The organism is Candidatus Hydrogenedentota bacterium, from assembly GCA_016791475.1.
GTDB lineage: Bacteria > Hydrogenedentota > Hydrogenedentia > Hydrogenedentales > JAEUWI01 > JAEUWI01.
This window is the reverse complement of sequence record JAEUWI010000005.1, coordinates 115,343-173,013: the sequence shown is the minus strand read 5'-3', so window position 1 is coordinate 173,013 and position 57,671 is coordinate 115,343. Positions and strand designations below refer to the sequence as shown.

The window sequence follows — 57,671 nt, the reverse complement described above, 5'->3', positions numbered from 1 at the left end:
TCGCGTCTTTCGCGGCCTTGGCGATGCGGAACTTGAGCACCTTCTTGGCAGCGATCTTGATGGTCTCGCCGGTCTTCGGGTTGCGGCCCTTGCGCGCCTTGCGCTGCTGGACGACCAGCTTGCCGAGGCCGGGGATGGTGAAGCCGACGGCGGCCTGGGCGTAGGACAGTTCGGTCAGCGCGTTGAGCACGTTGCCGATGTCCTTCTTGGAAAGCTGGGTTTCTTCGGCCAGGGCTTCGATGACTTTGGACTTCGTGAGGGCCTTGTCGGTCGGCTTGGCTTTTTTAATGGTCATGGTTGTTTCTCCTTTGAAATCAATGGGTCTTGAATGCTGTCGGCGCCGGCCCAAGATACGCGACAGACGTATACTCTCTCCGGTGCTGCGCGCAACTACCGGAAGCGCCTTCAGCGATGGTGTATTGATTAACTTCTAAATAATGATTTGTCAAGCCCTATTTTCAATGCTAAAAATTTTTTGGGTGCCAAATCGCCCTTATTTTACAGGCCGATTGGCGGTCGCTAAAGTCAAAAAAACGATTTAAGTTTTGCAACGTCTTTAATTTCAGCGGTTTACAATTTCGTTGAAGGCCGCAGTTGAAGCGCGTATAGTTCGCAACGCCGCGCAACGCGGCCAGAAATTTTTTTTCCTGGAAGGAACAAATTCATGATCTTCGCCGCAATCGGCAGCATAAACGGCAATAAAAATGCGCTCCATTGCGCGCTCAATGCGATCGCCGACATGGGAATTCAGACGATTCTGCACACGGGCGACGCGGTGATGGGCGGCAATGGCGGGAACGAAGTCATTGCGCTGCTGGAAGAATTCGGCGTGATCTGCGTGCAGGGCAACCGGGATCGCATGGTTGTTCGATACTCGCGCAAGCAGGAAACACTGGATCGCAAAGTCGATGAAGCGAGTCTGACGGCGCTGCGCGAGGCCCATGAGTACCTGAGCAGTCAGAATCTGGAACGGCTCCGGGACTGGCGAAAGACCCGCGAATTCATTGTCGAAGGGCTCGCTGGTATCGTGTGCCATGGTTCGCCCGGCAATCCGCGTGAAGTGATCACGGTGGATACGCCCGTGGCAAAGTTGAAGCGCCAGCGCGAAATTACGCGCGCGGATATAATTGTCAGCGGCGGCACCGATGACTTCTTCACGCGCCACGTGGACGGCGCGCTATTCGTCGCGCCGGGATCGCTCACGGCGGAAGAGGGCGTCGCGCGTTATGCGTTGATCAGCACGGAAGAAACACCCTGGAGCGCAACGCTGGAGCGGGTGAAACTGGGGTAAGAGCGACCGAGCCCGCGTTTTTCAAATCCCCGGTAGCGCGTCGAGGAATTCACCCCAGTGGCGAAAGACGTATTCCGCGGTCGTATTTTCCGCGAAGCGATCATTCGCGCCGGCGAAGAGGGCGCCCACACCGCCGACCGCATGCACACCCACGATATCCGTGGGTTCCAGATCGCCTATGTGCAGGAGTTCGTGTGGGGCCACGCCGAGTGCGTCGGCGGTTCGATTAAACATGGCCGCCTGGGGTTTGGCCACACCGAGCTCGTCGGAGAAGGTCATGTGGGTGAAATAGGGTGTAAATCCATGCAAATCCAGCAACTTCTTCAGTGAAGATCCGGGGCTCATGCCGCTGTCGGAGATGATGCCGATGGGGCCCCGTGCGGCGGCCGCTTTGACGGCGTCAAGGGCGCCTTCGATCAGGCCGGGGGGATAGACCAAAATCGACGTGCCGAAGGCGTGGGCCAGTTCGTCGGCGAGCGAATCTGAAATGCTCAGATCCAGATCGCGACATACCATGCGCACCGCATCGATGGGTTCCAGCGTGCGCTGTTCGGCAACGTGAACCTGAAAGAAGTAGTCGTGGGCGGCCTTGAGCGCGCGGCTTACGTCCGCCTGGGGTGCGCCCGTGGCCCGGCAGAAGGCTTCCGCGCGGTGCTCATGGCGCACGTCGCGGTCCTGCTCGCGAAAAAGGGTCATCCAGTAGTCAAAAGTGATGGCGCGGACGGGCATGGGCAACCTTCTAACGAACCAGTTTCTTCAGTTTCCGAAGGATCTTCTTCGCAATTTTCTGGGCGAGGGAAGGGCTCTCGTAGCGATTTCCCTGGATGCCCTGCTCGGCAACCAGATCGCGCAACGACTGGAGTTGTGTCTCGGTCACGCCTTCGGTGCGGTGGCCGAGCTTGCGCGCCGGCGTGCCCGCCCAAATCTCCAGCGGTCCAATATCGCGCGTCACCACGCTGAAGGGGCCCACCACGGCGCCGTCGCCAATCGTGACGCCGGGTCCGATGATGCAGCCGCTGCCAACGAATACGTCGTTGCCGATGTGGATCGGCTTTGAAACGTACGCCACCTCGCGGCAACCCTTCGTGGAGCCCTTGAGCACGGGCATGGTGTCGCAGATCCAGGAGTACTCCGCGATGGCCGTGTAGTTGCCAATCTGGATAAGCTGGTGGGCCTCCGCGGTGCAGCCCCAGCTCAAACCGGAACGGTTCCCGAAGACTATTTTGCCCTCGCCCCGGGTGCGCAGTGTCACGTTGTTGCGGAAGCGGCACAGATCCCCCAACTCCACGTGGCCGTCCACATGAAGACTGGGAATGGGAAACTGGCAGCGCTTGCCCTTGCGGGCAAACTTCCACGTATGTTTCAGCGTGAGCCAGGTGCGTTCAATGGTGTTCATGGGGGCCTTTCGAGACTTCGAGGGGGTATTGTAAAGGAGCACGGCGGGGCGGGGCAACGCGGGGCGGGAGGAGTTGCTCACCTCGTGCAACTGAAACTGTGCGTGGGCCGAGAAAAAGAGGTCACGCAAAGGCGCCAAGGCACAAAGGGCAAAGTGGATCAAGAGCGGCGCTACCAGCGATGGCATCTCGGTCGCATCGCCGTTTATCGTTCCTCGGCGTGTGGAGTACTATGATGGCCTTGTTTCGTCGAGTGAACAGAAAGGGAAAATGGTCATGAAGCCTTCAATCCACCGCCGGCATTTTTGCATCACCGCGATTGCGATCTCGTTGCTCTCCGCGCTTCCGCTGAGGGCCGCCGAGGAGGACAACGTCCTTCTCTTTTCCTTCTTCCGCAACAACGGCGAGGCGGGGCTGTATCTCGCCACGAGCGAGGATGGCCTCCGCTGGGAGGAGGTGCGCAAGGACCACGTGTGGCTCGCACCGAAGGTGGGCGAATCGGTGCTCATGCGGGATCCCTGCATCATCACCGGCGCGGATGGTCTGTTTCACATGGTGTGGACGCCGGGCTGGCAGGAGCGGGGCATTGGCCATGCGAGTTCGAAGGACCTGATTTCGTGGTCGGAGCAGCAGTATGTTCCGGTAATGATGCACGAGCCCACCGCCCGGAATGCCTGGGCGCAGGAGGCCTTCTACGATGACGCCACCGGCCAGTACCTCATTTTCTGGGCCACTACGATTCCGGGGCGCTTTCCCGAGACCGAGGGGAAGGGGGACGGCGAAAACAATCACAGGATCTATTACACGGCCACGAAAGACTTCAAGACCTTCAGCGACACGAAACTCTTCTACGATCCCGGCTTCAATGTAATCGATTCCACGGTGGTGAAGGCGGGGAACGAATACGTCATGTTCCTTAAGAACGAGACCCTCAAGCCCGAGGAGAAGAACATCCGCGTGGCCACGGCGGAGAAAGCGGAAGGCCCCTGGAGTGCGGCCTCGCCGAAGATTACGGGCGACTACTGGGCCGAAGGCCCCTCCGCGGTGCACTGGAAGGGCCAGTGGCTGGTTTACTTCGACAAGTATATGGATCATCGCTATGGCGCGGTGCGCTCCGTTGATCGGAAGACCTGGGAAGATGTTTCGGAGCAGATTGTGATGCCCGATGGCATCCGCCACGGCACGGTCTTCGTCGCGCCCCGCGCGGTACTCGAGGGCCTTCGGAAGGCCGCAGTGAAGTGAGGCCGATGTGGATTTAACCCCCGCTGCGAATACATTTATAATCATCGGCGGGGTACATGGTTCCCGTGCCCGATAGATTCCGTGAGTTTTCCGCATGAACCAGGAAGGAATTTCCCTGTGCGCAAGTTATCTGCCTATACCGTTGTTGGTCTGTTAACCCTGCTTCTTGCGGGTTGCGGCGGCTCTCCGAAAGAAGATGCACAGGGCGGGGAGTCCGGCTCGGCGGCGGATTCGGGGAAGGTACTCCGAATTAACATCAACGCCGAGGTGAAGGATCTCGACCCCCATCTGGTGACGGGCGTGCCGGAACATCGTGTGCTGGCTTCGTTGTTTGATGGGCTCACCGGCGTCGACCCGGCAACCTTCGAGCCCCTGCCCGCTGCGGCAGAGTCGTGGACCATTTCGGAAGACAAGCTGGTCTACACCTTCAAATTGCGGGCCGATGGCAAGTGGTCCAATGGCGATCCGGTGACGGCGAAGGATTTTATCTACAGTTACAAGCGCATGCTGAGCCCGGCGCTCGCGGCGGACTACGCCTACCTGCTTTTTTGCCTGAAAAATGCGAAAGCCTTTAATCAGGGCACGATTGCGAGTTTTGACGAAGTGGGCGCCAAGGCGATCGACGATCATACGCTGGAGCTGACGCTGGAGTTTCCCACACCGTATCTGCTGGCGATGCAGATTCACCAGGCCTGGTTTCCGGTGCATCAAGCCACGATCGAGGCGCACGGCGCGATGGACCAGCGCGGCACACCCTGGACACGGGGCGGGAATCACGTGGGCAATGGCCCCTTCCGCCTTACGGAATGGAGCCCGAATGAAATCATCCGGGTGGCGCGCAATGAGCACTACTGGGAGCGCGACAAGGTTCGGCTTGACGGTATCGAGTTTTATCCCATCGACGATATCAGCACGGAGGAGCGCAGTTTTCGCTCCGGCAAGATTCAGTTGACCGGCGACGTGCCGGAGCACAAGATTGCGGAGTATCAGGAAAAGGACCCGGGACTTATTCATATCGACCCGTATCTCGGTGTTTATTTCTATCGCCTCAACACCACACGCCCCCCCTTCAACGACAAGCGTGTTCGCCAGGCGCTGTCGCTGGCGACGGATCGAGAGGAACTGGCCCGCAACGTGACCAAGGGCGGTCAGACGGCCGCAACGAGCTATGTGCCCCCGGGCATTCCCGGCTATGAGGGAACGCCCCGCCTGGAGTTCAATCCGGAAAAAGCGAAGGCGCTGCTGGCCGAGGCCGGTTATCCCGACGGCAAGGGGCTTCCGCCTGTGGAGATTCTGTACAACACCTCCGAGCAACACAAGAAAATTGCCGAAGTCATGCAGCAGATGTGGCGGAAACACCTCGGCCTGGAAGTGCGACTCTTGAATCAGGACTGGAAGGTCTACCTCGACAGCACCAACAGCCTGGACTACGATCTTGCCCGCGCCGCCTGGATCGGCGACGTCATGGACCCCATGAACTTCCTGGAAATGTGGCTTACCGACGGCGGCAACAACCGCACGGGCTACGCCAACCCGGCTTACGACGCGCTCATCCAGCAGGCCTACGCGGAGCCGGACACCGCCAAACGCTTCGCCATGTTAAAGCAGGCGGAAGACATCATTCTGGACGATCTGCCCATCGTCCCGATTTACTTCTACACCCGGAAGTATCTCCAGGCGCCGGAAGTAAAAGGTTATGTGCCCAATCTGCTGGGCTACCATCGCTTTCAGGACTTTTATATCGAGAAGTGACCGCGCCGATTTGAATGTGGCATAACCCCGATCCCCGGATCGGGGTTTTTCTTTGCCTGCCACCTGCCCGATGCCGCATGCGCCTGTTAAGCATACCGGTTGCAAAAAATCCGGAAGAGGAGTAACATTTATTGCAAATATATCTTTAACAGCCCCTCGGGCGTCAAGAAAAGGACCGGATTTATGGCCACCATGCATTGCGACCAATGTGAACAAACCTTTCGCGGGACAGGCTGCGTCGATCGCGGTATCTGCGGAAAGGACGCGGACGTCGAGTCCGTACAGAAGATTTTGCTCTATGGACTGAAAGGCATGGCGGCATACAAGCACCACGCGCGGCGCCTGGGCAAGACCGACCCCGAAGTGGAGGCTTTCATCGAAGAGGCGCTTTTTGCCACGATGACCAACGTGAACTTCGACCTGATGACGCTGGTGGAGATGGCGCTGGAATGCGGGCGGATGAATCTGAAGACCATGCAGCTTCTGAACGATGGTCACGTGGAGAATTTCGGCATTCCAGAACCCACCGAAGTGACCGAAGGTATCCAGGAAGGCCCCGGCATTCTGATCACCGGTCACGACCTGATGGACCTGAAAGATCTGCTGGAGCAGGCCAACAACGCGGGCGTGAATGTGTACACCCACGGCGAAATGCTTCCCGGCCACAGCTACCCGGGCCTGAAGAAATATCCCCACCTCAAGGGCCACTTCGGCTCGGCGTGGCAAAAGCAGCGCGTGGAATTTGAGCGCTTCGGCGGACCCATCCTGGGCACCACCAACTGCGTGCTGATTCCCTGGGACTCCAATACCTACCTCGACCGCTTCTACACCACCCGCACCACGGCCGTTCCCGGCGCCATGCGCATCACCGACAACGACTACACGCCCATCATCAAGCGCGCGCTGGAAATCGGTCCGCTGAAGCCCACCGAACTGAAGAAGACCACGATCGGCTTCCACTACACCCAGATTCTCAACCACGCCGACACGCTGGTGCAGGCCTTCAAGGGCGGCGACATCCGCCACGTCTTCCTCATCGGCGGCTGCGACGGCGCCGAGCCGGGGCGCAACTACTACGCCGATTTCGCACACGCCACGCCCATGGACTCTCTGGTGCTTACCCTCGGCTGCGGCAAGTTCCGCATCCGCGACTATGACTACGGTACCGTGGCGGGCCTGCCGCGCTTCCTCGACATGGGCCAGTGCAACGACGCCTACGGCGCGATCCAGGTGGCGCTGGCGCTGGCGAAAGCCTTCGAATGCGGCGTGAACGACCTGCCCCTCACGCTGATGATTAGCTGGTTCGAACAGAAGGCCGTGGCCGTGCTGCTGACCCTGCTGTATCTGGATGTGCACAACATCCACCTCGGCCCGAACCTGCCCGCCTTCGTCACGCCCAACGTGCTGGCGCTGCTCCAGAAGAACTACAACCTCAAGCCCGTGGGCACGGATGCGAAAGCCGACGTGGAAGCACTGCTGGCTTCGCTGTAATAAAAACCAACTGCGCCTTGACCGGCGCGGTGGGTCGAAAAGGTCTCACGAGACCTTTGCGGTCCGCCGCGCCGGATTTTTCTTGAGTCGATCTGACAAGTGACAATTGTCTAAGGTAGACTAGGGTATGGTCGGTAGCTTCAAACACAAGGGGCTGAAGCGCCTCTAAGAACACGGTGATGTCAGTAAGGTCAACCCATACTTGCTGGCCAGGGTTGAATTGATTCTTGCCGACTTGGATGCCGCTGAGTCAATCGAGCACATGCGCCAACCGGGTTACAGGTTACACGAACTTCGCGGGAGTCTTCGGGAACACTACGCCGTTGCCGTCTCAGAAAACTGGCGCATCATATTTCGTTTCGAGGGCGGCCTTGCCTTGGAAATCGATCTGGTGGATTATCACTAAGGGAGTCGCAGAACATGCCAATGAAGAACCCACCCCATCCGGGACGGCACGTGCGAGTCAATTGTCTCGAACCCTTGGGGATTACCGTGTCCGATGGCGCCAAAGCCCTGGGGGTGGCACGACAAACATTGAACAACCTGCTCAACGAAAAGTCAGGGATATCACCCGAGATGTCCGTTCGCCTGGAAAAAATGGGCTGGGGTACCGCCGATGGATGGTTGCGCCTGCAGATGAACTACGACCTGAGCCTCGTGCGAAAGCGGGCAGATGCCATTGTAGTTCATCCCATTGCCGAGGCATCGGGACGTTCCTGAATGGGGATGGCGTCCCCCACTGAGCCTTGTACGAGGCCACCTTCCCGCATCCAGTGGAACTACGAAGGGACCTTTTGGTGCTGCATCGAATCGTCGCTCCACATCCGCTGGGACAGGCCCGCGCATCGAACAAATGCCGCTAAAGACAATCGGCCTTTGCTGTATTGCGTTCTTTGCGTTATCAGGCGACGCTTAAGCGCGGGTCCGTCCCTACATGCGTTCTGGCGCGGCGATGCCCAAAATGCCCAGGGCGTTCTTTAGGGTCTGGAGCGTTGCCTTGCAGATCTGGAGCCGCGCGGTGACGAGGGCCTCGTTTTCCGCCTTGAGCACGGGGCAGTCGTTGTAGAAGCTCGAAAACAAGCGCGCGAGCTCGAGGGTGTAGTTTGCGATGGGCGCGCAGGTGCGCTGGTTTAGTCCGCTGGCGACGACGCTGGAAAAGTCGGCGATCTTGGTGAGGAGCGCCCACTCGGCGTCGGCGGTGACGGGGAATACGTCGGCGGGGGTGCTGGACACTTCGGCATCGTGTTTGCGCATGATGGAGTTGATGCGCGCGCAGGAATACTGCACGTAGGGGCCCGTGTCGCCGACGAACTTCATGTTCTCTTCCATGTCGAAGATCACGTTCTTGTTCGGCGTAACCCGAAGCACGCTGAAGCGAATGGCGGCGACGGCGACCTGCTCGGCGATGGCACGCTGCTCTTCGGGGGAGAGATCCTTGCACTGCTCCACGACGCGCTCGTGGGCCAGGCCCGCCGCTTCGTCGAGGAAGTCGGACAGCAGCACGACCTTGCCCTGCCGGGTGGACATTTTGCCGCTCTTGAGCAGGATGTAGGAGTAGTAAATCGGCTCCGGCGCGGGGTGGCCCGCCGCTTCGAGGATGAGCGCAAGCTGCTGGGCGTAGAGTTTGTGATCTTCGCCGAGGACCATCATGTTGATGTCCGCGCCGAGGGCTTCCTTGTCCAGGGTATAGGCTAGATCGCGGAAGCCGTACATGGAGCTGCCGTTGCCCCGAAGGAGTACAAAATAGCGGCCCTCTTCCTGGGTATAGCCGAGCTTGGAGAGGTCCACCACGAGCCGCTGATCTTCGTCGATGAAGACCGCGTCCTTTTCCTTGAGCTTTTCCACGATTTCGTCGAGGCGGGAGTCTTTCACATACTTGGATTCGTGGTCAAAGACATCATAGGTGCCGCCAAGGCGGTGGAGTACTTCCAACTGGCCCTTCAGGCACAGGTCGGTTACCGCAGTGAATTTCTTTTGCGTTTCCGGGTCGCCCTGCTCCATTTTCGCAAGCAGTTCATAACCGGCCTGGGCAAATGCCTCGTCTTCCTTCGCCCGCTCGTTGGCGGCCACATAGGCGTCCAGGATCTGGTCGAAGGTCAGGTTCTTCAGTTCCTCCGCAATCAGCACAAGCAGGCCGATCTGGCGGCCCATGTCGTTCACGTAGTAGTGCACTTCCACATCGTGGCCCTCGAAGCGGAAAAGCCGCGCCAGGCTGTCGCCGATCATGGCGTTCCGTGCCCGGCCCACGTGGGGACTTGCGTTCGGGTTAATGCTGGTGTGCTCCAGCACCACTTTCTTGCCCTGGCCGATGCCATTGGCGCCGAAGGCGTCCCCCGCTTCGAGCACATCACCCACGATCTTCCGGGCGAAGGCCCCGCGATCGAGCTTGAGGTTCAGGTAGGGGCCCGCCGGCTTTGCTTCCAGCACTTCCGGCCCAAAAACAGCCTTTGCCACGATTTCCGCGGCCAATTTCGGCGGCGGAGTCTGCAGTTTCTTCGCCGGAATGAAGAGGGGAATGGCCACATCCCCGAGTTCGAGCTTCGGGGGCACGCCGAAAGAGAAATCATCGGCGGACAACTCGGGAAAGGCGGCCAGGATCGGCGGAATAAGACTGGAAAAGGGATTCACGGGAGGCACCTCGGGGAAAATAGGGGGACTAGCTTACAATAGCCCGTTAGTATAGCGAAAAGGGTATGCGCAGGGCGAGATTCAGACGAGCTTCGAAGCCTTTCCGTCTAGAAGTGGTAGGGAAGTCCCCATCAAACCTCATTTGAGATCATCAATCTCAAGAATTCGTTCCATTCGCGCGGAAGTGGAATCATAGCCATACATTATCCGCCTCATAAATTCGACCGCCGCGAGCCGTTCCTCTGGAGGTCGCCCCAACCAGTACGACAAGTCACTACCTTCGTCGCCGATATCGCAGACAGAAAAGGAAGCGCGATCTATTTCGTCCCATTCCATATTCCTTGCCTTTCACTCGACTCACGCTGCCAAGTATGTCGCCTGATTATATGGACATTCAAACAGGTGAAATTCCTCTTTAATTCGAAACTCCGGTCAGATTTCCATCGCTTCCAGCACCACACCCAGGTCGGTCCGGGCCACGCCCTGGGGCACGGCATGGGTCACGTCGACCTGGGCACACCAGTTGATGTCCGACTCCATACCGATTTTCCGCAGTTTAGCGGCGTGGGGCGATCCTGCGAAGATAGCCTCGATCCCGTCGCTGTCAATACGGTCGCGCCAGGCTTCGAAGGTCGCGCGGCCTTCGCCGATGTTTACACCGGCCTTCATGGCGATGGCGGTGGAGGCGCACCAGTCTTCCTGGGCGTCGAATTCGGGATCGCCGGCGAATCCGGCGGGGATGATGACCACGTCATGCTCCAGGCCGGCCGCCGCGCGGGCGACGGCGGAAGCGTTGATGGTCGTGCCCATGAGCACCGCGTGGGCGCCCCAGGCGGAGACGAGGCGCCCCGCGCCGGTGGTGGTGGTGAAGATGACGCTTCGGCCCCGGGCGTGGCTCGCATCCTGGGGGCTGTTCCCATAGTCGAAGCCCTGGGGGGGCAGGCCGCCGCGTTCGCCAAACAGCAGCGCGCCGGAATGAATGTCCTTTGCACGAAGGGCTTCCTCCACCTCGCGCACGGCCAGAATGGATTTGGCGCCGTGATGGCAGAGCATGGCGGCGGTGGCGCTGGCCCGGAGGGCGTCCACGATAATGGCGGTGCACTTGTGTGCGACCGCAAATTCACACCCCGCTTCCCCCTCGATGATATGCCAGCGCATGGGTCTACTCCCGGGTGCCTGCCGGAACCGCCATGGCGTTCCGGGCCTGTATCCTGCGAACGATGGCGGGGCCATGCTCGCGGCTGTTTTCCACAAATACGACATTCGATTCGCAGCCGGCGCACAAGGTACCGGCCACGAAGATACCCGGCACGGTCGTCTCGTGGGCCTCGTCCAGCACGGGCTTTCCGGTGGCCCGGTCCACGATGGCCCCGGTGCTCTCAAGCAGCGCCGTGTCGGGCTCATAGCCCGTCATGGCGAGCACGAAATCATTGGCAACGCGCACAATCTCGCCGGTATCCGTGCGGAGCGTGACGTCATCCATGCCAATCTCGAGGACTTCGCAATTGCGCCAGGCCTGAATGGAGCCTTCCTTGATGCGGTTCTCGATATCCGGCTCCACCCAATATTTCGTGTGGAAGCGGTCTCCCCGCATGGCCACGGTGACATCCGCGCCGTCGCGGTAGAGTTCGAGGGCGACTTCGGCGGCGGAGGAGCCGGCGCCGATGATCAAGACTCTGTGGTCGGCGTAGTAGTGGGATTCCTTATAGCGGTGGCTCACCTTCGGTAAATCGCCGCCGGGAATGCCCAAGGGACGGGGACTGTCGTAGAACCCCGTCGCGAGCACCACGTTGCGGGCGATCCAGTGCTGTTCCCGGCCAAAAAGGTCCCGGGCGGTGACGTGGAAGACGCCGTCCGATTCTTCGATCCGGGTCACTTCGTGATAAGTGACCACATCAAGTCCGAAATACCTTACAAAGGCGCGGCAATAGCGGAGGTACTCCCGGCGTGTCGGGTTTTTCTCGTCGATCAGCAGGGGAAAACCGCAGAGTTCCAGCTTGTCGAAGGTGGAGAACCAGCGCATGTAGGTCGGGTGTTTGAGCAGGGCGCCACAGACCGGGCCCTTGTCGATGGCGATTGCACGCAGGCCCGCGCGCTGGGCTTCACGCAGGGCCACCAGGGCGGCGGGCCCGGCGCCCACGGCGAGGAGATCAATCGCGTCTTCGCTTCCGGCATGTGTCACAGGGGTACCTCCAGCCGGTCCGCGGCGGGGGCGATGGCCGGGCCGGCGACGAAATCGGCAGAAGCCCGAGTGTAGCACATTGCGGGGGTGCTTGGCATCTAACCCGTGCATTTTACAGGGGTTATTTGCACCCATTGACCGGCATGTGCTAAATTCGTCAGGTTTACCAAGTTGTGAATCCAGCGGCCCAGGGCCGTTTCATGCCGGTCGGGTCCCATCGCGGCCTGTTTACTTACATTGGAGGTTTTTTTCGGTGCATATCTTTCGAGATCACAAGCGGGCCATGCTCATATTCATGTTTGTCGCTATCGGCCTGCCCATGTTGTTCTTCGGCGTACCCACGTCCAATCCGGGCATGGATCAGGGCATGGACGTGGAGCTGGCCAAGGTGGCCGGCATTCCAATCATGGCGTCCGAGTTCCGGCGCAATCTGGAGATGGCGGCCCGGCGCAACGCCAGGGGCGGCGAGCAGCCCACCTACCTCCAGCTTGAAGAGCAGGGTATCGCGGGCGAAGTGATGCAGGAAATGCTGGCCTCCGCGCTGATCAAGCGCGAGGAGCAGAAGCGCAAGTTCAAAGTGGACCAGCCCCTCCTCGAAGAGCGTCTGCGCGACGATCCCAGCTTCAAGGATGACGCGGGCACCTTTATCCCCGCACGCTACAATGCCTGGGTAACCAACAACGAGGGCATTAAGTGGGACGAAGTCTTCGCCGGTGTTCAGGAGCAGGTGTCCCGCCAGGTCTATATGGAGACCGTGCTTGCGGCGGCCAACCGCGTTCTCGACAAGGACATCGAGCAGGAACTGAAAGACAACGCCACCAAAATCCAGATGGAGTATGCGAAGATCGAAAAGCCCGTGGTGCCCACGGAAGAAGAGATCGCGGCGTACTACGAGGCGAATAAGGCGCGCTATCAGAAGCCCGCGACCCATACGGCTGAGTTTGTGGCCCTGTCCCTGCTGGCCGAGCCGAATGACAAGGTGAAGGAAGTACTGACGAAGGCCCAGGCCGGCGAGGATTTTGCGGCCCTGGCGGACCAGTATTCCGAATTGGAGACAAAAAACGGGGGCGAGCTGGGCTGGATCTCCGAGCGCCCGACCGAACTGGACTATCGCAAGCCGCTCTTCGCATTGGCCAAGGGCGGTGTGAGTGAGCCGGTGCGCGGCCCCGGTGGCTTCTATATTTACAAGGTGGAAGACGAGCGCATGACGGGTGGCGAAGCGGCCCCGGCGGAAACGCCTGCCCCCGCCGATCCCGCGGCCGCCCCAGCGGAAGCGGCCCCCGCCGCGACGCCTCAGGTGCGCGAAATTTTTGCCCGCCACATCTACATCAAAGTTGAACTTCCCGCGGACGCCAAGTCCGCGCTGGAGCTGAAGGCCCAGGAGCTCTCGGCGAAGGCGAAAGAGTTGGGCAACCTTTCCAAGGCCGCCGAGGCGCTGGGTTACAAGACCAGCCTCGCCGAAGGTTTCTCGGTGGAGTCCCCGGATATCAATGGTATTCCCCGGGTCGATGCGTTCCAGTTCCGCCGCGTGGTGGATGAAGAGGGCATGAAGAAGTTCAACAAGCAGCCCTTCGAATTCCCCGTTATCACCGCGAGCGAAAACCTTTATGTGGCCGAAGCCGTGCTGACCACCGAAGGCGCGATTCCGGCGCTGGAAGAAGTCCGCACCCAGGTGACGGACGACGTGATTGCCGAGCGCAAGCAGGGCGAGGCCTACAAGGCGGAGATTACGGCCCTGGCCAACGAGATCAAGGCCCAGGCGAAGACGCTGGACGAGGTCAAGGAGAAGTTCCCCGACCTGAACCTCGAAATCAAGGAGACCGCCCCCTTCTCCAAGAGCGAGTTCCTGTTCCAGCAGCAGATCTACCTCCAGACCCAGGACATCTACGCCGCGCTGGAAGGCAAGGCGGAGAACGAACTGGCCGGTCCCCTCACGGACTTCCTCGGTGCTTCCTACCTCATCGCCCTCACCAAGCGCGAAGAACCCACGGAAGAGGCGAAGGCCAAGTGGGACGAAGAAGGCAAGGCCTTGCGCGACCAGCGTCGCCAGATGGCCGGCATGCAGCTTCTGCAGGACTACCTGAAGGACCTGCGTGAACGCGAACTGGAGCGCGTGGACTGGAGCATCGATCAGAAGGTCTACGACGCGATCATCGGCCGCGACGACACCACGGCCACCGAGACGCCGGCGAACCCCGCTGCGGAATCCGGTGTGACCCCGGCCACGGGCGCGGAAGCACCCGCTGAGCCCGCTCCCGCCCCGGCGGCGGAGACGGCCCCGGCCAATCCGTAATACGCGATGTAAATTCTATGCCGGCCTTCTCCTTCGCGGGAAGGCCGGTTTTTGTTTGGTGGTGGCGGACGCCCGTCGCGAGTTTGCGGGGACAATCTCCTTTGACACTTCGCGTCTTCAGTAGACATTGAAGCTTGGTGGATTTTACCCCCCCTACCCCCCCGCAAGCGGGGGGGACCTTGATTGTCGAAGTGAACTTCCTGGTTCCCCCCCGCTTGCGGGGGGGCAGGGGGGTAAGTCCCCAAGTAAATGATGGCCGCCTTGCCATTCGAGATACCCCGCTCCGGCACTTTCAGAGAAACACAAACCCTGGCTCACCCCTGAGGATATTCCCCATCATGGCCGAACTGGAACCCCACTACGCCGATATCGACATTGCCAACCTCGCGCCCATACCGCGCAACCCGGTGCATGTGGTGCTGGACAACCTGCGGAGCGCCTTTAATGTAGGCTCCATCTTCCGCACCTGCGACGCGGGCGCCGTGGCGCATATTCACCTGTGCGGCATGTCGGCCCACCCGCCCCATAAGAAACTGGAAAAGACGGCCCTCGGCGCCTTTGCCTATGTGCCCTGGACCTACTACGAGCGCACCAAGGATTGCCTGGCGGCGTTGCGGGAACAGGGTATTCCCATTGTCGCCATCGAAGTGGCCGAAGGCGCGGAAGACATGCACGAGTTTCAGTGGCCCAGCCCCGTCGCCATCGTCTTCGGCAACGAGGTCAACGGCATCCACGAGCGCAACATCGCCCGCTGCGACCACGTGGTGAAAATCCCCATGCACGGCTACAAGAACAGCATCAACGTGGCCAATGCCTTCGGAATCGTGCTCTATGATATCTTGGGGAAGCGGAAAGTAGTTGATAGTTGATAGTTGACCGTGCGCGGCCGCGAAACTACGCGGGCCCTTGCGACTCATACGACACATACGACACATACGACACATACGACTCATACGACCCGTACGACCCGTACGACTCACACGACCCATACGACCCATAAGACCCATAAGACCCATAAGACCCATAAGACCCATAAGACCCATCCCGCGGCGGCATCGCCGCCAGAATTCCAGGGCACCTTGGATCACGCGCTCTTCAAAAAACCCGAGGATCTTGATGGTGAGCCTCCGATGGCCATCGGCGGGAAGGCCGCTGGTCTGCTGCGGCTCCACTCGGCTGGGGCCCCGGTGCCGCCGTGGGTGGTGCTGCCGGCGGACGCGGTGATCCAACTCCATTCAAATGCCACTGAAACCCGCCTGGCGCTCGACGCCCTCTTCGCGGAGTTAAGCCCCAATGGCGAAGGCCTGGCGGTGCGCTCCTCCGGGCTGGGGGAAGATCAGTCCGCCGCTTCCGCCGCCGGGATCTATGAAACCTTGTTCTGCGCATGCGCGGCGGAACTCCCCGAGGCGATCGATGCTGTGCTCAAGAGCGCACGCACTGCGCGGGCCTCGACCTACCGCAGCGACAAAAGCCCGAGCGCCATGGCGGTCATTCTCCAGCGCCGCATTACGCCCATCCTCTCGGGTGTCGCATTCTCCGCCCATCCCGGCCGCGCGCGTTATGATCGGGTGCTTATCGAGGCGGTCCACGGGGATTGCGGCGCGCTGGTGGATGGCACCGCGACACCCAGCCGCTTCGAAGTGGATATGGAGCGCGGTGCGATCGCGCAGGTCGAAACGGGTGCGCACGGACCGGATCAACTGGATGAAAAACTCGTCGCGGCGTTACTCGGCTGGCTGATCAAGCTGGAAGAGAATTTCGACGCCGCGCTGGACATCGAATGGGCCGCGGACACTGCGGGGCTCTGGCTCCTTCAGGCCCGACCCATCACGCGCCTCGCGCTGGCACCTTCGCTGCGCCCGCCCGTGCCCGCCACATCATGGTTTCTCGATCAGCGATTCCATGAGCCCATCCACCCCGTCACAAGGACCACGCTGCTGCCCCTCATCGTGCGCACCGGTATTGAAGAGGCGCTTCAGTTGCGGGGCATCGCCGTGCCGACGCCCCTGACCTTCGATTTTGGCGGGCAGGTCTACGTGTCCCTGGAGGCGTACCATCGGCTCCTGCGCAATCTGCCCGCGTGGCTGCTCACGCCCGACCTGCGCCAGCTCTATCCCGAAGGCAGAGCGCCGGGTCGCCTGCCGGGTCCCGGTTTGTTGTGGACCGGAGTCCCCGTGCTCTGGCGCGAGCGCAGGCGCGTGCTGGGCAACCTCCGCGCCTGGGATCGGTTTCGCGATGACCTGGGCGCACGTCTGGCCGCGATCCCCGAGCCCTTCGCCGACGACGTGGCGGGGTGGTATGCGGCCTGGGAAGAACTGGATGCATTGACCGAAGAATTTCTGTGCCTCCACCGCTGGAGCATAGTGCTGGCGGACTATGCCTTCAACGCCTTCCTGATGCTGACGCGTCCGCTGCCCCGCGCGCTGCGGGAGCGCCTGCGCCAGCGGCTGCACGGGCAGGTGCGGTTGGTGACGGCCGAGGCCAATGCCGCCCGCGAGGCCGTCTCCGTCGGCGATCAGGCCGCCGTGGCGGCGTTCTTGCGCGCCTTCGGCCATCGATCCGCATCGCTGGACTATGCCGCGCCGACCTGGGCCGAGATTGCGCCCTTCGCGGGCGTGGCGCCACAGCCGGAGTTGGCGGCATCGCTCCCGACCATATCGTCCCAGACCCGGAACGTCCTCGCACGCCTGCTGGAAATGCGCGAGGAGCAGCGATTCCACTGGGAGCGTATTCTCGCGCGCCAGCGTGCGCTGTTGCTGAGCGCGGGCCGCGCCCTGGAGGCGAAAGGCCTGCTTGAAGCGAGCACGCTGATCTGGTGGCTCACGTGGGACGAACTACGACAGGCCATGACCGCGGGGCGTGCACCCGACCCGGTCCGCATCGCTCAGCGCAGGCGTGAGCACCGCATCAACGTGCCCGTGCGGCGACCGACTCACCTTGGACGGTGGAAACAGGATGGCGACGACTCGACCGCCACGGTGCTTCGAGGTGTGGGCGCTTCACCCGGCGTGGCCCGGGGTCGGGCCCAGGTCTTCCAACAGTTGAATGCCCTGCCGGAGCATTTGCCCGAAGGGTGTGTGCTCGTGCTGCCCTGCCTGGATCCCGCCTGGACCCCGGTGCTGCGTCACGTGGCGGGTCTCGTGATCGAGCGGGGCGGGCTGCTGTCCCACGCGGCAATTATCGCACGGGAATATGGGATACCGCTGGTGATTGGTGTGCCAGAGGCGACGGAGCGGATTACGACGGGGGCTATGATCGAAGTGGATGGGGATTCGGGTGTAGCGCGGATTGAAGGATAGCCCGCCTCACGCGCACTGCAATACCATCCACACCTGATCGAAGCGCTTCGCCGCGAGATCCTGATCTTTGATCCAGAAATAGAGTGTGCCCATATCGCCCCACATCATGCCGGCGCGATCGTCGGAGTCGAGCTGGAAGAGCAGGCGCCAGTCGGCGGCGCCGGGCTCCAGATCTTTTGCGCGGGGATCTTTATAGCCCGTTTCGTCGCCACAGTAAAGGCCGTTGCTGACGAGCTGGCATTCGAGGCGCATGTCGCCCTGAATGGTATAAGGGTAGCCGAGGACCTGGTGGGCCGCGCCCTCGTAACACTGCTGGTATTGATCCATGATGTCTTCAAGCATGGCCGCTTCGCGCGGGCTCTTTCCGTCGAGGTAATCGTCGATCAGGTCATCGGGCAGGGACTCGCCGCTTTCGATGAACATGGAAGCCAGGGGGTAGCAGCCCTGCTCGGGCAGGCCGGCGGGCCATTCGTTGATGGCTGCCGGTTCAAAGGGCTGGGGGAAATAGAGCACCCGCCAGCTTTCGCGATCTTCGGGCCTGAAGCCCCAGGTGCGCTGGTCGGCGTCGTAGAAGAAGGACAGGAGTCCTTCCTTCGGCAGGGGCGTGTCGGGGTTCAGTTCGGCGAGTTCCGCCAGATCAATCTGCCCCAGAAAGGCGAGGGGTACGCCCTCCCAGACGGGCCAGAGGGCGATGTCGGGCAGGTCGGGCGCGCCGCCCAGGCGGCTGCGTGGGCTTACATCTTCTTCCGCGGCGGGAACCAGCCTGAAGCAGGGCCTGGACGCGTTCTCGGCCGCGCTGGCCACGTCATCAAAGCCATTGGCACGGAGCGCCTCCGCCAGTTCCGAGACCGTCGGCGAGTGAATCTCCGCGAAATACTTGCGCTCTTCCGCGTGGTAGGCGAGTACTTCGGAGGGTGTGGTGAGCGCCGTAGTCTTCTGGATCTGCCAGTAAATGAAGCCCAGGGCGCCGCAGGTGATGAGCAGGATAAAGGCCAGGAAAATCATGGGGATTCCTCGTAGTACCGTTCTGATGCCGGGCGATTACACGGCGGTGTCGCGCAGGAGCGAGCCGATGCCCGCCGCCAGGGCGCGCCCGGTTTCCCGGGTGAAAGGGGGAATATCGAGAATCTTCGGCACCACCACCGCGCCGTAGTTTCCGCCGTCGGCCGGATCGTAGGATTTGGGATCCGTCACATAGCCGAGGGCGCCATCAGCGTACCCCACGACGAGGGTGTTTTCAAAGGGCGACTTGTGGCGGATATCGAGGCCGTAGAAACTGTACAGCTCGGAGGCGTGGAAGGCCAGGGCCGTGTTGCCGAGCTGGATGCAACTGATGGGCGCCGCGAGCGTGGGGCTTGTCCAGGCCTTGGCCCGGCTGGCCTCATACCAGTCCTTCGCAAAGCCCGCGTCCACCCAGTTGCCGTTGTTGCACTTCTCCGGCGCGGCTTCATATTCCTTCAGCCACTGATTGTACAGTGCGATGTCGAGGGGCATGTCGAAGGGTCGGGTCATGGCGCGCAGCACGTCCACGTCCACTTTCTCCAGCTTCGTCATCGCGCGATCAATCGCGGTGAAGACCGCATTGGCCGAAGGTTCCGCCTGGCCGATCCATTTCACGCCGTCGCCGGGGTTGACATCACCCGCGTGTCCCTGAAGAAAGGAGGGCGTCATCTTGAAGTTTTCCTTGACCCGATTCGCCACCAGACCGGGCCAGTCCGGCCCCGCCAGGCCGTCGCCGTAGCACACGGGATGGGAGGAGAAGTGATACCACAGAATGCCGGGCTTGCCTTCGGCCCGCTCGAAATAGAGCACCTGCAGCAGCGTGTCCAGCCATCGCTCGTCGTCCGTGGACTCCGCCGCAAAATCCCCGTCCGTCTTGGCGGGTGTCTTGATAGTGCGGTTGAAGTTGCCGCCCTCGGCCGGGCTCCCGCCGGTGAACATCACCGCCGCCGCGCAGTCCGCCTGGGCCTGGGTCACGGCCTCCAGGCATTTCTCCTCCACCAACTTCATGTACTCCTCCGGCACAGTGCCCCACTGGCGCAGGTAGGCAAAGGTGGGCATGGAGTGGGTGTGGGTCGCGCAGAGGCGCACGTTGGCTGCGGGGATACCCGTCTTCGCCTCGACCGCCTTTTGCACCCGTTCCGCCATGGGCGTGGTCACCGCGAGGATGTCGATGGACAAAATGGCGACCTGGGTCAGGTTCTGCTGCAACACCAGCGCGCGCACGGCTGTGGGCTGGCGGATATCGGTGATAAAGCGCGGGTTTCCGCCGATGGGGTAGTGAAAGCCGGCCAACTCGATGCCCTTCGGCGGCGTGGAATCCACCGTCGCCTCGCCCGCGCGCAGGGTCATATCGCCCTGGGCAAAAGAAAGAATCTGCGGCCCCGTCAATGCGCCCAACGCGGCCCCGGCCCCCAGGGAGCGGCGGATGAAAGAGCGGCGGCTGAGGGGGGCATGAGAATGGCGTTTCATGGGCGCGTCCTTGGTTGGGAAAAGGGGTGTTGCTGTCCAGAAGCGGTAACCGTTCACGGGATCGCACAGGGACTGACGCGGACCCGATTGCCGTGGTGGCAAAAACGTCATCAACCTGAAGGTGCTCTCTGCCGAGCACGATTCACTGCAAAGTCCGTGGCTGTCCCGTCGTGGCCCGAGCGCACTCGGTGCAATCAAAACGCCCGTATTCAGGGGCAGTGTCGCGGCCTGGGCACGTGTTGGCGGATCGCGTGCATTTCCCAGACGACGGGACAGCCACGCCCTTCCCGGTGCAATTCCCTTGAAGTAGTCCTCTTGAGAACAGCATCACGAACTTCAACACCCGATGCCTGGGCGCGTCAGTCCCTATGTGATCCCGTGAATGGTTACCAACAAGAGTGTAGCAAGTGGATGCGCGATCAACAAGCATCAACGCCGGGGTTGGCGCCCGGACGAAATCTTCCCAACGCCATGCTATCAGCAGCCAACGGTCGTCCATTCGGCGACCTTGCCCACGAGCTCGCCTTCCTTTGCGGCGCTGGAGAGGTAGAGAATGAGGTGGGTCACGTTGTAGTGCGATGTGGCGTCAAAAAGAAGGTCTATCTTGCCGTCCCGATCAAGATCACCCGCCCACACCAGGCGCGGGTCGGCTTCCTCCTTAAGTTCGGGGATGGTCTCCAACACCTGCCTCTTTCCGTCGCAGTAAATCTTGATTTGGTAATTGTACAAACCGACTTCGCGATACTCCGACTCTCCCCTGGCCTCGCCCAAGGCAGTCAGACCGAGGCAGGGGCCCTCTTTCTTGCCATCCATCGTTATAGTGCCGGCTTGGCCGGGATACAACATGCGCGGCAGCGACTCCGTATTTGCCGCGTCGAGCCGCCCCTCTTTCAGTCCCTTGACCCCATGCACCAGCAGCACCGGCTCCGCTTCCTGCGGGACCTTGACCAGCTTGCCCGTGGCCTGGCCTTCCTCGTCCACAATTGCGTCGTGTTCGATGGTGATGGTCACCGGGGCCTGCTGGAGCGTGAAGCCGTCGCCCTCCGGGAAGATACCCCACCAGTCGGGACCCGACTCGGCGGTGACTTCGTCGCCATGGTGCAGGCCCGTGGTGAGGATCTGGACCGTGTCTTCCGCGATGATGCATTGTGCTGCGGCCAGGATGGCAATGAGGCCGGTGTATCGGGTCATGTTCTTCATATCTCTTGTTATCCCAGGACGAGCCAGAGTGTTCCCACGATCGCCCCCAGTAGCATCGCGAGTCCGGTGAACGAAAAAACCAGCCGCCGCCGCACCAGTGCCGCGATGCTTTGTTCACCCGCTGCGGCTTGAATCTTGGCGGCATAGGCCTGGAGCGTCGCGTCGTCCAACTCGTCCGTCTCATCCGGTTGAATTGGATCGCCAAGCGTGAAAATGGGCGCGTTGCGCCCGAAAAGCCACAGTCCGGCTCCGGCCACGAGCGCGAGCAGCGTTAGCACGATAGCGAGTACTAAATTGGACACAACAGGCACCCTCCCGATTGAAGCGCGGCATAGAATCCGTGCACTTCCGAGGTCAACAAAAAAAACCCACCACGGAAGGCACGGAAAACACGGAAGTGGGAGTCGGGCGCATTCGTCCGCGTACTCCTACCTCATTTCTTTTCGTGTTCCGCCGTTCCGGCCGCCAGGACGTCCATTTCCCGTGCCGGGTCTTCATTGACCTGGGCCAGGATTTCCAGCGGCTTCTTTGCGTCGAGCCATTGGACCTTGCCGGTCGCGAGGTCGTAGATCGCGCCCACCACCTGAACGGTGTTGGCCGCCGCCATTTCCCGCACGGCGGCGCTGTGGAGGAAGACATCATGGATGGCCTGCCAGACGTTTTCCTCCACTTCAAAAGAGACGATCTCGCTCTCCTTCGCGTCGGGGTGGGCCGCTATCGCGCGCTCAACGGCGGGGCCGATATTGTCCACCAGCGGCGGGATATTCTTTTCCAGGGCGTGTCCTTCGCCGTGGGCGGCCTGATTGACCGCCTTCACCGCGCCACAACCCGAGTGTCCGAGCACGATCAGCACGGGGGTGCGCACGTGGGCCAGACCGTATTCGATGGTGCCGACTTCATCCACGTCCGCCACGTTGCCCGCCACGCGCACCACGAAGAGATCCATGATGCCCGCGTCGAAGAGCAACTCCACCGGCACCCGGGAATCGGCGCAGGACAGGACGGTGGCCACGGCGAAGTTCGCCTGGTCCGATGCTGCGGCCAGGGCGATGCGCTCCGGATCGCGATGGGAACCGGTCGCTTTGCCCTCGGCGAAGCGGGCGTTTCCTTCTTCGAGCCCCTTGAGGATTTCGGTGGGTGCGGGCTTTACAGCGGCCACTTCGCCCGAAGCGTGTTCCGCCGCCCAGGCGCCGGGCAACAGACTCAATGCGAGCACACTCGTCAGGATTCGTTTCATCGTGGCAATCCTCTATGGTTCCATGGCTAACGCGGTTCGGGGCGGCATTGAGAATTCCAAGTCATCCACCCGCATCAGTATAACACCGCTACGAAGACGCGGTTGCAAGAGAAATGGCTGGATCGTGCTCTTTCCGTCAAGGCCGATCCGCTTCCGGTGCCTTGTCTCCGTCGGTCTTTTCGGCCTGGCTGGCGCGCCAGCGGGTGTAGCCATAGGCCACGGCCAGCAGCGCGGCGCCCAGGAATAGCATGGCGCCCACGCGGTAGAGGCCCTGGAGACGCCAAACGTCGATAAGGAAAGCGCGTGACAGGGCCAGGGCAAAGACGCCGAGGCCCATGTAGCGGAACCAGGGCTGGCGGGTGAAGAGGGCCCAGCAGAAGATCGCGAGGCCCCAGGCCGTCCACGCCATGGTGAGATAGAAATTCTGAATGGTGTCCACGCGGGAGAGGCAGAGCACGCCGAGCAGCGTGGGCGTGCCCGCGAGCAGCACCGTGATTGTGGTGACTTGTCCGGGCGCGATGGCAAGGCGGACGCGGTTCAGCACCAGCGTCACCCCCCGTTCGGCCGCGAGCCAATAGACGATGAGGGCGGCGTAGCCGGCCCACAGCGCGCCCAGGGTCATGCCGTGCTCCGTGGCGACGATAAGGGGAAACGTGGCCAGGGCTCCGGTCAGGAGGGACAAAGCGCCGGCGGTGCGGCTTCGGAAGAGGGCGGCATAGGCCAGAAAGGCGCCGGCGATGACGGCCATGCCGCTGTAGTGCCAGCCGTGATCGCCCATCTTCCCGTTCCAGGCCAGGCAGACCACCCAGGCGCAACACAGCATCACCCGCGCGGGCCACGGTTTGTTGAAGGGATTGCGCAGGGTGAGGAAGCGATCGCCCGCGATGGACAGCGCGACCATGGCGAGCGCTCCGATGTGCCACCAACGCGTTTCCGCGAGACTTTGATTCGACAGCCACGCCACCAGCGCCACCGCCATAAGGACCGCGCCCAGACTGGCCATGGCGCGTGCGTGAAGCACCAGCAGCGCGACAGCGAAGGCGGCTGCGGCACCAGCGAGGACAACGGCATGAAGATGGTCTGGACAGTACGCATCGACCATCCAGATCGTGTTCCACGCCGCGCAGCCATAGAGGAGATAGGGCATGGGCAGCAAACGGTGAAAGGCCAATCCGGGCCGCCCGACGCCCCATCCGCGATGCTCCACCGCCGTGGCGGCGGCGGCGGCGAGGATGACGCCCCGAAGGGCCCGGAAGCCGTCTGAAGTCTCAAACGCTACCTGGGGTGACACGACAAGGGTGAAGACCGTCAACAGCACCGCGAGGAGGCCCAGGTTGGCCGCGCCCGTGACGGCGGCATAGCCCGTGGCGAGGAGGGTGATGGCCCCGGCGCCGAGGAGCGCCATGGGCGGAGCGGTGCGCTCCTGAAGCCCCGTGGCGATAATCACCGCCGCGCCGATCGCGGTGAGATGGGCCAGCAGCAGGTGGTTCCGTTTCCAGGCGCCCTGTATGCCGCCGTCCAACGCATGGGATTCAAATCGTGCGGGCAGGAAGCGGCGGAAGAGCTCCGAGGTCCCTGCAGCGGCGACCACACACGCCACGGCCACGAGGAGTCCGTTGGGTTCCGGAGCCTGGCCGCCGAGGATCTGAATCAGCCAGCACGCGAGACCGAAGGTCAGGTAGAAAGCGCAACCCGCGAGTACGGGTGCGGAGCGAAGGGCCAGACCCAGCCCCGCCGTCGCAAGTCCCAGCACGGAGAAGGCGGGCGCGCCGTAGTACAGGGGAAAGAGGGCGCGGATCTGGCCCGCTACCAGCAGCGCGCCAAAGGCCATGAGCACGTGGGCCAGGAGCATGCGGCTCGGAAGGATGGGGGCGCCTTTTTCCTGCTCCAGCATCTCCAGGCTTCCGCAGAGGTCGCGGAATAGCGCTGGACCCCGCCAGGGACCCTGGGGGAAGGTGTGCCAGGGCGTCACGCGATACAATTCCGCGATCGCCCAGAACACGGACATCGTGAGCAGCGCCACGAGCACCTGTCCCGTGTGGCCTGGTGTACCGAGCAGCGGAAACCCGCCCTGGTCCAGGGTATACCAGCCATGGGCGAAGGCCACGAGGGCCGTGCCGAGGGCGAGGAGCCGCCCCACGGCGCGTTGCGAGCGCCGCGCCGCCGCGAGGAGGGCGAGCGATTGCAGGGCGATGGCGAGGGTCACGGAAGGGCCATCCAGCCATGCCGCAAGGCCCGCCGTCGCGAGCATGGAGGCCTTGGTGAAGTAGATGTTTGCGAGGGAGTCGGGCCGGACATGGCCCGCGCTGCGGATATGGCCTCCCGCGGTCCAGGCCGGGATGTAGTGGTCCTCGGCGTGCAGCTCCCTCAGGGTGTAACTCCAGCCCATACCTCCCGCGAAGGCGGCTGTGGCGAAATAGAGGAGGTATTCCTTCCCCTGGGCGAATTCAAAGCCCTGCATCAGGGCGAGGCCGAGGAGCAGGAAACCACCCGTATTCAGGCCGCAGTAGATATTGCGGGTCCGTGTTCGTGTGGATGCGTGTTCATAGGGCGTGAAGCGATCGGCCAGCGCATAGAGCACGAGGTAGGTCGCAAGCACGGCCATGCCCAGGGCGAAGTCCATCGGCGCACCGCTCGGGGGCGCCTGGGCCAGCCAGAAGAACTGGTTGAGGTAGCTGCCTATCATGGCGCTCATGGCCACGCTGTACCAGCCGTTCCGGATGAGGAAAAAGGCGCTGCCGATGCCAAGGACCAGCAATCCGCCCACCGCCGCGCGGCTGGGGGTTTCGAGGGACAAGGTGGACAGGGCCACGGTGAAATGACCGAGGAGGGTCATGGAGAGGGCGATGAGGGCGGACTTGCGCCACTGGGCCACGGCGCCCCATGCGACGACCAGCAGGGCCAGCAGGAAAAGCGTGAACTCCTGACTCGGTGCGATGCGCGTCGGCGGGATATACCAGGTAGCGAAGGTGACGAAGTACAAGAGGCCGAATCCGCCGCCCATGAGCACTCGGGCGTAGCCTGCGTATTTCTTCTCCAGCTTCCAGCCGATGCCGCCGAGGCCCAGCGCCAGGGCATAGCCCAGGGCCACCCGCGCAAAGGGCATCCAGGGCGAATCGCGGAATTTGTCCGATACAAAGGTGAGCCCCCAGACGAGACCCAGCGCCATCATGAAGATACCGATGCGGGGAAGCCACCACGTGGTAAGGGCCATTTCCCAGCCCATGCCTTCCGGCGGGCCGAAGCGGCGGGGCCTCTTGGGGGGCGGTGGCGGCACGAGGGGACGTCGGGGAAGCACCGGGGGCGCGGGGGCGGTCGGCGCAACCTTCGCGGCAGGCGGGAAGGAAGGCGCCGCCTCGCTTTTCACAGCGGCGGGCTCGGCTACAAAGGCCGAGGCGGGCAGTGGCGGTGGCATGGGGATTTCCGGCGCTGCCACCTTGATCGCGGCCACGGGCTTTTCCGCCCCCGCATTTTCCCGCGCTTCCACTTCATCCAGGCGTTGGGCCAGGCGGGCAACGCTTCGTTGCACACGCTCCAGCTCCGCCCGAATCTGGCTGATTTCGTCGCGATTGTTCATGGTAAGGGCCTCCTCACTCCACAGGGTACCACGCTGGCACGGCACAAGTGTACCACAAAACAGTTAGAAGTCAAACGGTAAATCGTCTTACTCAATTTGTGGAGGGGACCCAAAATTCATCCCCCCGATTTTCGCGATTACGTGTATAATGCTTTCAGTGAACGGCAAAAACTCGTCGGCCTGGCAGGGGTCCGACGGGCACACGCGCCCGAACTCCGGGCGTGGGTAGGTGGCACATGCGAGAACACCGTGGTATAGATGCCCGGGACTCCTGGGAAAGCACGGAAGTGTACGAGCGCAAGCTTCGGAGCACGGAGCAGCGCCTCTCCGCCGTGACCCATGAATTGGCCCTTCGCTCCAACCAGCTCGCGCTCATCCGCGGGCAGATGGCCGAAGCCACGGAGCGGCGAATCGAAGAAGAACGGCTCAAAGTCGTGCTTCAAATGGCGGGCGCGACGACCGCCGAGCTCGATCAGCCCCTGGTGGAGTTGCTGCGCGTCAGCGCGGAGCTCGAAGCGGACGCCTCGTGCACCCCGGCCTTGAGCGCCAGAATCGCCGATTTGAAGTCCCACGCGAAGCAGGTGCAGCAGATCATCGACCGTATCCAGCATGTGCAGGCGGACCTGCTCCTTCCGGTGAGTTCGGCCACTTCGATGGACGTGCCCGAAGGCCGCTACCGCGTGTTGATCGTGGAAGGCGAAGATATCTTTGCTTCGAGCGTTTGCGACTTGCTTGAGCCCTGGTCCGCCACACTGGAATTGAGCCGCGCTTCCGACTGCGCCAGTGCCGAGAAGGCGTTGCTGGCAAACCGCTTCGATCTGATTCTTTCGGACTATCAATTGCCCGATGGCGCTTCCCTGGACCTTTTCACCCGGCTCGCCCTCCAGATCGAGTTGCCCCCCTTCATTCTCATTTCCGGTCAGGGCAGCGAGGATCTCGTGGCCCAGGCGGTGCGCCGGGGCGCCTGCGATTACCTGCCCAAACTGGGACTCGATCAGGATCGCCTCATCCAGAGCATACTTGCGGCGCTGGAACGGGTGCGGCTCCGGCAGGAACTTCAGACCGCCCACAGGCACCTCGCGGAAATGGCTACTCGGGACGAGCTCACCGGCCTGTTCAACCGCCGCTACCTCATGCAGTCGCTGGAGACCGAGTTGAACCGCGCCCGGCGTTATCATCAGCCCCTGACGCTGTGCATGTTCGACCTCGATCACTTCAAGCAGTTGAACGACTGCCACGGCCATGAGGCGGGCGACACCGTGTTGCGTTCCGTGGCCCGCACCCTGCAGCACACCGTGCGCAGCCCCGATATCGCCGGGCGCTACGGCGGGGAGGAATTCATGATCCTCCTGATCAACACAGATATTCACAAGGCGGAACTCTTCAGCAATCGTCTGCGGGAGCGAATCGGCGAACAGGAATTCCACTTTCCCGGCGTCCGCTCCCTCGTGGTGACCTGCAGCATCGGTCTGTCCCAATATAAGCCGGGCGAGCAGGACAGCGCCGCCCTGATCAGTCACACCGACAAGGCCATGTACAACGCGAAACGCCACGGCCGCAATCAGGTGTGCTGCCTCCACTGAAGCCTTCGCGACCCGATCCGAATGCTTTGACCGTCGCCAGGCCAGCGCCTTTTTTTCCCATGGAATACTATCCCGCCCGACAGCGCTCGGGTAAAATGCTACTTGACATTGCCGTCCAATATTGATAATGTATTCTCATTAATTAGCGGCGGACAAATGGTCAAGGAGTACTCCATGTTTCATAGTATCGTACGAGCCGGCGTCATCGGATGCATCGGCTTGGCCCTTCTCGCAGGATTGAGCGGGTGCCCCGTGGTGGCGCGCGACGCGCGGCTGAACGATATTCCCCAGGGCTGGATTCGTCTGGCGCTCGAAGCGACCCGTGCGGAGGCCCAGGGCCCGACCGTGGAAGCGCGCAAACTCTGGCACGCGAGCGCGGCCATGTATGAAGCCTGGGCCGCCTACGACGAGACGGCGTCGGGCTATTTCACGGGCAAGCGGCTGAAAAGCGAGGCGGGACCGGGCACCCTGGAAAACGTGGCGGAGACCCTGAGCCATGCGGTGTACCCGGTGTTGCGCGAGGGGTTCAAGGTGCTGGCGGACGATCCGCCGGGCACGGCGGGCTATGAGGCCTATGCCGCGTTCCGCGTTCACATGCGGGCACTGGGCTATCTCGACGAATTGGGCAATCCCAGGCCCTCCCCCGCGCAGGCGCTTGGCGCAAAGATCGCCGACGTGGTGCTGGCGTTCTGCGAGGACGACGGGGCCAACGAAGCGGGAGCCTACGGGGACACCAGCGGCTACGCGCCGTTAAATCCGCCTCTGGAACTGGACTTTCTCATGCCGGATTTGATGGACATCAACGCCTGGCAACCCATCCGTCTGCCCGACGGCGAGGTGCAACCATTCCTCACACCCCAGTGGTGCTTTGTGACGCCTTTCGCCCTCCCGCCCTATGACGCCTCGGCGCTCCGCATCGATCCCGGCGCGCCGCCTCAATTCGGCGGGGCCACCATGGCTGAATTTATCGACAACTTCATGGAGGTGCTGGTCTACAGCGCGTCTCTCGATCCCGAAGAGGGGCTTGGCAGTACGCTGATCAACATCTCGCCCGGAGTTCGGGGGAACAACCCCTATCCCACCGACGACGGAACGGGTCATCCGGTGAATCCCGACACGGGCGCGCCCTATGCGGACAACCTGGTACGGCGCGGCGACTACTACCGGGCGCAGGCGGCCTTTCTCGATGGTAATCGATTCAACATGCCGGGTCCGTGGTGGTTCGAGATTGCGACCGATGTGCTCGCGGGCCGGGGCCTCGTCAAAGAACAACCGGCCAACAAGCCTGCGCGCCACGATCTTGAGTACGATGTGAAGCTCTACTTCGCGCTGGGCGGCGCCATGCACGATACGGCGATCGCGGTGTGGGACGTGAAACGGCACTACGACTGGGTGCGCCCCATCACGGCCATCCGCTGGCTTGGCCAATACAATCAATTGCCCCTGCGCGCGGGCGTGGTGGAGTTGATTGGCGAGGATGACCCGCTCGCGGGCCCCGAGGGCGAGTACGTGGGCCGGGTGAAGATCAAGGCCTGGCGCGGCCCCTATACCGGGGTGGGCTGGATCCTGCCGGAGAACTGGATGCCCTATCAACACCCCGCCTTTGTTACGCCCCCCTTTCCGGGGTACACTTCCGGACATGCCGCCTTCGGGTGGAGCTTCAAGGAAGTGATGGAGGCCTACACCGAAGACGCGTTTGTGCCCGGCGGCCTGATGGAGTGGAACGTCACCGAGCTGCCTTTCGACGAGGCCCCCTCGGAACCCGTGAAACTTCAATGGGCGACCTATCAGGACATCGCGGACGATGGCGGGCTCGGGCGCTTGATGTGCGGGGTCCATCCCCGGATAGACACCGTGGCGAGCCGTCCCATCGGGCGCGAATGCGGTCGGGCGGCCATGGCGGAGGCGGAGGCATACTTTGACGGCCTGCGCGAGGGCGTGGCGCCGGAACAATAAAGCCTATCCGACCGATCGGACGGATCGGACTGATCTGATCGGTCCGATCAGTCTGATCGGTCCGATAGAATCGGCGGCGATCGCGCCGCCCCGGAGATAACCGTGCAGTTTTCCAGAAGGCAGTTTCTCGCGAGCAGCGGCTGTGCCGCGGCGCTGGCCGCATTGCCCGCAGTGGCGCAGTCAAAACCCATGAATGTGGTGGTGATTGTGGGCGACGATCACCGCGCGGATGCCCTCGGTTGCGCCGGCCATCCTTTTCTCCAGACGCCCAATCTGGATCGCCTCGCGGCGGAGGGCGTGCGCTTCACGAACGCCTGCGTAACCACGGCGATCTGCTGCACGAGCCGGGCGAGCATCTTCACGGGCATGCACGCCACGCGTCACCGTGTGATTGATTTCGCCACGCCATTTCGACCGGAACATCAGAAGGCGAGCTATCCCGAGCAATTCCGGGCGGCGGGTCGGCGCACCGGCTGCTTCGGCAAACACGGCGTGAACGGCTACGGCGCGGCCGAGGGCGCGTTCGACGTGGTCCAGGCACCGGCCCATGGCGGACTGTATTTTCCGAAAGACGATCCGGACGCGCGCCATGCGGACGATCTCCACACCGAAGCGGCGGAGCGTTTTATTGAGGCCGAAGTCGCGGCGGGGCGATCCTTCTGCGTCTCCCTCGGTTTTCAGTCGCCCCATGCCCTGGACTATGCGGAGAAGCCCTATCAGCCCGCGCGCGAATTTCAATCGCTCTACGCGGACTTGACCATGCCCGATCTTGCGGCGACGGCGGAAGGCGGCTTCGAGGTACTGCCGCCCTTTCTGCGGGACAGCGAGGGCGTCCGACGCTTCAAGCACAACTTCGGCGGTGCGGAGCGCTACCAGGAGTCCGTGAAGAATTACTATCGCATGATTACCGGCATTGACGCGTACATCGGTCGCCTCCGGGAGACCCTGGCCCGCTGTGGTGCCGCCGACAACACCGCTATCGTCTATCTAGGCGACAACGGATACTTCCTCGGGGAGCGGGGCCTGGAGGGCAAGTGGTACGCCTACGAGCGTTCCATTCGCGTCCCGATGATCGTGTTCAATCCCCGCGCCGATGGGGCAAGGCGGGGCGTTACGGTGGAGCACCTGGTGAACGAACTGGACGTCTCGCCGACGATTCTGGATCTTGCCGGCATCGCGATTCCCGAGGGCGTGCAGGGCCAGAGCCTGCGGCCTTTGATGGAGGGCCAGTCGGTGGAATGGCGGAAAGATTGCCTCTACCACCACCACTTCAAGCACCCTCACATCCCCAGAAGCGAGGGCGTCCTGTCGCGCGAGTGGAAATACATCCGCTGGATAGACGGCGACCCCGGCGCCGAAGAATTGTACGACCTGCGTGTGGATCCCTGGGAGAGAAACAATCTTGCCGGAATCGCCGAACACGCCGAAACACTGGAGCGTCATCGGAAGCGGCACTACGAACTGCTGTCCGCGATGGCCTGACAACCCCTACCAGCCCATGCGCTCCCGCAGGGAGAGTATATGGGCGAGGTGGTGATTTCCGTGCCAGGCGTAGAGCCCGATGGCGTAGTCCAGTCGATAGTCCTTGCCGGCATCCGGGTGGTGGAAGGTTCGGGCGAGCTGCTCTTCGGAGAGGCTCCACATGAGGCGCACCCACTTCCGGTGCAGGGCGTGGATCAGGGAGAGCGAATGGACAATCGGTCCGCCGCTGTCGGGGAGATCGGCCCAGCGATCTTCGAAGTACGGTTTGATTGTGGGGTTGTCTTCCGTGAGCGCGAGCTTGAAGCGGATATAGGAATTCATGTGGCTGTCGGCCAGGTGATGCACCACCTGCCGGATAGTCCAGCCCCCGGGGCGATAGGGCGTGTCGAGGTCCTGATCCTGCAACCCGATCCCCGCGGCTTCCAGGCGCGCGGGCAGCGTCCTGATCTCTTCAATCCAATGGGCAACCTGATCCAGGGTGATGGGTGAAGGCGGTTCAAAGCGCCCGATCGGGTATTGCAGTTGTTCCACGGTGGACAGTCCCTTTCCTGCGGCGACACGATGGCCGTAAATCGCGTCGAAGCGTCGCATCCTCTCGCGGGGCCTGCCAGCCACGCGTATTAGGCGACCAGCAGATACGATAAAGTACGGGGGGCGCTGGTATCAACGCGGCGATTGTGGAGCGGCCTGGATGGGTGGGGCGCTCTTACCTACCGGACGGTAAGTTTTAAGCGGTTTTCGTGTCCGAATATGCCGTAAAGTTTCTTTTTGGGCCCCGGGTGTGACACAATAGCCGCGACCTACCCATCCTCCCGCAGCGGTTTCCTCGCCTCAGGCGCTTGACCTACATCCGGATCGCCTTGCGGGGGCAACAAACAGGTTCGTGGAGACGCTTTACAATGATACATGCCCGTATCGTAGGCACGGGGCACTACCTGCCGGAAAAGCTGGTTACGAATGACGATCTGTCCAAGTTTGTGGACACGTCGGACGAGTGGATCCGCCAGCGCAGCGGTATTGAACAACGCTATTTCGCCTCGGCGGAGCAGGCCGTGTCCGACCTGGGCACCGAGGCCGCCCGCAGAGCGCTTGAAGACAGCGGCGTCGCGCCGGAAGAGGTGGACTATGTCCTCTGCGCGACCCTGACCCCCGACCACAACATGCCTTCGTCCGCGTGCATCATCCAGAGCAATCTCGGGGCGTGCAATGCGGGCGCCAGCGATCTGAACGCCGCCTGCTCGGGCTTTGTCTACGCGTTGCAGCATGCGGACGCCCTTATCCGGGCCGGGGTTCACAAGACCATCCTGGTGATCGGCGCGGAAAAGCTTTCGGACCACCTCTACTGGGAGAAGCGCGATACCGCGGTGCTCTTCGGCGACGGCGCCGGGGCCGCGGTGCTGCGCGCCAGCGAAGGTGAGCACGGAATTCTCTCCACCTACACCCGCTCCGACGGCGGCGCGGCGGATATCCTTTCCGTGCCCTCCGGCGGTACCCGCCAGCCGATTACGCCCGAGAACGTGAATACCGTGGAGCGCGGCGTGAGCATGAACGGCCGCGAGCTGTACAAGCGCGCCATCGGCGCCTTTGGCGATGCCATCGAAGTGGCGCTGGAGCAGACGGGGTTGACGGTGGACGATATCGATCTCTTCATCCCCCACCAGGCCAACAAGCGGATCATTGATTCCGCGGCCAAGCGTGTGGGCCTCACGGATGAGAAGATCTATCTCAACGTGATGAAAGTGGCCAACACGAGCGCGGCCTCGATCCCGATTGCGATTGACGAAGCACGTAAAGAAGGCCGGATTAAAGACGGCGATACGGTACTGCTGGCGGCCTTCGGCGGCGGCCTGACCTGGGCCTCGGCGATGATTCGCTGGTAAGGGCGCACTATAACAGCGATGCATGGCGCCGTTGCCCCTCGGGGTGGCGGCGCCTTTCTTATTCCCGATCCGCGGGGCCTTGGGATCGGTCGAGTTCCACCCGGTAGATCGCAATGTTCCCTTCGTTGTAGACCGGGCGCATCCAGCGGTGGTCGGCGGGATTCAGCGCGGCAACGGCCCGCTCAAAGGGGCCGATGACCACATAAGAAACCCGTTGTTCGCGGCAGAACCCTACCTTGAAGGCGTCGTCGCCGGGCGTGAGAAAGAATCGCAGTACGGAAGCATTGGCCTCGCGATATCGATCCGTAAGCACGTCCTGGCCGGAGACGACCCGCAAGTCAGCCAGGCGTGGGACAAACTGACTGGTATCGTGGCTCGCGAGAATCACCGACTCCGGCGCGGCTTCTGTCTCCAGCCAGTTGAGGCCGTTCAAGAGATCGTCGGGCAGGTAGTAGCGCCAGGGGGGCACGGGTTCGTGCAGGGCGGTGAAGAAGCGGGCATAGTTGAGGGCGTTTCCGGGCAATATGAGGACCATCAAAAGCGCGAGGGTCAGTGGGCGAAGGAAGCGAGTCCGGAGGCGCGCCTTGAGCCAGTTTTCCGCGGGGGGTACGATATGTTTCACGAAGAGCAGGGGTGGCGCGAGCACCCAGGGAAAATAGCTTTCAACACCCCACGGAAACCAGGGATGGGCCTGGAGCAGAAGCATGGCGGCGGCCAGCCAGAGCACGGGTATGGATGGTGCCGGGCTCCAGTGCCCGCGCGCACAGCGAAGACCCGCGTAGACCAGGACGGCGCAAAAGGGCAGCCCCAGCCAGAGCGTCTGCATCAGGAGCAGCATGGGCTGCCAGGCCTGCATGGGGCCCAGGCCCAGCGGATTGTCCATCAGGATCCAGGCGTGCCAGGCGATGGCCGGGGCGTGACCCAGGATGGCGCAGCCCGCCTGGAGCATGGCCGTGCGGGTTGCGCGCGGGTCTTGGAATGAACGGGCGACGACATGGAGCAGCAGAACGAGACAAGCCTCGGGGATCTGGTAGGGCCGGATGAGGCTGTGGGCCGAGGCGGCCAGCCCAGCGGCGCAGAAGAAACCCCATCGGCCGCTTTCCGCCCCGCGAATGAGCCAGGCGTACTGCAATGCCGCGCAGGCGCCCGCGCGAATGAAGTGAGGCTTGTTGACGAGATAGGCGAAGAGGGTAACCCCCTGGGTGTCCGCGGGAACGACGAGGTTTCCGTGGATGACGGCGTTCAGCGCCTCGACGATCCAGCCGAAGCCGCCGCCGAAGGCGACCAGAGCGAGCGCGAGTCGGCGGTGTCGCGCCGTGGCCAGCACAACGGCACAGAGGTAATAGGCGGCCAGGAGAAACGCGAAGGCCGCGAGCACGCGCTCTCCATGGAAGAGGGTGGTCAGGGAGAGGCCCGTGGCCCGGGCGGTCGCGCCGATGATCCACCATTCGGGATTGAAATAGGCGCGGGACGGGGCGTGGGGGTTGTAAAGATTGGTGGTGAGCATGCCGCCTTCGGCCACCTGGCGGGAGAAGGCGAAATAACTGTTGGCCCCCGGGGTACCCCGACCGACAAAGCCCATGAAGGTTTCGTCGGGGCCTTCCGCGCGGATCGCCTGGAGGTAGGGCAGAGAGCCGACCACCGCGAAAGCAATGGCCAGGGCCAGTGGGAAACACCATTCGCGTCGTTGGATGGGCTGCATGGGGGCATTATGCGAGAGGGGAAAGGGCCATTACAACCGGTCGAAACGGTCGTCGGGGGTGGTTTGAGAAAAGTGAGAATTTCGACAAGGGCTCTCAGGAAAAGCGCTTGGAAGTTTGGGAGATATCCGGTATACTGGTAGCCAGTGGAATTGGTGGGAGTCGGGCAAGAACTCGAACAGAGTGCTGGCTGCGGCTTTCGGGAGACAGCGTAGTCGGTGATGCATGACGCATCCCAATCCAACAACCAGCGCGGGTGAATTCCGGGAGTCTGTTCACCGGGAATTCAGCCCAACGAGGAGATGGTAAGAGATGAGAAAGATAGGTGTTCTTGCGGCCGCTCTGGCCGGCACCACGGTCGCTTTTGCAAGTTCGCTGAGCGTGCCCTGGTTTGTGGACAATGCGCCCGTGGCCAATGACATTCCGGGTGTTGTGAGCGGGGTGACGGGTATTGTTTATCTCAAGAGCAACGTGGGCTATAACCTCACCTGCTCGATCGAGTATTTCAGCCAGACCGGCGTGCCCCTCGGGCCGGCCAACAACAGCACCCTGGCGGATCAGAACAACTCCTTCGTGATTCCTCCCTTCTCGTCGGTCGCTTTCCGCCCCGCGCGCCGGGATCCGGATTCCACGCCCGGCGGCCAGGAAAGCGCCACGGCGACGCTGGTGCCGGATCGTCCCCGAACGGGTGTGAACAGCGCCCGGGCCACGGTGGGCCAGGCGAACGACGGCAAGTACAACGGATCGCTCACCATATCGTGGACGGGTGACCCGACGGACGTACAGGGCACCTTTGTGTACTACCAGACCTTCATCCCGGCGAGCGGCGATGCGCGCTTTCCCACCACGATGAGCTACGGTCACCTGCTGCCTCCGGGCCGCTGATTTTCGAACCAGTGCCTTTTGCGCGGGCGCACCCGGTCGGGTGCGTCCGCGTTTTCATTGAATCAGGGGTCGCGGAGTCGATAATGGCCCCCGGGATCCATTAGAATAGCGGGGCTTCCTGATCCTCCGGATACAGGATTGCCGGGACATCTCCATCCCTGTGGTCGGGCACAGGCAGACGGGCTTTTTCCGCTGTTATATCCCCGGCCGGTCACCTGATAGCCGGCAACCGGGGCCCGAGCGCCAACGCGCATGCCACCGCACAACCCTCAACACGACAGGGGAGTACACACACCGTGACGCAAGGTAACCAGACCGCCCGATTGCCCTTCCTGCAGGAAGGGCACGCCCAGCCCTATGAACGCCGGCACTTGGTCCGATATATCAGCTTGAAACTGGCCGCCCTGGACCTGCCGACCTACACCAAGGCGAGCACCGAGTTCCTGGGGCTTACCGACGGGCTCATCCAGAGCTACAAGGAAAAGAGCCGCCTTCTCCGGGGGCATCTGTGCCCCATCGACCAGCGTATTCAGTCCTTCCTGGACGCCTATCTCTCCGGCGAGACGCTCCACGCCCCGCTGCGCCTGCCGGACACGACCTTCGTGCTGGATCGACCGGGTCTCGCACGGGAATTGTCTCTGCCGGTGGACGGGCACTGTTTCAAGAATGAGTGTGTGTCGTCCTATCGCATTGCCCAGGGCGTGCTGCACAACCCGAGCAGTGATCGACGCACCACGAAGGGCGTATTCCATGTGGCGGACGGCGGACTTCCCGTGCCGCTGGACAAGAAGGAAGTGCCGAAGCGGGTGTTTGGAAACCTGATGGTGGCGGCGTTGAACCCGCCCCGCGACCTGCTTCAACTGCCCTTCCTGGCGGAAGAAGACGATCAGGCCCACACCATGGTTTCGCTGATGATGCGGCCGCTGGTCTCCGCCGAGATCCCGGGCCTGCTGCCCGCAAAGACGATGGAGACCCGCTTTTTCGTGCCGGGCAGTCTGGTGAGCAATCTGGACTTCGTCGAAACCATCTTTGGAAACGCGGGCGATCCCACCCTGGCGGAGAATGACGCCGCCCTGGATGCGGAGCACTGGACGGGCCATACGGGCTGCGTGGTGCTGGCGCCCCATCTCACCCATCTGCGCAAGAAGGAGCTGGGGCTTCCGTATTTCGACGACGCCACGGAGCGTCAGCGCAAGGAGGGGATGTGCTGGAAGGAAGAGGGCGAGCTGTACAACGACGGAAACGCCTTCAAGATCACTTGCCGCGACGAGCGGGGCGTGATGGTGACGCTGATCGCGGACAACTATTTCGGCTACTGCAAGAAGGAAGTGAAAACCCAGCTCAGCTACGCCGCGAACCTCTACGGCAATTGCGAAGAAGAGCATGCGGGCGGCGCGCTGGCCTACGCCCGATTCAACCTGGGCGACAAGTTCTTCATGGACTTCCGCTATACCAGGGAGGGCCACAGCTTCGACGAGATGGTGGCCCGGTACGGCGAATTGATGGACGTGCGGCCCGAGGGCTACGCGATTGACCGGGCCTACCCGGACGTGATTTACGTGCCGGAGAATGTCCATATCGATCTCAATACCCAGCGGGTATACTGGGAGCGCGGCGGGCTGGAGCAGGAAATTCCCCTCCGTCCCGGCTATGTGTACATCAATCCGGATGGCTACAATGTTCACATGGAGAAACACCCCGGCGCGCCGAGCTGGCGCCTGGTGGGCACGGGCGTGGAAGGCACCTTCTGTCACAAGCCCTGCACGGTGTCGGGCGGCGGCAAGTCGGAGATCTCCAAATCCCTGCTGGACGCGGTGCACTATGGCCCCTTTTTCGTGGCGGACTACAAGGAAGATCTTGACCGCATCCAGGCGGTCATGGCCCATAATTTCAGCGATCGTTTTCAGGACAAGCGCATCATATCCAAAGGCCGTCCGCTGCTTGCGGCCAACCGCTCGCTGGGCTCCGTCATCCGGCTTTTGACGCCCTCCGAAGAAGACTACACGCCGGAATACAACGCGTGGCTCAACACGATTCCAGATTATGTAAAGGCGATGATTTTCATCATCAAGCGCTTCTACCGCCCCGAGTGGGGCGAAGACTGGCGCAGCCATTTCAGCGCCGACGTAATCAACGGGAAACCGGGACACGAGCTCAAGTTCAACGGCCGCAAGCTGGTGGCGAGCTATCTGCGCGTGGGCCTCGTGAGCGACGGCTCGTGGCGGACCTATAAACTCCGCCAGGATTTCCTGCCCGCCGCAAAGATCCAGAAGGAAGACGATATTTCGGCGTCCGTGGTGGTGCCGGCGAGCAGCCTTTCGCATCTGAACCCGGAGTACAAGAATCCGAGCGTGAAGATCGTGGACAACTGCGAGATGCGCCTCTTCCAGCGTCCCGACGACGCCATTCACCGCGGACACGACAAGCAGACGGAGCGGGACCTTTCGGAGGATGAGAATTTCATCTCCAATTTCGAGCCGTTGACCCACGAAGACGCGCGAAAACTCCAGGATCACACGATCACCTTTCAGGCCTACAGCCAGCCCATGCAGGATCTGATCAACCGCGCCGCTGCGAGCGACGAAATCGAGTACTTCGTATCGTCGGCCCATCCCCGCATGGTGGACGGCGTGCCGACGAAGAACCCGCGCTACCTGCAACTGCGCCCCGATCTGGCCAACCCGCGGGACAAGTACGTCGGCGAAGTGGCCACGCGCCTTCACCGCCGGGTGCCCCTGGACAAGCCGGTGCTGCACCCGGTGAATGCCGTGCTGCCGGGTCGCCGGAACAACCCGCCGGACGTGAAGGCGGGTATCCGCCCCCTCGCGGTGTACAATCCCATTCATTATCAGGAGCTGCCGGAGCTCTTCATGGATTTCATCGCCAGCCTGACCGGCAAGTCGCCCTCAACCACGGGCGCCGGATCGGAAGGCGCGCTGACGAAGGGCCCCTTCAACTGCCTCACGCCCACGAGCGACCTGAACAACGCGCTGGTGTCGTATATCCTGACGGAATACAAGAGCTTCACCACGGCCGCGGGATATATTGGCCCGAAGTACCGCGTGGATCACGACGTGAGCCTGTTGATTCCCGAAGTGTGGTGCCGCCTTTCCGAAGAGGAGCGGGATCCCGCCCACCTGCTTCGCGAGGGGTGCTTTGAAAAGGTCGATGACTTCGAATATCAGGGCGAGACTATTCTGGCGAGCCGCCTGGGCTATCGCATGACCCGCACGTTCCTGAGCCACTACTTCGGACGCGTGTTTGACAGCCCATCGACCGTGTTCAACGATGAAATGCTCCGGCCCGAGCTTCAAGACATGGACGCCTATGTGGACGGCATCAAGAATATCTGCGAGGCCCAGCAACGCTGCGCTCAGGCCTTTTTCGACGACGGCAGCATCGCGGCGGCCTGCCCGCCCCTCGCGGCCCTGCTCCACATCATGGTGCATGGCCACTATGAAGGCAAAACGGTGCAGGACCCGGAAGTCCGCAAGCTTTTCACCCGCGAATATCTGATGGAAAGCGACTGGTATCAGGAGCGGCTCCGGATCAAGCAGGAGCGCGACTGCGCCCTTTGGAAGCGACACATCCAGAATCTGTCGGCCTTCCTGGAAAAGCCGAACTATGTCGAAGAAGCCGAGCGCCTCGACATCGTCGGCCGCCTCGCCGAAGCCAAGGCGGAGTTGTATCGCCTGGAGCATCCGGACTACCTGGAGAGTTTGAAAGGCACGCTGGGCGCGGATCCGCTGTATCGGCGGAACGTGTAGGGACGGACGCGGACTCGTGTGCCACGGTAGCGTACATAGCCAGTGATTGTATTGTGCCGCGTCCGAGCATCGTTGTCGTTAAGGTCCGTGGCCGTCCCGTCGTGGCCCGAGCGCACCCGACGAAATCGCAGCGCCCGTATACAGGGTCCGTGCCGCGGATCGCGTAAACGTTGGTCGCCCACGAACACTTCCCTGGCGACGGGACAGCCACGGACGTTGCAGTCGACAGCGCTCGGATAGATTATTATTTAAGTTTTGGACAGGTTCTCTACCTCGGCGCACTTGTCCGCGTCAGTCCCTGAATTACCCGAAAGTACCCCATCTGCCATGCGACTGAAGTACCTTGCGGCGTTCATCGCCGCCGCCGTTTCCATCACTGTTGCTGCCCAGGAGCCGCAGATGCCCGGCCTGCGCATCGGTGAGGGCGGTGTGATCCTGAAGGACGGAAAGCCCGTGCGCGCCCTGGGCGTGAACTATATGGACGCTTTCTCGCGCTGCCTGGAGAATCCCGAGGACACGTCGTACCGGGCGGGCTTCGAGACCCTGGCCGCCCATGACATTCCCTTCGCGCGCTTGCAGTTCGGCGGGTTCTACGCGGTGAACTGGGCCCTCTATCAATCCGACCCGGACAAGTACTTCGCGTTGATGGACGGCGTGGTCAAGGCGGCCGAAGAAACGGGTGTGGGGCTTATTCCTTCGCTTTTCTGGTGGACGGCGGGGGTGCCCGATCTCGTGGGCGAGCCCGTGGGCCAGTGGGGGAATCCCGAGAGCAAGACCCAGGCCTTCATGCGGACCTATGTGGGGCAGGTGGTCTCGCGCTATGTGAATTCGCCCGCCATCTGGGCCTGGGAGTTCGGCAACGAATACTCCCTCGCGGCGGACTTGCCCAATGCGGCGCAGGTTCGCCCGCCCGCCCTGCCCTCGCTGGGCGGTCCCGAATCGCGCAGTGCGGCGGACGATTTGAGTTCGGAAATGATTCGCGCGGCCACGATCGCCTTCGCGGCAGAGATCCGAAAGATCGATGGGGCCCGCCCCATCACCACGGGCCACAGCCTTCCCCGGCCATCGGCCCACCATCAGCACACGGAGTTGAGCTGGGGCCAGGACAGTGTGGAAGAGTTTCAAGGAAATCTCGTTTTCATGACCCCGGACCCGAGCGACCTCATCTCCATTCACGTGTATCCGGATCCCCAGGGCAAGCGATTCGGGGAGGTCGGCGTGCCCTATGGCCGGATTCTCAATGCGGCCCACCAGGCGTCGCGCGGCGCGGGCAAAGGCCTCTTCGTGGGCGAATTCGGCGCGCCACCGGACAACGAGACCCCTTGGACCCCCGAGACCGCCATGGCCGAGGGACTCAGACTCTTCGAAGCTATCGAGGCCAGTCCGGTTCAACTCGCGGCGTACTGGGTTTTCGATTTTTCCTGGCAGGAGTCCTCGATGAACGTCACCGCGACCAACGCACGCAGCGGCTATCTGAACGTGCTGCGGGAAGCGAATAAGCGGATGGCCGAAGGGGCCGGCCCGCGCTAGCAGCCCGTTGCAAAACTCGAACGCGGGCTGCGAACGGTCTTCTTACCCGAATTCTGCGTTGCGACACCTTGAAAATACTCGTATTTCCGGCGGCTTCACGCCTTGACTTCGGGCAAGAATCCTCGTTCTCGCCTTCGCGCGACTTTTGCAACGGGCTGCTAGTCCCTGGTGAATTCCACGTCGTCGAAATAGACTTCTGCGAAGTGGCCGCCGCGCATCCAGGTCAGTATGCCGAATCGATTCAAGGCGGCATTGCCTTTGCGTGCCGCCGGTGAGATTTCGAGCGCAGCCTCCACGCCGTCGAGGCTGGAGGTGATGATACTGGTTTCGGGGTTGTACTCGATGGACCAGACATGAGACTGGCTATCGGGCCGAATAGTCGGACCCACGTCCGCCACACGCTTCTCCTCGTCCGAGGAGCCCCACACAGGCCGGAAGTAGTGCCCGGCGCGGCTTGGTCCCTCGATGAGTACCCCCGCGAAATTCAAGGGGGGCGCGCCATAGATGGTCTTGTCGTTGAACCAGCCGATGAGCAGACCACTGTCGGCGGAGGCTGCCGTCATGGCGACTTTTCCCGAGGCGCGAAAGGGCTTGTTGAAGTTGAGGTTGTTCACGGGGGTTGCGTAGCAGGCGCTTTGTTCGGGATTCATGCTCTCGATACGCCACACCACACCGCCGATTTCGCCGGGGGCGCCTCCGGCATGGTTCGTGGCGCTGTAGCCGAAGTTGTGGAGGGGGCGCACGAGGGTGTCGGTGAATTCCGTTCGATTGCCCATTTCGATCCAGCCCGGATCTTTCGTGAAATCCTCGCGCTGGCCGTCCACCGTCAGGTCGTCGAGATATACCTCGATATCACTGCCCGCGATCATCTGGTTGAATACGCCGAAGCGATTGAACACGGCGCCCTCGGCGCGGTGTCCGGGATCGAGGGCGGCCGAAAAATGTTGATCGTCGATTTGGAAATTAATGAGTCCCTGACCGTTCGCGCCATTCGGATCGTAGTCCAGTTTCCATCGGTGGACGGTGCCGTCGGCCAGATACATGGGCGTTGACGTGGTCTGGTAAATCCCTTCGAAGGCGCCGCCGCCGCCCGTCTTCCAGGTCTGGGTTCCATATTCATAGAGCAATCGATACTTGCCGCTCTCGCCGTCGATGCGGAAGGCGAGGGAATTGGGCGTGCGCCAGCCGCGGGAGTTCTCGTTGAACCACCCAACAAGCATGCCGCCTCCGTTGGAGCGCGTGACGGCGAAGGCGCCACTGGCGGAGAGCGGGTCATTCAACGTCTTATCCGGAATGGGCCGCGCGTAGGTGGCAGGGGTGAAAGAGCGCGCTATCGTTCCGCCGATCTCGCCGGCAAAAGCGGATTGGGTGTAACCAAAGTTCTGTACTTTGTGAACCCCCGAACCGGGTGCGGACCGGTTGTTTATGCCCTGCCATCCGGTGTCGGAATCGAAATTTTCCGCCGAGGACGCGGCAAGTCCGCAACCCACCATGAGGATTCCAAGAGCAACTCGAATCACCGCGCCTTCTCCTTTTTCAGGGTGTAGTGTCGGAATTCCGAATCATTTCCAGGGCGAGCTCGGGGAAGTTTCGGATAATGGCCGCCTCGCGGGATTTTCCCAGAGAGACGATGATGGCCGGGGTCTTCGCGACCACGCGCTTTTCGTGGGTGCCGCCCCGGAAGAAAGGGCGGGTGCCGATGAAGACGGGGCCGTCGTCCGAGGGGCGAACAGGCGTATCGGGGTCGCCCTTCACGAGCAGCACCCCGTCCACGAGCTGAAAAAGCTTGTCGGCGGGGTCGCCCGCGTCCACCAGCGTCTCACCGGGGCTCAAGAATCGTTGCTCCACGGCCATGGTGTTGTTGGTCTGGTAGCGCTTGATGAACACATTGGCCTCACGCAGACGCAGGGCGAACTGGCGGCAGAGTACACGCGTGAAACCGGGGAAGTGATCCATGATGGTGTCGAGGTGGGTCGGCTTCAGCCGGAGCGTGAAGGTGGCCATGACGCTGCGCACGGAGGCGGAGCGCAGCCCTTCGCCCAGATAGGCCATCTCGCCCAGGAAGACCGGCGCATGGGGTTCGGCATTGATTACCGCCAGTTCATTGCCGGGGGTGCGCTCCCGGGGGGCGTCCGGTTGCTCGACGAGACAATGCCCGCGCAGCAGCAGGAAAATGTCCTGTCCCGGTTCCGAGCTGTGGATCAGGAACTCGTCGTTGGCGAAACGGAGGCTTTCGATGTCCGGACAGGCCGCGCGCAGGGCGTGGATCTCGGAGTCCGGGGGTAAATCGATCGTATTGAGGTCAAAGGGTTCGGGCACGGTGCGTTCCTTTCGCGGCAATCCACGGACGCGCCCGCGTTTCTTCGCGTGCCCGCCCCCCGGCAGTATAGCGGCCTGTGGCCAGGTTTTAAAACAGTTGGAACACCGGCGGGGTCTGTGCTGTAATAGGCGGCACGTTTCACGGGAGACTTGGGCGTACCGAGCCCGGCAGCCAGCGAGGAGGGCGAAGAGCGATGAATTGGTATTATGCACGGGGCGAAGAACGCATGGGTCCGGTGGACGAGGCGCAGATTGTGGCGCTGGCGTCTACCGGCCAGATCACGGCGCAAACGCTGGTGTGGCGCGAGGGCATGGCCGACTGGACACCCTGGGGCCGATTGCGGCAACCGGACGCGACGACATCCCAGCCCGGCGGGGAAATCGGCGTTCCCGCGGCGAGGCACTTTGGTTATCAGCCCTGCGCCCAGTGTGGGCGCACCTTTCTGGCCGACGAGATGGTGGCCTTTGAGGACGTTCTGGTCTGTGGCGAGTGTAAGCCTGTTTTTTTTCAGCGCCTGCGCGAAGGCGGCCAAGATTTTTTATCCCTCCGCTATGCGGGGTTCTGGATACGTTTCTGCGCGCGGCTGGTGGACGGAGTCATCTTCTTCTTGCTCAACGGCATTATGACACTGCTCCAGGTGGCTGTGATAGGTGGATTTCAAGAGAGCGTCACCGGTACGAATTCGGGGATGGACATCGCCATATCCATTATTTTCACCATACTCTATCTCGGGATAGATCTGGCCTACGCCACCTATTTCATCGGCCGCTTCGGCGCCACGCCGGGCAAGATGGTATTGAAACTGAAGGTGATCCGGAGCGACGGAAGTCCGGTCAGTTACCGGCGGGCCCTGGGGCGCTACTTCGCCACCTGGTTGAGCCAGCTTACCCTGATGATAGGGTTTATCATGGCCGCCTTTGACGGCCAGAAGCGGGCCCTGCACGATCACATTTGCGACACGCGCGTTGTTCAGCAGTAGGGAGATTTCATGCGCAACACCATAGTACGCTGCGGACAGTGCAATGGAGTTCTGGGGGCCCCCGCCACGACGGGTTCGGGCTCCCTGCCGTGCCCGACGTGCCGCACGGAATCCCGCGCCTGGCTTTTCCCCGCGCTTTACCGCTCGCGGGACGGGCAACAGGCCCAGGCGCTTCAAGAAGAAGGCCACAGCAGTTGCATGAACCACCCGCAGAAGCGCGCGGTTGCCGTGTGCGACGGTTGCGGGAAGTTTCTGTGCGCGTTGTGCGACGTGGACTGGAACGGGGAACACCTGTGTCCCGCGTGCATCGGCCACCGCAAGACGGCGGACCCGGAGGGCACCCTGCGCACGGAATACATGCACTACGATCTGATCGCGCTGACGCTGGTGCTTGTTTCCATACCCATGTGGGTGTTTGGGATTGTCCTCGCCCCCATGGCCGTGTTCATCGGCATCCGCTATTGGAACACACCGCTGCGCCCCGTGCCCTATCGCCGATGGCCTCTTGTATTGGTTGTGCTGCTGGGCGCCGTGGTCTTCGTGGGACTGGTTTCGGCATTTACCGCGGCGATTTTCTTTTCCCAACCCGCGGGAGATTTCTGATGGAACAAATGCGACGTTTGCCGGGCCGATCCATACGCCATTTCGGCCTGGGTTTCCAGCGCCATCAATTGTGGCTTGCCGAGAGCCACGTGCTTTATCGGGAGATTTTTGCATTCCAGGAAGAGGTCAAGCGCTTCTACTACCGGGATATCCAGGCCATCGTATGCACGCCCACGCGGACCTGGCACGCGTGCAGTTGGCTGGCGGGATCACTGCTGGCCATTCTGGCCGTATGCGGCGGGATTTCGGCCTATCTGGGCTACATGGTGCCCTTCGCCATGGCGTGGATTCTGGCCACCATCGCGCTGGCGATACTGCTGGGCAATCTGGTGCTCGGGCCGTCCTGTACCACCACGCTGTACACGGCGGCGGCGGAGGCTCCGCTCTACTCACTGGGGCGCGTCCGCAGCGCGGAAAAAGCCATAGCCCGGATCGCCACCATGGTCCAGCACGCCCAGAAGGACATGGAAATCGAACGGACGGACGAGGGGACAAACCCGAGCCCAAGTGACGTCGTGTAGCACGAAGAACCGGGTACAGCAAGAAGCGCCTGCTTTAGAAGGCGCGCGTACGATGCGTGAGCCAGTACCAATGGATGGGTGGGACGACGGGGGCCCAAAAGGGTCGCCCCGAGCAAAGTCTTCAGCGCACCGCGTTGCGGCGGTGCGTCCCTTTAGTTCCGCGCCTTTTCCGACTTCATCATTTCCGTGAAGCGCTCGAAGAGATAGCGGCTGTCGTGGGGTCCGGGGGAGGATTCGGGGTGGTATTGCACGCTGAACAGGGGCTTGGTCTTGTGGGCCATGCCGGAGCAGGTATTGTCGTTCAGGTGGGTATGGGTAATTTCCACTTCATCCAGATTGAGCGAAGCGGGATCGACGGCGAAGCCGTGGTTCTGGGCGGTGATTTCCACCTGACCATTTTCGTGGAACTGGACGGGCTGGTTGCCGCCGCGATGGCCGAATTTCAGCTTGTAGGTCGAGCCGCCCAGGGCGTGGGCCAGAATCTGGTGGCCCAGGCAGATGCCGAAAATCGGCTTGCCGCTTTCGATCAGCTTTTCCACGGTGGGGTAGATATAGGGCAACGCGGCGGGATCGCCGGGGCCGTTGGACAGGAAGATGCCATCGGGATTGCGCGCGAGGATGTCTTCCGCAGAGGCTGTGGAAGGCACCACGGTGACCTGGCAGCCGGATTCGTCCAGCAGGCGCAGGATGTTCTGCTTCATGCCGAAATCGAGGGCCACCACTTTGTACTCGTTCGCGCCCGTGCCCTGATATTCATAGGCCTCGGTGACCGTGACTTCCTTCACGAAGTCGGAACCGGCCATGTCGGGCGACTGGCGGGCGATTTCCACCAGCGCGGCGTGATCCATCGTCACGGTGCTGATGGCGCACTTGAGCGCGCCCTTGGTCCGGAGGATCTTGGTGATCTTGCGGGTGTCCACGCCGTCGATGGCCACGATATTGTTGGCCTTGAGGTAGTCCGGAAGGCTCTGGGTCGCCCGCTGGTTGCTCGGTTCGAAGCAACATTCCCGCATGACAAAGCCGCTGACGAAGGGCTTGCGGGATTCCACGTCCTCTTCGTTCACGCCATAATTGCCGATGTGGGGGTAGGTCATGGTGACCACCTGGCCCGCATAGGAAGGGTCCGTCAGGATTTCCTGATAGCCCGTCATGCTGGTGTTAAACACGAGTTCCCCCGTGGATTCGCCTTCGGCGCCCACGGCGCGGCCTTCGAATACGGTCCCATCTTCCAGGGCGAGCAGGGCTTTCATAGGTAGACTCCAGGCGGGGGGCTGCGGGTTTAAAATTGCGCTAGTATAGCAAATGGCGGCGGGGAATTTCCTGCTTTTGATGGGGAGGGCATTGAAAGACGGATAGGACGGATAGGACCGATTGATCCATCCGACCTATCGGTCGTATCGGTCCTATCCGTCTGATCTTGATATACTGTTGGCGAAACTGAGCAGAAGGAATAAACCATGACGCCCACGAACCACAACGTCCCCGGATGGAATTTCTGGATTGATCGCGGCGGCACCTTTACCGACGTGGTCGCCCGGGATCCGGATGGGGCAGTTCATGTGCGGAAGTTGCTGAGCGTCAACCCCGAGCACTATGGCGACGCGCCCCTTCACGCGATCCGGGGGCTGATGGGCTTGCCCGAGGGCGCGCCCATACCAGCGGGGTCGGTGCGCTCGGTTAAAATGGGCACGACCCTGGCCACGAACGCCCTGCTGGAGCGCAGGGGCGCGCGGGTGGCCTTCTTTGTGACGAAGGGCTTTCGCGATCTGCTCAAGATCGGCTATCAGGACCGGCCCGATCTTTTTGCGCTGCACATTCAGAAGGCGGAGACGTTGGAAGCCTGCACGGTGGAGGTGGAGGAGCGAATCCTGGCCGATGGCGAGATCCGGACCCCGTTGAACTGGGACGCGGTTCGCGCGGAGCTGGATCTCCTGCAAGCCGAGGGTATCGACAGCATCGCGGTGCTGCTGATCAACAGCTACGTGAACCCGATTCATGAATTTCGCATTGGCGAAATGGCGAAGGAACGGGGCTTCACCCAGATCAGCCTGAGCCATGAAGTCGCCAATGAAATCAAGGCCGTGGGGCGCGGGAGCACCACCCTGGCAGATGCCTACCTGACGCCCATCATCCGCGATTATATTGCGCGGGCACAGTCGGCCCTGGGCGAGGGCGCACCCCTGCGCTTCATGCAGTCCAATGGGGGATTGGCGAGCGCGGGGCGTTTTTCGGGGAAGGACGCGATTCTGTCCGGCCCGGCGGGCGGCGTGACGGCCTGCGCGGCGGTGTGTCGCCAGGCGGGTTTCCCGAAGGCCATCGGCTTCGACATGGGCGGCACCTCGACGGACGTGAGCCGCATGGATGGAAGCCCCGAGTTTGTTTACGAGAAACAGGTGGCGGGTGTGCGCATCAAAGCGCCCATGCTCTGGGTGGAGACGGTGGCGGCGGGCGGCGGATCAATCCTGGCCTTCGACGGGCGGCGCTGCACGGTGGGTCCGGAGAGCGCGGGTGCTCAGCCGGGTCCGGCGTGCTACGGTCGGGGTGGTCCGGCCACGGTGACCGATGCGAATCTGGTGCTGGGCCGCATTCAGCCACGCTATTTTCCTGTCTGTTTTGGTCCGGAGGCGGATCAGCCCCTGGACGCGGCGGCGGCCCACGCGCGACTGTCGGAACTGGCGCAGGCCATGAGCGAGGCCACCGGCCGTCCCCACACGGCGGAAGCGGTCGCGGCGGGCTTCATCCGCATCGCGAACGAGAACATGGTGAAGCCCATCAAGGCCATCAGCGTGGCCCGTGGCTACGATGTGCAGGAATACGCCCTGTGCTGCTTTGGCGGTGCGGGCGCGCAGCATGCCTGCGCCGTGGCGGAAGCCCTGGGGATTCGCAACATCGTGATTCATCCCCTCGCGGGGGTGCTCTGTGCCTACGGCATGGGTCTGGCCCGTTTCAGCCACACCGAAACGCGCCCACTCTTGGCGCCCCTGGATGAAAACGCGTACGCGCGCATGACGGGGAGCTTTCGCGACATGGAGTCGGCCGCGCGGTTGGCCCTTGCGGGCGATGGCGTGGCGGAGGATCAGATTCACTTCACACGCAGCGTGGAGCTGCGTTATGCGGGTGTGGACGCGGCCATCGACGTGCCACTGGAGGAAGGGGAGAAACTGGAAGAGCCGTTTCTGGCACTGCACCAGCAGCGCTACGGCTTCACCAAGCCGGGCCACGGCATCGAGGTGGTCAACGCGCGCCTGCTGGCGGAAAGCGGTTCCGGCAGCGTGCCCCGATCCGCACTGCTCTGCCCGAACCCCGAATCGGCCGCCGCCGCTGCGGAGCGACCCGATGTGAACCTGTTGGTGACGGAGCGTCTGCCTGTGACCTTTGAGGCGGCTGCGGGCGGCGTGACGGTGTTGGAGACTCCCGTGATTCGACGGGGTAGCCTCTTGCCCGGCCACTGCCTGGAAGGGCCGGCCTTTATCGTGGAGGAGGCCTCCACCGTGATCGTGGATCCAGGCTGGTCGGCCTCGGTGGACGAGTTTGGGAACTTGATTCTCGCCGCTTCCGAATCGACACGGACCGGGCGTGTCTCCACCAATGCCGATCCCGTGCTGCTCGAAGTCTTCAACAATCTCTTCATGTCCATCGCCGAGCAAATGGGCACCTGCCTGGAGCGGGTGAGCCATTCGGCAAACATCAAAGAGCGGCTGGACTTTTCCTGTGCGCTCTTCGGGCCCGACGGCGCGCTGGTGGCCAATGCGCCCCATATTCCCGTGCATCTGGGCGCCATGGGCGAGAGCGTGAAGGCGGTGCTGCGCGATCGCGGCGATGCGATGAAGCCGGGCGACGTGTATCTCACCAACGATCCCTTCCACGGCGGCTCCCACCTGCCCGACATGACGGTGATCACGCCGGTGTTTTCCCCATCGGGCGAGCGGATCTTCTTCGTGGCGAATCGCGGCCATCATGCGGACATCGGCGGGATCGCGCCGGGATCCATGCCGCCCTTCTCGACGAGTATCGATGAAGAAGGCATTCGTTTTCATGACTTCCTGCTCGTGTCCGAAGGCGCCTTTCGCGAGGCGGAGGTGGTGGAGGCGCTATCGGCCGGTCCCTGGCCCGCGCGCAATCTGGAGGAACGCCTGAGCGATCTCCGCGCGCAGATCGCGGCCAACGTTCTCGGTGTAAAGCTTCTCGAGGGGCTCTGCGCGAAGTACGGCACGGACGTGGTCCAGGCCTATATGCACCACGTGCGTCAGAATGCCGCGGAGACCATGGGCGACTGCATCGCGGCCCTGCCCGATGGCGTGCACACCTTCACCGAGCGTCTCGACAGCGGCGCCGCAATCCAGTGCGCGATCACCATCGATGGCCGCCGTGCGAAGGTGGACTTCTCGGGGACCGCCCCCCAACTCGAGGGCAATCTGAATGCGCCGAGCGCCGTGGTACTTTCCGCGGTGCTCTACGTTTTCCGCACGCTGGTGGGCAAGCCCATTCCCTTGAACAGCGGCTGTCTCGATCCCATCGAAGTAATCATTCCCGAAGGATCCATGCTCGCACCCCAACCGCCCGCCGCAGTCGTGGGTGGCAACGTGGAAACCTCGCAGCGGATCTGCGAGGCGCTCTATGGCGCGCTGGGCGTGCTCGCGGGAAGCCAGGGCACCATGAACAACCTGACCTTTGGCAATTCCCACTTCGGCTACTACGAAACCATTGGCGGCGGCACAGGGGCGGGGCCGGGATTTCCCGGCGCATCGGGCGTGCACAGCCACATGACGAACACGCGCATCACCGACCCCGAAGTGCTGGAGCGCCGCTATCCTGTGATTTTGCACGCGTTCTCATTGCGCAAAGGCTCGGGCGGCGCGGGACAATGGCCGGGTGGCGACGGGCTCGTCCGCGCGATGGAATTCCGCGACGCGGTAACGGTGTCGTGCCTGATGGAACGGCGAACCACGGCGGCCTTCGGCGCGCAGGGTGGCGAGAAGGGCCAGCCGGGCCAGAACTGGCTGCTGAACGACGAAGGCCCGATCATGCTGGAGGGTCACGCGACCTTCGACGTGGCGCCGGGCGACATCGTAATCATCGAGACGCCGGGCGGCGGCGGGTTTGGAATGGTAAATGGGGAATTGTGATTTGCGAATTGAACGTAAAGGCAAAGTTGTCAAGTTACCAGTCTAGTAAGACGATGCGTGTGAACTTTATCACTAAGAGTGCTTCGCCAGTTAACTTGGATCGCAAATGGCACATGGCCCGTAGCCCAGCGATATTGCCTCGGAAATCGATACTCCTCTATTGCCTTCTCTGATCGTGTGACAACTGGACACGTGATACTTTTTACCTTTACCAGAAGTCGCGATATAGACTGTTTGCTCTTGCTGTACTTCTGGAGCGGTACGATGCATGGGCCTGCTTGGGGGAACTGGCGGGGGTACAGGAACGGGGGTTGATGGACTTGGTGTTATCTGGGGGGCTGGCGCGATTTCTGGAGCTACTATCGTGCGAACCGGTGCTTGCTTGGGAGTGTGAGGCGTAGTTGGTGAAGACGTGACCAGAACCGCACATGTAGGCACCAGAAAAATTAGAAATGCAGAAATTGCCCCACAGGAAAGGCAGCCATAGAAAACTTTCTTCCCGGCAGCCTTCTTTGACGACTTCGTCAGCAGTTCCGCTAAGGCCACAGGGTCTTTCTGGGATTCCTCTATGAGCGCAGTGGCTTGACTTCTTGTGAGTTTGTGCAGTTTTCCAAACGGGGTCCCGATGGATTTGAGATACTCCCGTTGGTCCTCTGTCATTGGTTCGTTGTGAGAGGATACGGCGACATGTGCGAGCGGTGGCGCGATTCCGGGCACGGATACAGCACCACCACATCCGCTGCACTTCCCCGTCTGACCTCTGAACTGATCGGGGATTCGTAGTAGCTTGCCGCAGGCAGGGCAATTCAGTTCAATCATTGTGACTTCCCCTTGCCCCGTACTGCCATGGGCATTTCCTTGATGGACAGATAGACACTTCCTTCAGAAACACTTTATGCGGAAGTCGTGAGAAATGATTAAACCATACTTCGTCGATGTTACTCCAGTACGGAAGCGAGAATCGTGGCGCGCAACAGACCGAGAACCCCGCTTGCTTTTTCGGGTGGGCACAGTCGTGGGCACAATAATATCGATATAACGAGTGCAGCACTTGGCGCATTAGAAAGCACTCGCGCATCTCTTGGCCCCGGAGGGGCCGCGGAACTTAGCCCAGGGTGGAGCGAGGTACGAGCGGAACCCTGGGATCATCGCCACAACCCCAACACGAACCCCCAAAGGGGGTGACGGAAGTTCGGTCTGATAGTGTATTATGCTCACATTCCGTGCAGACTCTAACGTACAGGTGGCATTGCACAATCAGGAGGCTGGATTATGTCGCAATCGTACTGTAATCTTCTTTTCCACATGGTCTTTTCGACGAAACACCGGGAGCCGCTGATTACGGAAGAAATACGAGACAGGATCTATTCCTACCTCGGCGGAGCGATCAAGGGCGAGAAGGGCATTCCGATTCTAATCAATGGCATGGAGGATCACGTCCATATTCTGGCCGCGCTGCACCAGGATTCCTCGGTGTCAGCGGTACTCCGGAATATCAAGGCCAACTCCTCAAAGTGGCTTCACCGTGATCTGAAGGGACATGAGAACTTTTGGTGGCAGGCTGGATACGGAGCCTTTACGGTGAGCGCCAGCCAGAAAGATATTCTCTACAATTACATCGCGAATCAAGCGGAACACCATAAGAAGATGACCTTCAAGGAGGAATTCGTCGCATTGCTTGAAAAGCACGGGATTCCGTACGACGAACGCTATATATGGGACTAACCTCGCGGGCCTTCCGTCGCCCCCTTCGGGGGCTTGCGATTGTTGTTGCCGTTGATCCCAGGGTTCCGCTCGTTCCTCGCTCCACCCTGGGCTAAGTTCCGCGGCCCCTCCGGGGCCAAGAGCGGGCCGGAACGCGTCCGAAGCGACTGGCACCGCGAGCACCAAGATGCCCTGTGGCGGCGAGTTTGGAATCGTGAATCGTGAATAATGAAACCTTGAATGGTGCCCAGAGTTCTTATCCTTCGTCTTTCTCAAGTCTCAAGTCTCAACTCACAAGTCACAATTCACAATTCATAATTCAATACACCTCCGGGACGAAATTCTGCTCGCTGATGGGCGGGCGGACGTAGCTGTCGTCGATAACCCTGGGCTCCAGCTTGATGGGTTCGGGGGTGAGGTCCTGGTAGGGCACCAGGCTTAACAAATGGGCGATGCAGTTCAAGCGTGCGCGCATTTTCACGTCGGCGTTGACCACATACCACGGGGCCTGCTTGATGTCGGTGTAGTTGAACATGTCGTCTTTGGCCCGGGAATACTCCACCCACTTCATGCGCGACGCCAGGTCCATGGGGCTGAGCTTCCAGCGTTTGGTGGGGTCTTTCATACGCGCCTTGAACCGCTCTTCCTGGATTTCGTCGTCCACGGAGAACCAATATTTGATGAGGATGATCCCGGAGCGCACAAGCATACGCTCAAACTCGGGACAGGAGCGGTAGAACTCCTGCAACTCGGCGTCGGTGCAGAAGCCCATGACGCGCTCTACGCCCGCGCGGTTGTACCAGCTCCGATCGAAAAGCACCATTTCACCCGCGGCGGGCAGGTGGGGCACGTAGCGCTGAAAGTACCACTGGGATTTTTCGCGCTCAGTGGGGGTGCCCAGGGCGACCACACGGCACACGCGGGGGTTGAGGCATTCGGTGATGCGCTTGATGGCGCCGCCCTTGCCCGCCGCGTCGCGCCCTTCAAAGATGACCACCACCTTGAGGCCTTCGGCCTTGATCCATTCTTGAAGTTTGACCAGCTCGATCTGGAGGGCGCCCAGGGCCTTCTCGTAGTCCTTGCTGGACATTTCCTTCAGCGGCTCGGCGGGCGCAGCCCGCCTCTCCACCTTTTCCCTGCCCTTCTTTTTTTTCTTGTCCTTTTCACCCATGGCGCGCACTCCTTCTCTTGTGCCTGGCGTCATAGTGGCGTTTGCGTTGGTTTTTTGCAAGTACGGCATCGTGTTCAAGCGTTTGAGAGGCGGGGGAACGGTCCCCTTCAAGGAAAGTATGCATGGAGTTCCTCTACTTCGGGGGCGTCGTGGGGCGCTCGTGAAAGCAAAACGACAGCATAGCAGTACACTAACCATAGTTGGGGCGGCCCGCGCGTTGACTTGGCGTCGCCGGCTAATTATACTGTGGCGCACTTGGCTGATCTGTCGTAACCGGAGAAGGGTTATGTTGGATGCACATGTACTTGTACTGAACAAGTCGTGGATTGCCATCAATGTGGCAAGCGCGCGCCGTGCCCTGGCGCTGTTGTACCAGGGCCACGCCCGTGTTGTGCATCCCGCCGATTATTCCCTCTACGAATTTGACGCGTGGTGTGTCCATTCCCGCAAGGAATACCTGCGCGGCACCGACCTTCCCATGGTCCATTCGCCGTCTCAGCCGGTGCTCCTTCCCGAGGTGATCCTGCTGGACGCCTTCAACGGCTTCATCCGCCACGAGATCCGCTTTTCCCGCACCAATATCTTCACCCGCGACAAGCACCAGTGCCAGTATTGCGGGGCGCGGCCGGAAAAAAGCGAGTTGACGCTGGACCATGTGCTGCCGCGTTCGCGGGGGGGGACGGACTCCTGGGAGAATCTCGTGCTGGCTTGCTCGCGCTGCAATGTGAAGAAAAGCAACCGGACACCGGAAGAGGCGAACATGCGCCTGTTGAGCAAGCCCTCCGCACCGCGCTGGCTGCCGCGATTCGGTGTGTCCGTACGGAAGCAGGAGAAGAACAGTTGGCACCGCTTCGTGGACACGTCCTGCTGGGTGACGGACGTGGCGAAGTAACGATAGCGAGTAGATTCAGACCGGTCGCGGCGATTGTCGCGACCGGTTTTTTGGTCATAAGGACAGTCTTTCGTGAGGCTTCGCCTCACCGGCAGAGGATGAAAAGGGCGTCGGGTTACACCCCCCCTACCCCCCCGCAAGCGGGGGGGAACCGGAGGTTGCTTTGATGAGTAGGATTCCCCCGTTTACGGGGGGCCAGGGGGGTAAACTTTCGGGTCGGCAAAGACCGTCGCGAGGTTCTCGTTCAGCCGCTCGAGTACTTTCAGAGCGTCGTCCATTGTCACGGGGCGACGCTGTTCCTGCGCGCGCCTGTTTTCCCGCACAGCCTTGCTTTATACTGAGCGCCTTGACGCTGTTTTCTTCGAGGCCCAGCCCTTCCAATGACTCATCCCACCCCATCGCTCGATTGCGACGTATTCGCCGAGGTCGTGCTGCCCCTGCCGCTCGACCGGACCTTCTGCTATGCCGTGCCCATTGCGCTGCGCCGGCGCGCGGCCCTGGGCATGCGGGCCGTGGTGCCCATGGGCAATCGCGTCGACACGGGTTTTATTGTGAAGCTGGTCGGGGAGCCGACGGTGCCTTCGGTGAAGGCGCTGATCGATCTGCCGGACGAGGTCCCGGTTTTCTCGCCGGAGATGCTCTCGCTCTGCCGCTGGATTGCGGATTACTATTGCTGCTCCTGGGGCGAGGCGCTCCAGTGCGCGGTGCCGAGCGGCCTGAAGATCGGCACCAGGATGCGGTACCGGCTCGTGCCCGATATGATCAACGCGGGCCGTTTTACCGAGCGCCAGAAACAGATTATCGCCGCGCTGTATTCGCGGGATACGCTGACCGAGGGCCAGCTCGCGGCGGTGGCGGGTCGCACGGCCCTGAGCAATACCCTGGCGGCCCTGGTGCGCCGGGGAATCGTTCTCGCGGAACCGGTCCTGCAGGACGCGGGCGTATCCATCAAGCAGGAGCATTACGCCGCATTGCACGCGGAAAACCGGCTGGACAACGATGCGCTCGAAGCGCTGCAACGTCGTGCGCCGAAGCAGGCGGCGGTTTACCTCGATCTGCTCCATTCGGGCGCGACCACGGCTCTGGGCGATTTGAGCGCCAAGCATGGCGCACCCCTTTCCACCATTCGCGCGCTGGAGAAGAAGGGGCTGCTCCGGATCGAGGCGCGGGAGCTCTATCGCGCGCCCGAGACCGGCTCCGCGAACCAGGCGCGGGAGAAATATCCGCTGAACGACGAGCAACAGGCCGCCTACCACGAGATAGTCGGCGCGGTGGAGGCGGGGACTTTTCAAACCTTCCTGCTGCGGGGCATCACCGGCTCCGGAAAGACGGAGGTTTACCTGCAGGCCATCGAGCGGGTGCTGGCGCTGGGCCGCGATGCCATCATCCTGGTGCCCGAGATCTCGCTGACGCCCCAGACCGTGGGGCGCTTTGTAGCCCGCTTTGAACACACGATCGCCGTGCTCCACAGCGGCCTGAGCCTGGGCGAGCGCTACGACGAATGGCGGCGCGCGCAACGCGGCGAGGTACGAATTGTAGTGGGCGCGCGATCGGCGATATTTGCGCCCCTGCCCAATCTGGGCATCGTGATCGTGGACGAAGAGCACGACAGCTCCTACAAGCAGGGCGAGACGCCGCGCTACCATGCCCGGGATGTGGCCATCATGCGCGCGCGCAACAGCGGCGCGGTCTGCGTGCTGGGATCGGCCACGCCCTCGGTGGAGTCCTATTACAACTCGGAGATCGGGAAATCGAAGCGGATCGAGCTCTCCAGGCGCGCCACCGTAGGCTCCCTTCCCAAAGTATCCATCATCGACATGCGCGCGGAAGCAAAAGAGACCGCGGGCAAGATCATTCTGTCGCGCACGCTCGAAGACGCGGTCAACGCGAAGGTGGACGCGGGAGAACAGGTTATCCTGCTGTTGAATCGGCGTGGTTTCGCGCCCTTCGTGCTGTGTCCCCAATGTGGCTGGGTGGCCGAGTGTGAGAACTGCAACGTGAGCCTCACCTATCACAGCGAGGGCAGCCGCCTGCGCTGTCATTATTGCGATGCGACCCGGCCCAAACCCGAGATCTGCGACAAGTGCCATTTCAATCCGCTTATCTATCTCGGCATGGGCACGCAAAAGGTGGAGGACTACCTCATGCGATCCTTTCCCAAGGCGCGGGTGGCGCGGATGGACGCGGACACCACCTCGGGCAAGGGGGGGCATGCGAAGATATTGGGCCGCTTTGCCAAACGCGAGATTGATGTGCTCATCGGCACCCAGATGCTGGCGAAGGGCCATGACTTTCCCGGGGTGACCCTGGTGGGCGTGGTGAACGCGGACACGGGCCTGACCCTCCCGGATTTCCGCGCGGCGGAGCAGGGCTTTCAATTGCTGACCCAGGTGGCGGGTCGCGCGGGCCGGGGCGAACTGGCGGGCGAAGTGTACATCCAGACCTTTCGCCCGAAGCACTATGCCATCGTGGCGGCGGCGAGCCACGACTATCCCGGCTTCTTCCAGCAGGAGATTGGTCACCGCGAGAGCGCCCAGTATCCGCCCTTTCGGCGGTTGGTGAATTTTGCCCTGGAGAGCGAGGATCTGGAGTTGGCCGAGCGGAGTGCGCTGGCCTTGAACAGAATTGTCCGGGAGCTGACGCGAGACGAGGCCTTTCGGGGAATGGAGGTGATGGGCCCCGCACCCGCCGCGGTGAAGCGTGTCAACAAATACTACCGCTGGAATCTGGGGGTGCTATCGAGAAGTCCGGTGAAACTTAACGCCCTCACGCGCCGCGCGCGCGAGGCCTTTCTGGAGGGTCAAAAAGGGCGGAAAGTGTTGTTGAAAGTAGACTTAGACCCCTATGGAACTTTTTAGAAACTTATGGTATGCCAAAGCGAGTCAAATGCCGGGGGGACAACAACTTGGAATTATTTTTCCAACGTGATAGGATTTACCCTCACGGATCGGATCCGTGTGTTCAAACTCAGCAAAAAATTGGAAAGGGTAAATAAATGAGCAAGATTCTTTTGAGCCTGTTGAGCCTCGTCATGATCACCGTTATGGCCGGTTGCAGTGCCCCCGCCCCCGCCCCTGATGGCGACGGCGGTGCTGCGCTCCCTGGTTCACATCGTCCCGACCGCGATGCAGAGGACGCTGCGCCCGCCGCCGAGCCCGCGCCTGCCGCCGAGCCCGCCCCCGCTGCCGAGCCCGCGCCTGCTCCTGAAGCTGCGCCGGCTCCTGCTGAAGGCGCCGCGCCCGCCGAAGCGCCCGCTCCTTCCGCGTCCGCCGCTCCGCTGACCGGTACGACCTGGGCCTGAAAGGATATCCAACTTGCGTTTCTTGAGGGCGACAAGTTGTCGCTCAAAGGTGGCGCGGTGGAGTCCCTCTTCCCGGGCGGTACGGAAGTTCCGTACACGCTTGCCGAAGGGGTGATCAAGGTGGAGCTTATGGGCACCACCTACGCCGGCACCTGGGATGGCGCAAAGTTGGCTATCGACGGTACTGAGGCTACGAAGCAGCAGTAACCACAG

At 61.9% G+C, this 57,671-nt stretch carries 41 protein-coding genes and 1 pseudogene (1 of these 42 cut by a window edge); 24 read left to right on the top strand and 18 right to left on the bottom strand.

Translation table 11 applies throughout. The features are described 5' to 3' along the window. Nucleotides 1-295: the 5' portion of an HU family DNA-binding protein gene (locus JNK74_04435; GenBank protein ID MBL7645422.1), read on the bottom strand. It extends 26 nt beyond the left edge of the window; only the first 295 of its 321 coding nucleotides appear in the window; it begins with the start codon at nt 293-295; its stop codon lies beyond the left edge, outside the window. A 369-nt stretch (nt 296-664) separates the two neighbouring features. Here JNK74_04435 and JNK74_04430 point away from each other — a divergent pair, with 369 nt between their 5' ends. Further along, nucleotides 665-1,291, top strand: a complete 627-nt coding sequence (locus tag JNK74_04430) for a metallophosphoesterase family protein (GenBank protein ID MBL7645421.1) — start codon at nt 665-667, stop codon at nt 1,289-1,291. A gap of 21 nt (nt 1,292-1,312) precedes the next feature. On the opposite strand, the gene JNK74_04425 is transcribed toward JNK74_04430, so the two are convergent. After that, nucleotides 1,313-2,020, bottom strand: a complete 708-nt coding sequence (locus JNK74_04425; GenBank protein MBL7645420.1) for an HAD family hydrolase — start codon at nt 2,018-2,020, stop codon at nt 1,313-1,315. Between the two features lie 10 nt (nt 2,021-2,030). Next, on the bottom strand, nt 2,031-2,399 hold the full coding sequence (locus tag JNK74_04420) for a hypothetical protein (GenBank protein ID MBL7645419.1): 369 nt from the start codon (nt 2,397-2,399) through the stop codon (nt 2,031-2,033). 595 nt (nt 2,400-2,994) lie between these two features. Between JNK74_04420 and JNK74_04415 the strand changes: the two genes are divergently transcribed. The 5 genes and pseudogenes from JNK74_04415 (at nt 2,995) to JNK74_04395 (ending at nt 7,890) form a co-directional block, all read left to right on the top strand. Further along, nucleotides 2,995-3,927 carry a glycoside hydrolase family 43 protein gene (locus tag JNK74_04415; GenBank protein ID MBL7645418.1) on the top strand — a complete coding sequence of 311 codons (933 nt, stop codon included), beginning with the start codon at nt 2,995-2,997 and terminating at the stop codon, nt 3,925-3,927. Between the two features lie 249 nt (nt 3,928-4,176). Next, complete coding sequence (locus JNK74_04410; protein ID MBL7645417.1) at nt 4,177-5,679, top strand: peptide ABC transporter substrate-binding protein; 1,503 nt, start codon at nt 4,177-4,179, stop codon at nt 5,677-5,679. A gap of 192 nt (nt 5,680-5,871) precedes the next feature. Further along, nucleotides 5,872-7,170 (top strand): hydroxylamine reductase, encoded by a 1,299-nt coding sequence (gene hcp, locus JNK74_04405; GenBank protein ID MBL7645416.1) that lies wholly within the window; start codon nt 5,872-5,874, stop codon nt 7,168-7,170. A 127-nt stretch (nt 7,171-7,297) separates the two neighbouring features. Next, nucleotides 7,298-7,576: pseudogene (locus tag JNK74_04400) on the top strand (type II toxin-antitoxin system RelE/ParE family toxin). 14 nt (nt 7,577-7,590) lie between these two features. Then, nucleotides 7,591-7,890: a HigA family addiction module antidote protein gene (locus JNK74_04395; GenBank protein MBL7645415.1), complete on the top strand. Its 300-nt coding sequence runs from the start codon at nt 7,591-7,593 to the stop codon at nt 7,888-7,890. A 210-nt stretch (nt 7,891-8,100) separates the two neighbouring features. Here the strand turns inward: JNK74_04395 and argS are convergent, their stop codons facing one another. The 3 genes from argS to JNK74_04380 form a co-directional block, all read right to left on the bottom strand. Further along, complete coding sequence (argS, locus tag JNK74_04390; GenBank protein MBL7645414.1) at nt 8,101-9,798, bottom strand: arginine--tRNA ligase; 1,698 nt, start codon at nt 9,796-9,798, stop codon at nt 8,101-8,103. A gap of 432 nt (nt 9,799-10,230) precedes the next feature. After that, on the bottom strand, nt 10,231-10,956 hold the full coding sequence (locus JNK74_04385; GenBank protein ID MBL7645413.1) for a 2-phosphosulfolactate phosphatase: 726 nt from the start codon (nt 10,954-10,956) through the stop codon (nt 10,231-10,233). A 4-nt stretch (nt 10,957-10,960) separates the two neighbouring features. Further along, nucleotides 10,961-11,980, bottom strand: coding sequence for an NAD(P)-binding domain-containing protein (locus tag JNK74_04380; GenBank protein ID MBL7645412.1), 1,020 nt, complete (start codon nt 11,978-11,980; stop codon nt 10,961-10,963). A gap of 253 nt (nt 11,981-12,233) precedes the next feature. Here JNK74_04380 and JNK74_04375 point away from each other — a divergent pair, with 253 nt between their 5' ends. The 3 genes from JNK74_04375 to JNK74_04365 all read left to right on the top strand — a co-directional run bounded on the left by JNK74_04375 (nt 12,234) and on the right by JNK74_04365 (nt 17,572). Further along, entirely contained in the window at nt 12,234-14,273 is a 2,040-nt protein-coding gene (locus tag JNK74_04375) for a SurA N-terminal domain-containing protein (protein ID MBL7645411.1), read from the top strand. A gap of 338 nt (nt 14,274-14,611) precedes the next feature. Then, nucleotides 14,612-15,142 (top strand): RNA methyltransferase, encoded by a 531-nt coding sequence (locus JNK74_04370; GenBank protein ID MBL7645410.1) that lies wholly within the window; start codon nt 14,612-14,614, stop codon nt 15,140-15,142. 210 nt (nt 15,143-15,352) lie between these two features. Then, nucleotides 15,353-17,572 (top strand): hypothetical protein, encoded by a 2,220-nt coding sequence (locus tag JNK74_04365; GenBank protein ID MBL7645409.1) that lies wholly within the window; start codon nt 15,353-15,355, stop codon nt 17,570-17,572. 6 nt (nt 17,573-17,578) lie between these two features. Here JNK74_04365 and JNK74_04360 read toward each other — a convergent pair whose 3' ends face one another. The 6 genes from JNK74_04360 to JNK74_04335 all read right to left on the bottom strand — a co-directional run bounded on the left by JNK74_04360 (nt 17,579) and on the right by JNK74_04335 (nt 26,058). Beyond that, nucleotides 17,579-18,577, bottom strand: coding sequence for a DUF1963 domain-containing protein (locus JNK74_04360; GenBank protein MBL7645408.1), 999 nt, complete (start codon nt 18,575-18,577; stop codon nt 17,579-17,581). A 36-nt stretch (nt 18,578-18,613) separates the two neighbouring features. Beyond that, a complete protein-coding gene (locus tag JNK74_04355) occupies nt 18,614-20,044 on the bottom strand; it encodes a hypothetical protein (protein ID MBL7645407.1) in 1,431 nt (476 codons plus the stop codon). 477 nt (nt 20,045-20,521) lie between these two features. Continuing rightward, on the bottom strand, nt 20,522-21,235 hold the full coding sequence (locus JNK74_04350) for a hypothetical protein (GenBank protein MBL7645406.1): 714 nt from the start codon (nt 21,233-21,235) through the stop codon (nt 20,522-20,524). Between the two features lie 17 nt (nt 21,236-21,252). Continuing rightward, entirely contained in the window at nt 21,253-21,546 is a 294-nt protein-coding gene (locus tag JNK74_04345) for a hypothetical protein (protein ID MBL7645405.1), read from the bottom strand. Nucleotides 21,547-21,677: 131 nt separating this feature from the next. Beyond that, nucleotides 21,678-22,481 (bottom strand): carbonic anhydrase, encoded by an 804-nt coding sequence (locus JNK74_04340; protein MBL7645404.1) that lies wholly within the window; start codon nt 22,479-22,481, stop codon nt 21,678-21,680. 136 nt (nt 22,482-22,617) lie between these two features. Next, a complete protein-coding gene (locus tag JNK74_04335) occupies nt 22,618-26,058 on the bottom strand; it encodes a DUF2339 domain-containing protein (GenBank protein ID MBL7645403.1) in 3,441 nt (1,146 codons plus the stop codon). Nucleotides 26,059-26,294: 236 nt separating this feature from the next. Here JNK74_04335 and JNK74_04330 point away from each other — a divergent pair, with 236 nt between their 5' ends. From JNK74_04330 to JNK74_04320, 3 genes are all read left to right on the top strand, one after another. Further along, nucleotides 26,295-27,641, top strand: coding sequence for a diguanylate cyclase (locus JNK74_04330; protein ID MBL7645402.1), 1,347 nt, complete (start codon nt 26,295-26,297; stop codon nt 27,639-27,641). 174 nt (nt 27,642-27,815) lie between these two features. Further along, entirely contained in the window at nt 27,816-29,597 is a 1,782-nt protein-coding gene (locus tag JNK74_04325; GenBank protein ID MBL7645401.1) for a vanadium-dependent haloperoxidase, read from the top strand. Nucleotides 29,598-29,699: 102 nt separating this feature from the next. Continuing rightward, nucleotides 29,700-31,079 carry a sulfatase-like hydrolase/transferase gene (locus tag JNK74_04320; GenBank protein ID MBL7645400.1) on the top strand — a complete coding sequence of 460 codons (1,380 nt, stop codon included), beginning with the start codon at nt 29,700-29,702 and terminating at the stop codon, nt 31,077-31,079. A 6-nt stretch (nt 31,080-31,085) separates the two neighbouring features. Here JNK74_04320 and bstA read toward each other — a convergent pair whose 3' ends face one another. Then, entirely contained in the window at nt 31,086-31,610 is a 525-nt protein-coding gene (bstA, locus tag JNK74_04315) for a bacillithiol transferase BstA (GenBank protein ID MBL7645399.1), read from the bottom strand. A 368-nt stretch (nt 31,611-31,978) separates the two neighbouring features. On the opposite strand from bstA, the gene JNK74_04310 reads away from it, so the two are divergent. Beyond that, complete coding sequence (locus JNK74_04310; GenBank protein ID MBL7645398.1) at nt 31,979-32,959, top strand: ketoacyl-ACP synthase III; 981 nt, start codon at nt 31,979-31,981, stop codon at nt 32,957-32,959. Nucleotides 32,960-33,017: 58 nt separating this feature from the next. On the opposite strand, the gene JNK74_04305 is transcribed toward JNK74_04310, so the two are convergent. Then, complete coding sequence (locus JNK74_04305; GenBank protein ID MBL7645397.1) at nt 33,018-34,661, bottom strand: hypothetical protein; 1,644 nt, start codon at nt 34,659-34,661, stop codon at nt 33,018-33,020. Nucleotides 34,662-34,971: 310 nt separating this feature from the next. Between JNK74_04305 and JNK74_04300 the strand changes: the two genes are divergently transcribed. From JNK74_04300 to JNK74_04290, 3 genes are all read left to right on the top strand, one after another. Then, a complete protein-coding gene (locus JNK74_04300) occupies nt 34,972-35,544 on the top strand; it encodes a hypothetical protein (protein MBL7645396.1) in 573 nt (190 codons plus the stop codon). 332 nt (nt 35,545-35,876) lie between these two features. Next, complete coding sequence (locus JNK74_04295) at nt 35,877-39,311, top strand: hypothetical protein (GenBank protein MBL7645395.1); 3,435 nt, start codon at nt 35,877-35,879, stop codon at nt 39,309-39,311. A 327-nt stretch (nt 39,312-39,638) separates the two neighbouring features. Next, complete coding sequence (locus JNK74_04290) at nt 39,639-40,841, top strand: cellulase family glycosylhydrolase (protein ID MBL7645394.1); 1,203 nt, start codon at nt 39,639-39,641, stop codon at nt 40,839-40,841. Nucleotides 40,842-40,999: 158 nt separating this feature from the next. Here JNK74_04290 and JNK74_04285 read toward each other — a convergent pair whose 3' ends face one another. Together JNK74_04285 and JNK74_04280 are read right to left on the bottom strand one after the other, a co-directional pair. Continuing rightward, nucleotides 41,000-42,361: a hypothetical protein gene (locus JNK74_04285; protein MBL7645393.1), complete on the bottom strand. Its 1,362-nt coding sequence runs from the start codon at nt 42,359-42,361 to the stop codon at nt 41,000-41,002. Nucleotides 42,362-42,377: 16 nt separating this feature from the next. Next, nucleotides 42,378-43,160: a hypothetical protein gene (locus JNK74_04280; GenBank protein MBL7645392.1), complete on the bottom strand. Its 783-nt coding sequence runs from the start codon at nt 43,158-43,160 to the stop codon at nt 42,378-42,380. Nucleotides 43,161-43,354: 194 nt separating this feature from the next. Between JNK74_04280 and JNK74_04275 the strand changes: the two genes are divergently transcribed. Genes JNK74_04275 through JNK74_04265 form a run of 3 tightly spaced genes read left to right on the top strand, consistent with a single transcriptional unit; the run spans nt 43,355 to nt 45,264 of the window. Then, nucleotides 43,355-44,140, top strand: coding sequence for an RDD family protein (locus JNK74_04275; GenBank protein MBL7645391.1), 786 nt, complete (start codon nt 43,355-43,357; stop codon nt 44,138-44,140). A 9-nt stretch (nt 44,141-44,149) separates the two neighbouring features. After that, on the top strand, nt 44,150-44,743 hold the full coding sequence (locus JNK74_04270; protein MBL7645390.1) for a B-box zinc finger protein: 594 nt from the start codon (nt 44,150-44,152) through the stop codon (nt 44,741-44,743). After that, a complete protein-coding gene (locus tag JNK74_04265; GenBank protein ID MBL7645389.1) occupies nt 44,743-45,264 on the top strand; it encodes a hypothetical protein in 522 nt (173 codons plus the stop codon). The genes JNK74_04270 and JNK74_04265 overlap by 1 nt, the downstream gene beginning before the upstream one ends. A gap of 152 nt (nt 45,265-45,416) precedes the next feature. On the opposite strand, the gene carA is transcribed toward JNK74_04265, so the two are convergent. Continuing rightward, nucleotides 45,417-46,514, bottom strand: a complete 1,098-nt coding sequence (gene carA / locus JNK74_04260) for a glutamine-hydrolyzing carbamoyl-phosphate synthase small subunit (protein ID MBL7645388.1) — start codon at nt 46,512-46,514, stop codon at nt 45,417-45,419. A gap of 207 nt (nt 46,515-46,721) precedes the next feature. Between carA and JNK74_04255 the strand changes: the two genes are divergently transcribed. Then, nucleotides 46,722-50,390, top strand: a complete 3,669-nt coding sequence (locus tag JNK74_04255) for a hydantoinase B/oxoprolinase family protein (GenBank protein ID MBL7645387.1) — start codon at nt 46,722-46,724, stop codon at nt 50,388-50,390. Between the two features lie 1,272 nt (nt 50,391-51,662). Continuing rightward, the gene (gene tnpA, locus JNK74_04250; protein ID MBL7645386.1) at nt 51,663-52,115 is read left to right on the top strand and encodes an IS200/IS605 family transposase; all 453 of its coding nucleotides are present in this window, start codon (nt 51,663-51,665) and stop codon (nt 52,113-52,115) included. 298 nt (nt 52,116-52,413) lie between these two features. Here tnpA and ppk2 read toward each other — a convergent pair whose 3' ends face one another. Then, the gene (gene ppk2, locus JNK74_04245; GenBank protein ID MBL7645385.1) at nt 52,414-53,265 is read right to left on the bottom strand and encodes a polyphosphate kinase 2; all 852 of its coding nucleotides are present in this window, start codon (nt 53,263-53,265) and stop codon (nt 52,414-52,416) included. Between the two features lie 286 nt (nt 53,266-53,551). Here ppk2 and JNK74_04240 point away from each other — a divergent pair, with 286 nt between their 5' ends. The 3 genes from JNK74_04240 (at nt 53,552) to JNK74_04230 (ending at nt 57,665) form a co-directional block, all read left to right on the top strand. Next, a complete protein-coding gene (locus tag JNK74_04240; GenBank protein ID MBL7645384.1) occupies nt 53,552-54,157 on the top strand; it encodes an HNH endonuclease in 606 nt (201 codons plus the stop codon). Nucleotides 54,158-54,537: 380 nt separating this feature from the next. Then, nucleotides 54,538-57,015: a primosomal protein N' gene (gene priA, locus JNK74_04235; protein MBL7645383.1), complete on the top strand. Its 2,478-nt coding sequence runs from the start codon at nt 54,538-54,540 to the stop codon at nt 57,013-57,015. 479 nt (nt 57,016-57,494) lie between these two features. Next, nucleotides 57,495-57,665: a hypothetical protein gene (locus tag JNK74_04230; protein MBL7645382.1), complete on the top strand. Its 171-nt coding sequence runs from the start codon at nt 57,495-57,497 to the stop codon at nt 57,663-57,665. The last annotated feature ends 6 nt before the right edge of the window (nt 57,666-57,671 follow it).

What these genes read in the sequence shown, in the direction of transcription:
- JNK74_04330 (MBL7645402.1), top strand. Translation starts at nt 26,295, where the DNA reads ATGCGAGAACACCGTGGTATAGATGCCCGGGACTCCTGGGAAAGCACG.
- JNK74_04290 (MBL7645394.1), top strand. Translation starts at nt 39,639, where the DNA reads ATGCGACTGAAGTACCTTGCGGCGTTCATCGCCGCCGCCGTTTCCATC.
- JNK74_04355 (MBL7645407.1), bottom strand. Translation starts at nt 20,044, where the DNA reads ATGAAACGCCATTCTCATGCCCCCCTCAGCCGCCGCTCTTTCATCCGC.
- JNK74_04300 (MBL7645396.1), top strand. Translation starts at nt 34,972, where the DNA reads ATGAGAAAGATAGGTGTTCTTGCGGCCGCTCTGGCCGGCACCACGGTC.
- ppk2 (MBL7645385.1), bottom strand. Translation starts at nt 53,265, where the DNA reads ATGGGTGAAAAGGACAAGAAAAAAAAGAAGGGCAGGGAAAAGGTGGAG.
- JNK74_04395 (MBL7645415.1), top strand. Translation starts at nt 7,591, where the DNA reads ATGCCAATGAAGAACCCACCCCATCCGGGACGGCACGTGCGAGTCAAT.
- JNK74_04335 (MBL7645403.1), bottom strand. Translation starts at nt 26,058, where the DNA reads ATGAACAATCGCGACGAAATCAGCCAGATTCGGGCGGAGCTGGAGCGT.
- JNK74_04305 (MBL7645397.1), bottom strand. Translation starts at nt 34,661, where the DNA reads ATGCAGCCCATCCAACGACGCGAATGGTGTTTCCCACTGGCCCTGGCC.
- JNK74_04420 (MBL7645419.1), bottom strand. Translation starts at nt 2,399, where the DNA reads ATGCCCGTGCTCAAGGGCTCCACGAAGGGTTGCCGCGAGGTGGCGTAC.
- JNK74_04265 (MBL7645389.1), top strand. Translation starts at nt 44,743, where the DNA reads ATGGAACAAATGCGACGTTTGCCGGGCCGATCCATACGCCATTTCGGC.
- JNK74_04370 (MBL7645410.1), top strand. Translation starts at nt 14,612, where the DNA reads ATGGCCGAACTGGAACCCCACTACGCCGATATCGACATTGCCAACCTC.
- JNK74_04430 (MBL7645421.1), top strand. Translation starts at nt 665, where the DNA reads ATGATCTTCGCCGCAATCGGCAGCATAAACGGCAATAAAAATGCGCTC.
- JNK74_04270 (MBL7645390.1), top strand. Translation starts at nt 44,150, where the DNA reads ATGCGCAACACCATAGTACGCTGCGGACAGTGCAATGGAGTTCTGGGG.
- tnpA (MBL7645386.1), top strand. Translation starts at nt 51,663, where the DNA reads ATGTCGCAATCGTACTGTAATCTTCTTTTCCACATGGTCTTTTCGACG.
- JNK74_04360 (MBL7645408.1), bottom strand. Translation starts at nt 18,577, where the DNA reads ATGATTTTCCTGGCCTTTATCCTGCTCATCACCTGCGGCGCCCTGGGC.
- JNK74_04255 (MBL7645387.1), top strand. Translation starts at nt 46,722, where the DNA reads ATGACGCCCACGAACCACAACGTCCCCGGATGGAATTTCTGGATTGAT.
- hcp (MBL7645416.1), top strand. Translation starts at nt 5,872, where the DNA reads ATGCATTGCGACCAATGTGAACAAACCTTTCGCGGGACAGGCTGCGTC.
- JNK74_04350 (MBL7645406.1), bottom strand. Translation starts at nt 21,235, where the DNA reads ATGACCCGATACACCGGCCTCATTGCCATCCTGGCCGCAGCACAATGC.
- JNK74_04340 (MBL7645404.1), bottom strand. Translation starts at nt 22,481, where the DNA reads ATGAAACGAATCCTGACGAGTGTGCTCGCATTGAGTCTGTTGCCCGGC.
- JNK74_04325 (MBL7645401.1), top strand. Translation starts at nt 27,816, where the DNA reads ATGTTTCATAGTATCGTACGAGCCGGCGTCATCGGATGCATCGGCTTG.
- JNK74_04425 (MBL7645420.1), bottom strand. Translation starts at nt 2,020, where the DNA reads ATGCCCGTCCGCGCCATCACTTTTGACTACTGGATGACCCTTTTTCGC.
- priA (MBL7645383.1), top strand. Translation starts at nt 54,538, where the DNA reads ATGACTCATCCCACCCCATCGCTCGATTGCGACGTATTCGCCGAGGTC.
- carA (MBL7645388.1), bottom strand. Translation starts at nt 46,514, where the DNA reads ATGAAAGCCCTGCTCGCCCTGGAAGATGGGACCGTATTCGAAGGCCGC.
- JNK74_04310 (MBL7645398.1), top strand. Translation starts at nt 31,979, where the DNA reads ATGATACATGCCCGTATCGTAGGCACGGGGCACTACCTGCCGGAAAAG.
- JNK74_04240 (MBL7645384.1), top strand. Translation starts at nt 53,552, where the DNA reads ATGTTGGATGCACATGTACTTGTACTGAACAAGTCGTGGATTGCCATC.
- JNK74_04275 (MBL7645391.1), top strand. Translation starts at nt 43,355, where the DNA reads ATGAATTGGTATTATGCACGGGGCGAAGAACGCATGGGTCCGGTGGAC.
- JNK74_04385 (MBL7645413.1), bottom strand. Translation starts at nt 10,956, where the DNA reads ATGCGCTGGCATATCATCGAGGGGGAAGCGGGGTGTGAATTTGCGGTC.